This window comes from Streptomyces sp. NPDC001728, assembly GCF_040297565.1.
GTDB lineage: Bacteria > Actinomycetota > Actinomycetes > Streptomycetales > Streptomycetaceae > Streptomyces.
On sequence record NZ_JBEOZK010000031.1, the window covers coordinates 1 to 56,020 of the forward strand.

At 72.3% G+C, this 56,020-nt stretch carries 54 protein-coding genes and 4 pseudogenes (1 of these 58 cut by a window edge); 16 read left to right on the forward strand and 42 right to left on the reverse strand.

All coding sequences use genetic code 11. The annotated features are described in order from the left end of the window. The 3 genes from ABT154_RS31720 to ABT154_RS31730 all read right to left on the reverse strand — a co-directional run. Positions 1–342 (reverse strand): potassium-transporting ATPase subunit KdpA (locus ABT154_RS31720; RefSeq protein ID WP_351861515.1); only part of this gene is annotated, 342 nt, incomplete at its 3' end. Positions 343–350: 8 nt separating this feature from the next. After that, positions 351–440, reverse strand: a complete 90-nt coding sequence (gene kdpF, locus ABT154_RS31725) for a K(+)-transporting ATPase subunit F (RefSeq protein ID WP_267260032.1) — start codon at positions 438–440, stop codon at positions 351–353. 200 nt (positions 441–640) lie between these two features. Continuing rightward, a complete protein-coding gene (locus ABT154_RS31730; protein ID WP_351861517.1) occupies positions 641–958 on the reverse strand; it encodes a hypothetical protein in 318 nt (105 codons plus the stop codon). 54 nt (positions 959–1,012) lie between these two features. Between ABT154_RS31730 and ABT154_RS31735 the strand changes: the two genes are divergently transcribed. After that, positions 1,013–1,744 (forward strand): MerR family transcriptional regulator, encoded by a 732-nt coding sequence (locus tag ABT154_RS31735; RefSeq protein ID WP_351861519.1) that lies wholly within the window; start codon positions 1,013–1,015, stop codon positions 1,742–1,744. Here ABT154_RS31735 and ABT154_RS31740 read toward each other — a convergent pair. Next, complete coding sequence (locus ABT154_RS31740) at positions 1,719–4,304, reverse strand: DUF4118 domain-containing protein (protein WP_351861521.1); 2,586 nt, start codon at positions 4,302–4,304, stop codon at positions 1,719–1,721. The genes ABT154_RS31735 and ABT154_RS31740 overlap by 26 nt on opposite strands. Beyond that, the gene (gene kdpF / locus ABT154_RS31745) at positions 4,301–4,390 is read right to left on the reverse strand and encodes a K(+)-transporting ATPase subunit F (protein ID WP_351861523.1); all 90 of its coding nucleotides are present in this window, start codon (positions 4,388–4,390) and stop codon (positions 4,301–4,303) included. The genes ABT154_RS31740 and kdpF (ABT154_RS31745) overlap by 4 nt, the downstream gene beginning before the upstream one ends. 877 nt (positions 4,391–5,267) lie before the next feature. Here kdpF (ABT154_RS31745) and kdpB point away from each other — a divergent pair. The 5 genes from kdpB to ABT154_RS31765 all read left to right on the forward strand — a co-directional run bounded on the left by kdpB (position 5,268) and on the right by ABT154_RS31765 (position 10,028). Continuing rightward, positions 5,268–7,409, forward strand: a complete 2,142-nt coding sequence (gene kdpB / locus ABT154_RS31750) for a potassium-transporting ATPase subunit KdpB (protein ID WP_502969632.1) — start codon at positions 5,268–5,270, stop codon at positions 7,407–7,409. A 267-nt stretch (positions 7,410–7,676) separates the two neighbouring features. Then, entirely contained in the window at positions 7,677–8,486 is an 810-nt protein-coding gene (locus tag ABT154_RS31755; RefSeq protein WP_351861525.1) for an SDR family NAD(P)-dependent oxidoreductase, read from the forward strand. 14 nt (positions 8,487–8,500) lie between these two features. Further along, a complete protein-coding gene (locus tag ABT154_RS34030; protein ID WP_502969638.1) occupies positions 8,501–8,578 on the forward strand; it encodes a 50S ribosomal protein bL37 in 78 nt (25 codons plus the stop codon). Between the two features lie 61 nt (positions 8,579–8,639). Next, positions 8,640–9,425 carry a GNAT family N-acetyltransferase gene (locus ABT154_RS31760; RefSeq protein WP_351861526.1) on the forward strand — a complete coding sequence of 262 codons (786 nt, stop codon included), beginning with the start codon at positions 8,640–8,642 and terminating at the stop codon, positions 9,423–9,425. A 54-nt stretch (positions 9,426–9,479) separates the two neighbouring features. Then, on the forward strand, positions 9,480–10,028 hold the full coding sequence (locus ABT154_RS31765; protein ID WP_351861528.1) for a hypothetical protein: 549 nt from the start codon (positions 9,480–9,482) through the stop codon (positions 10,026–10,028). Here ABT154_RS31765 and ABT154_RS31770 read toward each other — a convergent pair. Then, positions 10,014–10,772 carry a DUF4118 domain-containing protein gene (locus ABT154_RS31770; protein WP_351861530.1) on the reverse strand — a complete coding sequence of 253 codons (759 nt, stop codon included), beginning with the start codon at positions 10,770–10,772 and terminating at the stop codon, positions 10,014–10,016. The two genes, ABT154_RS31765 and ABT154_RS31770, sit on opposite strands and share 15 nt — an antisense overlap. Positions 10,773–10,955: 183 nt before the next feature. Here ABT154_RS31770 and ABT154_RS31775 point away from each other — a divergent pair. Further along, positions 10,956–12,274, forward strand: a pseudogene (locus ABT154_RS31775) (hypothetical protein); the annotation flags it as partial. A gap of 102 nt (positions 12,275–12,376) precedes the next feature. Here the strand turns inward: ABT154_RS31775 and ABT154_RS31780 are convergent. The 4 genes from ABT154_RS31780 to ABT154_RS31795 form a co-directional block, all read right to left on the reverse strand. Further along, the gene (locus tag ABT154_RS31780) at positions 12,377–14,221 is read right to left on the reverse strand and encodes an APC family permease (protein WP_351861532.1); all 1,845 of its coding nucleotides are present in this window, start codon (positions 14,219–14,221) and stop codon (positions 12,377–12,379) included. 1,354 nt (positions 14,222–15,575) lie between these two features. Continuing rightward, on the reverse strand, positions 15,576–16,607 hold the full coding sequence (locus ABT154_RS31785; protein ID WP_351861534.1) for an NAD(P)/FAD-dependent oxidoreductase: 1,032 nt from the start codon (positions 16,605–16,607) through the stop codon (positions 15,576–15,578). Continuing rightward, positions 16,604–17,140 carry an isoprenylcysteine carboxyl methyltransferase family protein gene (locus ABT154_RS31790; protein WP_351861618.1) on the reverse strand — a complete coding sequence of 179 codons (537 nt, stop codon included), beginning with the start codon at positions 17,138–17,140 and terminating at the stop codon, positions 16,604–16,606. Before ABT154_RS31790 ends, ABT154_RS31785 begins: the two co-directional genes overlap by 4 nt. Positions 17,141–17,153: 13 nt before the next feature. Further along, positions 17,154–18,272, reverse strand: a complete 1,119-nt coding sequence (locus tag ABT154_RS31795) for a type III polyketide synthase (protein ID WP_351861536.1) — start codon at positions 18,270–18,272, stop codon at positions 17,154–17,156. Positions 18,273–18,350: 78 nt separating this feature from the next. Here ABT154_RS31795 and ABT154_RS31800 point away from each other — a divergent pair, with 78 nt between their 5' ends. After that, positions 18,351–19,262 carry a UbiA family prenyltransferase gene (locus ABT154_RS31800; RefSeq protein ID WP_351861537.1) on the forward strand — a complete coding sequence of 304 codons (912 nt, stop codon included), beginning with the start codon at positions 18,351–18,353 and terminating at the stop codon, positions 19,260–19,262. A gap of 196 nt (positions 19,263–19,458) precedes the next feature. Here ABT154_RS31800 and ABT154_RS31805 read toward each other — a convergent pair. Beyond that, a pseudogene (locus ABT154_RS31805) lies at positions 19,459–19,871 on the reverse strand (CBS domain-containing protein). Positions 19,872–19,972: 101 nt separating this feature from the next. Continuing rightward, positions 19,973–20,122 carry a DUF5709 domain-containing protein gene (locus tag ABT154_RS31810; RefSeq protein ID WP_502969633.1) on the reverse strand — a complete coding sequence of 50 codons (150 nt, stop codon included), beginning with the start codon at positions 20,120–20,122 and terminating at the stop codon, positions 19,973–19,975. Here ABT154_RS31810 and ABT154_RS31815 point away from each other — a divergent pair. Together ABT154_RS31815 and ABT154_RS31820 are read left to right on the forward strand one after the other, a co-directional pair. Continuing rightward, on the forward strand, positions 20,079–20,615 hold the full coding sequence (locus tag ABT154_RS31815; RefSeq protein ID WP_351861539.1) for a GAF domain-containing protein: 537 nt from the start codon (positions 20,079–20,081) through the stop codon (positions 20,613–20,615). The genes ABT154_RS31810 and ABT154_RS31815 overlap by 44 nt on opposite strands. A 379-nt stretch (positions 20,616–20,994) precedes the next feature. Beyond that, a complete protein-coding gene (locus tag ABT154_RS31820; RefSeq protein WP_351861541.1) occupies positions 20,995–21,753 on the forward strand; it encodes an SDR family NAD(P)-dependent oxidoreductase in 759 nt (252 codons plus the stop codon). A gap of 79 nt (positions 21,754–21,832) precedes the next feature. Here ABT154_RS31820 and ABT154_RS31825 read toward each other — a convergent pair whose 3' ends face one another. Then, positions 21,833–22,081 (reverse strand): cold shock domain-containing protein, encoded by a 249-nt coding sequence (locus tag ABT154_RS31825; protein WP_351861543.1) that lies wholly within the window; start codon positions 22,079–22,081, stop codon positions 21,833–21,835. Between ABT154_RS31825 and ABT154_RS31830 the strand changes: the two genes are divergently transcribed. After that, positions 22,029–22,673, forward strand: a complete 645-nt coding sequence (locus tag ABT154_RS31830) for a carbonic anhydrase (protein ID WP_351861545.1) — start codon at positions 22,029–22,031, stop codon at positions 22,671–22,673. The two genes, ABT154_RS31825 and ABT154_RS31830, sit on opposite strands and share 53 nt — an antisense overlap. Positions 22,674–23,326: 653 nt before the next feature. Here ABT154_RS31830 and ABT154_RS31835 read toward each other — a convergent pair. Next, positions 23,327–24,298 (reverse strand): ferritin family protein, encoded by a 972-nt coding sequence (locus tag ABT154_RS31835; RefSeq protein ID WP_351861547.1) that lies wholly within the window; start codon positions 24,296–24,298, stop codon positions 23,327–23,329. A gap of 143 nt (positions 24,299–24,441) precedes the next feature. On the opposite strand from ABT154_RS31835, the pseudogene ABT154_RS31840 reads away from it, so the two are divergent. Both ABT154_RS31840 and ABT154_RS31845 read left to right on the forward strand, forming a co-directional pair. Further along, a pseudogene (locus ABT154_RS31840) lies at positions 24,442–24,804 on the forward strand (transposase family protein); the annotation flags it as partial. Between the two features lie 395 nt (positions 24,805–25,199). Next, positions 25,200–25,373 (forward strand): annotated as a pseudogene (locus tag ABT154_RS31845) (transposase); the annotation flags it as partial. 34 nt (positions 25,374–25,407) lie between these two features. Here the strand turns inward: ABT154_RS31845 and lepB are convergent. The 3 genes from lepB to ABT154_RS31860 form a co-directional block, all read right to left on the reverse strand. After that, positions 25,408–26,247: a signal peptidase I gene (gene lepB, locus ABT154_RS31850; RefSeq protein WP_351861620.1), complete on the reverse strand. Its 840-nt coding sequence runs from the start codon at positions 26,245–26,247 to the stop codon at positions 25,408–25,410. A 169-nt stretch (positions 26,248–26,416) separates the two neighbouring features. Further along, the gene (locus tag ABT154_RS31855; protein ID WP_351861549.1) at positions 26,417–26,923 is read right to left on the reverse strand and encodes an SMI1/KNR4 family protein; all 507 of its coding nucleotides are present in this window, start codon (positions 26,921–26,923) and stop codon (positions 26,417–26,419) included. Positions 26,924–27,014: 91 nt separating this feature from the next. Continuing rightward, positions 27,015–27,533, reverse strand: a complete 519-nt coding sequence (locus tag ABT154_RS31860; RefSeq protein ID WP_351861551.1) for a DNA/RNA non-specific endonuclease — start codon at positions 27,531–27,533, stop codon at positions 27,015–27,017. Between the two features lie 53 nt (positions 27,534–27,586). On the opposite strand from ABT154_RS31860, the gene ABT154_RS31865 reads away from it, so the two are divergent. Beyond that, complete coding sequence (locus ABT154_RS31865) at positions 27,587–28,054, forward strand: hypothetical protein (RefSeq protein ID WP_351861553.1); 468 nt, start codon at positions 27,587–27,589, stop codon at positions 28,052–28,054. Between the two features lie 104 nt (positions 28,055–28,158). Here the strand turns inward: ABT154_RS31865 and ABT154_RS31870 are convergent, their stop codons facing one another. From ABT154_RS31870 to ABT154_RS31920, 11 genes are all read right to left on the reverse strand, one after another. Next, positions 28,159–28,671 carry a L,D-transpeptidase family protein gene (locus tag ABT154_RS31870; RefSeq protein WP_351861555.1) on the reverse strand — a complete coding sequence of 171 codons (513 nt, stop codon included), beginning with the start codon at positions 28,669–28,671 and terminating at the stop codon, positions 28,159–28,161. 484 nt (positions 28,672–29,155) lie between these two features. Further along, the gene (locus ABT154_RS31875) at positions 29,156–29,350 is read right to left on the reverse strand and encodes a hypothetical protein (RefSeq protein ID WP_351861557.1); all 195 of its coding nucleotides are present in this window, start codon (positions 29,348–29,350) and stop codon (positions 29,156–29,158) included. 113 nt (positions 29,351–29,463) lie between these two features. Next, the gene (locus tag ABT154_RS31880) at positions 29,464–30,129 is read right to left on the reverse strand and encodes an ABC transporter ATP-binding protein (protein WP_351861559.1); all 666 of its coding nucleotides are present in this window, start codon (positions 30,127–30,129) and stop codon (positions 29,464–29,466) included. Then, entirely contained in the window at positions 30,122–31,117 is a 996-nt protein-coding gene (locus tag ABT154_RS31885) for an ABC transporter ATP-binding protein (protein ID WP_351861622.1), read from the reverse strand. The genes ABT154_RS31880 and ABT154_RS31885 overlap by 8 nt, the downstream gene beginning before the upstream one ends. Before the next feature lie 29 nt (positions 31,118–31,146). Beyond that, positions 31,147–31,983: an ABC transporter permease gene (locus ABT154_RS31890; protein WP_351861561.1), complete on the reverse strand. Its 837-nt coding sequence runs from the start codon at positions 31,981–31,983 to the stop codon at positions 31,147–31,149. Continuing rightward, positions 31,976–32,968 (reverse strand): ABC transporter permease, encoded by a 993-nt coding sequence (locus tag ABT154_RS31895; RefSeq protein WP_351861563.1) that lies wholly within the window; start codon positions 32,966–32,968, stop codon positions 31,976–31,978. The genes ABT154_RS31890 and ABT154_RS31895 overlap by 8 nt, the downstream gene beginning before the upstream one ends. Beyond that, positions 32,965–34,581: an ABC transporter substrate-binding protein gene (locus tag ABT154_RS31900; protein ID WP_351861564.1), complete on the reverse strand. Its 1,617-nt coding sequence runs from the start codon at positions 34,579–34,581 to the stop codon at positions 32,965–32,967. Before ABT154_RS31900 ends, ABT154_RS31895 begins: the two co-directional genes overlap by 4 nt. A gap of 134 nt (positions 34,582–34,715) precedes the next feature. Continuing rightward, a complete protein-coding gene (locus ABT154_RS31905) occupies positions 34,716–35,879 on the reverse strand; it encodes an acyl-CoA dehydrogenase family protein (RefSeq protein ID WP_351861566.1) in 1,164 nt (387 codons plus the stop codon). Beyond that, a complete protein-coding gene (locus ABT154_RS31910; RefSeq protein ID WP_351861568.1) occupies positions 35,876–37,060 on the reverse strand; it encodes an acyl-CoA dehydrogenase family protein in 1,185 nt (394 codons plus the stop codon). The genes ABT154_RS31905 and ABT154_RS31910 overlap by 4 nt, the downstream gene beginning before the upstream one ends. Continuing rightward, positions 37,057–38,025, reverse strand: a complete 969-nt coding sequence (locus ABT154_RS31915; protein ID WP_351861570.1) for an NADPH:quinone oxidoreductase family protein — start codon at positions 38,023–38,025, stop codon at positions 37,057–37,059. The genes ABT154_RS31910 and ABT154_RS31915 overlap by 4 nt, the downstream gene beginning before the upstream one ends. Before the next feature lie 68 nt (positions 38,026–38,093). Continuing rightward, positions 38,094–38,681: a helix-turn-helix domain-containing protein gene (locus tag ABT154_RS31920; protein ID WP_351861572.1), complete on the reverse strand. Its 588-nt coding sequence runs from the start codon at positions 38,679–38,681 to the stop codon at positions 38,094–38,096. Positions 38,682–38,747: 66 nt separating this feature from the next. On the opposite strand from ABT154_RS31920, the gene ABT154_RS31925 reads away from it, so the two are divergent. Further along, complete coding sequence (locus tag ABT154_RS31925) at positions 38,748–39,731, forward strand: NAD(P)/FAD-dependent oxidoreductase (RefSeq protein ID WP_351861574.1); 984 nt, start codon at positions 38,748–38,750, stop codon at positions 39,729–39,731. Between the two features lie 126 nt (positions 39,732–39,857). Next, the gene (locus ABT154_RS31930) at positions 39,858–40,631 is read left to right on the forward strand and encodes a VOC family protein (protein WP_351861575.1); all 774 of its coding nucleotides are present in this window, start codon (positions 39,858–39,860) and stop codon (positions 40,629–40,631) included. Positions 40,632–40,688: 57 nt separating this feature from the next. On the opposite strand, the gene ABT154_RS31935 is transcribed toward ABT154_RS31930, so the two are convergent. The 14 genes from ABT154_RS31935 to ABT154_RS32000 all read right to left on the reverse strand — a co-directional run. Beyond that, positions 40,689–41,441: a PIG-L deacetylase family protein gene (locus tag ABT154_RS31935; RefSeq protein ID WP_351861577.1), complete on the reverse strand. Its 753-nt coding sequence runs from the start codon at positions 41,439–41,441 to the stop codon at positions 40,689–40,691. Next, entirely contained in the window at positions 41,438–42,370 is a 933-nt protein-coding gene (locus tag ABT154_RS31940) for an SIS domain-containing protein (RefSeq protein ID WP_351861579.1), read from the reverse strand. The genes ABT154_RS31935 and ABT154_RS31940 overlap by 4 nt, the downstream gene beginning before the upstream one ends. Before the next feature lie 93 nt (positions 42,371–42,463). Then, on the reverse strand, positions 42,464–43,597 hold the full coding sequence (locus tag ABT154_RS31945; protein ID WP_351861581.1) for a GntR family transcriptional regulator: 1,134 nt from the start codon (positions 43,595–43,597) through the stop codon (positions 42,464–42,466). An 80-nt stretch (positions 43,598–43,677) separates the two neighbouring features. Beyond that, complete coding sequence (locus ABT154_RS31950; RefSeq protein ID WP_351861583.1) at positions 43,678–44,985, reverse strand: alpha/beta fold hydrolase; 1,308 nt, start codon at positions 44,983–44,985, stop codon at positions 43,678–43,680. Between the two features lie 127 nt (positions 44,986–45,112). After that, positions 45,113–46,240 carry a glycoside hydrolase family 5 protein gene (locus ABT154_RS31955; protein WP_351861585.1) on the reverse strand — a complete coding sequence of 376 codons (1,128 nt, stop codon included), beginning with the start codon at positions 46,238–46,240 and terminating at the stop codon, positions 45,113–45,115. A gap of 136 nt (positions 46,241–46,376) precedes the next feature. Continuing rightward, a complete protein-coding gene (locus ABT154_RS31960; protein ID WP_502969635.1) occupies positions 46,377–47,411 on the reverse strand; it encodes an ABC transporter substrate-binding protein in 1,035 nt (344 codons plus the stop codon). Then, positions 47,408–48,082, reverse strand: a complete 675-nt coding sequence (locus ABT154_RS31965; protein ID WP_351861587.1) for an ABC transporter permease — start codon at positions 48,080–48,082, stop codon at positions 47,408–47,410. The genes ABT154_RS31960 and ABT154_RS31965 overlap by 4 nt, the downstream gene beginning before the upstream one ends. Beyond that, on the reverse strand, positions 48,079–48,759 hold the full coding sequence (locus tag ABT154_RS31970) for an ABC transporter permease (protein WP_351861589.1): 681 nt from the start codon (positions 48,757–48,759) through the stop codon (positions 48,079–48,081). Before ABT154_RS31970 ends, ABT154_RS31965 begins: the two co-directional genes overlap by 4 nt. A 58-nt stretch (positions 48,760–48,817) precedes the next feature. After that, positions 48,818–49,207: a VOC family protein gene (locus tag ABT154_RS31975; protein WP_351861591.1), complete on the reverse strand. Its 390-nt coding sequence runs from the start codon at positions 49,205–49,207 to the stop codon at positions 48,818–48,820. Positions 49,208–49,289: 82 nt separating this feature from the next. After that, the gene (gene nadE / locus ABT154_RS31980; protein ID WP_351861592.1) at positions 49,290–50,120 is read right to left on the reverse strand and encodes an NAD(+) synthase; all 831 of its coding nucleotides are present in this window, start codon (positions 50,118–50,120) and stop codon (positions 49,290–49,292) included. 199 nt (positions 50,121–50,319) lie between these two features. Continuing rightward, complete coding sequence (locus ABT154_RS31985; protein ID WP_351861594.1) at positions 50,320–51,456, reverse strand: sulfite oxidase; 1,137 nt, start codon at positions 51,454–51,456, stop codon at positions 50,320–50,322. A gap of 42 nt (positions 51,457–51,498) precedes the next feature. Continuing rightward, the gene (locus ABT154_RS31990) at positions 51,499–53,589 is read right to left on the reverse strand and encodes an ATP-binding protein (RefSeq protein ID WP_351861596.1); all 2,091 of its coding nucleotides are present in this window, start codon (positions 53,587–53,589) and stop codon (positions 51,499–51,501) included. A gap of 51 nt (positions 53,590–53,640) precedes the next feature. After that, positions 53,641–55,248, reverse strand: coding sequence for a molybdopterin-dependent oxidoreductase (locus tag ABT154_RS31995; RefSeq protein ID WP_351861598.1), 1,608 nt, complete (start codon positions 55,246–55,248; stop codon positions 53,641–53,643). Positions 55,249–55,348: 100 nt separating this feature from the next. After that, positions 55,349–56,020 carry the 3' portion of an alpha/beta hydrolase gene (locus ABT154_RS32000; protein ID WP_351861600.1) on the reverse strand. 24 nt of this gene lie beyond the right edge of the window, so 672 of the gene's 696 nt are visible here — the last part of the coding sequence; its start codon lies off the right edge, out of view — the gene reads right to left on this strand; the stop codon is at positions 55,349–55,351.

Here is a 56,020-nt window from a genome sequence, read left to right on the forward strand (position 1 = left end):
CCAGTTGGTGTTCGCCACGAACGAGGCGGCCGTGTTGAACGCCTGGTCCGGATCGATCGACACGAAGCCGAGCGAGCCCGGCAGCGCGCCCTGGACGCGCTGGAGCAGGTAGAGGAAGAGCACACTCACCGCGGAGAAGGCGAGGACACCGCGCAGGTAGGCGGGCCAGCGCATCTCCACGTTCGGATTGGCGCCGATGGCCTTGTAGATCCACTTCTCGGGCTTGTAGTGCTTCTCCGAGGAGTACACCTTGGCCATGTAGTCACCGAGCGGCCGGTAGGAGAGACCGAGTGCGACGACCAGGGCGAGGAGCTGGAGGACTCCAGCAAGGACGGGACTCATATCCGTACTCAGAACCTCTCCGGCTTGACGAGGGCGAGGACGAGATAGGCCAGCAGGCCGGCGGCGACAACCAGACCGATGATGTTCTCGACAGTCACAGCTTCGCCACCGCCTTGGCGACGAAAGCCACCAGCGCGAAGATCGCGATCGTGGTGACGACGAAGGCCAGGTCGGCCATCGTGAGCTCCCGGATGTGAGTGGATGAGATGAGCGGTCCGTCGGACCTGTGAGAGGAAATCGCATTTCAGCCACGACACCGTCGCCGTTGACGTCCCCCTAACGTGTACTGCGGCCGTCTTTACACATCCCGTACGCGCCGCCGTCCGTAACAGTCCGTTTCCTCGCCGACCGGGGCCTTCAGCAGTCGGTCCAGCTCGTTGCCGGCGTCGTCGTATCCGGCGTCCGAGATCCGCTGCAACGTGCGCAGGTCGCCGGCCGCGACGGCACGTCGTGTGAGCAGGAGCCCGGCGCGCATGGATCCCTCGTCCAGCAGCTCGCTCAGTTCCTCCAGGTCGCCGACAGCGTCGGCGAGGTCGGCCAGCCGGTCCAGAGCGGTCTCGTTGCCGTCGTCTGCCAGCGCTCGCAGGGTCTCCCGATCGGTGTTCTTGTTCGTCATGACGCCAGGGTGCGACCCTGCCCCTGGGGAAAGGTCAAATGGGACGATGGCCGGGTGATCACCATCGGGCAGCTGGCCAGGTACGTCGGAGTGTCGACGAAGACGATTCGCGTCTACCACGACAAGGGACTGCTCCCCGAGCCCAACCGCGACGCATCTGGTTACCGAAGGTACGGGGCTGCTGACGCCATCGAACTGATCAAGATCCGCGCACTCGCGGAAGCCGGGGTCCCCCTCGCCCGTATCCGGGACCTCAGAGCGGCGGCCCATGAGGACTTCCAGCAGGCGCTGCGCGAGATCGACGACGAGCTCACCGGCCGCATTCGCGACCTGCGGGCGACACAGGGGCGCCTGCGCCGGCTCGCCGCCGGGGAACTGTCACCCCTGCCCACCGAGGTCACCGCCTTTCTGCAGCGGCTGCCCGGCTGGGGATTCACCTCCCGATGGGTGGACCTGCAACGCGACCTGTGGATCCTCGTGTTCGCCACCCACCCGGACGAGGCGATGACACTCTTCGGGGACCAGGACGAGATCCTGGCCGACCCCGCGCGGCGGCAACTCTTCCTCGACTACGACCACGCGCACGGCCTCGATGCCGACGACCCCCGCCTCGACGACCTCGCCCGCCGGATCGTCGAGGCGACCCGAGCACGCTACGGGCCCGACGGACTGCCCGAACTGGACACGGCCTCCGAGATCCCCGCCCTCGTCCAGGGCACGGTCAACGCCGAGTCCCCGGCGTGGCGGCGCCTCGACACTCTCATCCGCACCCGTCTGAAGGTATGACTCGGCCTAAAGGAAACACCGGGTTCGGCTCACTCATCGCCTGCGTGGCTCCGTCGGTGCCGCTCCTCTCCAGCGGTGCGCAGGGCAGGCTGAGGACCATGGTCAGGCCGCCGCCCGGGGTGTCCTCCGGGGTGAGCGTGCCCCCCATGGCCTCGGTGAGCCCCCGGGAGAGTGCGAGACCGAGGCCGATTCCTGTGGCGTTGTCGGTGTCGCCAAGGCGCTGGAGGGGCTGGAAGGCCCTCTCCTGAGCGTGTGCGGGCAGGCCGGGGCCGCGGTCGACGATCCTGAGTTCCACGCGGCCGGCCAGCGTGCTGGAGGTGATCAGGACCGGGTGCTCGGGCGGGGCGAAGCGGGTGGCGTTGGCGACCAGGTTGGCGACCACCCGTTCCAGGAGGGGCGGGTCGGCGAGCACCGCTGGGGTGTCCTCCAGGCTGCCGACTGCGGGCGGCCGGGTGCCGGGCGGCACGGTGTCAAGAGCCGAGGGGACGATCTCCTCCATCGCGGTGGGTCGTAGGGACAGGGAGAGGGCCCCCGCCTGGAGGCGGCTCATGTCGAGGAGGTTGTCGATGAGCCGGCCGAGCCGGGCCATGGAGGTGTCGGCGGTGTCGAGGAGCTCCCGCCGTTCCTCCTCGGTGAAGTCGACGTCGGGGCTGCGCAGCGAGGCGACGGCGGCCCAGCCGCTGGCGAGCGGGGTACGCAGGTCGTGGCTGACGGCGGCGAGGAGCGCGGTGCGCATGCGGTCGGCGGCGCGTACGGGTTCCACCTCGGCGGCGGCCTCGGCGAGCCGGTCGCGCTCGGCGGCGGCGGAGACGTGGGCGGCGAAGGCGGCGAGGACGCGGCGGTCGGAGGAGGACAGAAGCCGGCCGCGCAGGACGAGGTGCAGGTCGTCGTCGACGGCCACCCCGGTGATGTCCTGGGCATCGTGAGGTCCCGCCCGCCGGGCGGCGGCGAGTTCGGCCGAGTCCATGAGCTCGGCCGATGCCATGCCGAAGGCCTCCTTGGCCCGGCTGAGCAGGGCGGAGACGGCCTCCTCGCCACGGACGACGGAGCCCGCGAGCGAGGACAGGGTCTCGGCCTCGGCGGTGGCACGGGCGGCCCTGCGGGAGAGCCGTAGGGACCGGTCGACGGCTGCGGCGACGACACCCGCGACGACAGCGAAGACGAGGAGGGCGAGGACGTTGTCGGGGTCCTGGAAACTGAACTGCCCGACGGGCGGTATGAACCAGTAGTTGAGCAGCAGGGAGGCGGTGAGCGCGGCGACGAGCGCGGAGGCGACACCGCCGATGCACGCGACGCCCACCACGGTGAGGAGGAAGAGCAGTGCCTCGCTGGTGAGGTTGAGCGAGCCGCGCGCTCGGTCGAGCAACGCGGTCAGCAGCACGGGGAGGACCAGTCCGGCGACGGGTCCGGCGACGAGCCGTGAGGTCGGCAGGGTGCGGCGCCGGGAGGGCAGCGGGCGACCCCGTCCCGCGCGCTCGTGGGTGACCATGTGGACGTCGATGTCGCCGGAGAGGGCCACGGTCGTCTCGCCGGTGCCCCGTCCGGTGAGAAAGCGTTCCAGCCGCCCGCGGCGGCTGGTGCCGACGACGAGCTGGGTGGCGTTCTCCGCACGGGCGAAGTCGATCAGGGCCGTGGGCACGTCCTCGCCGACGACCGTGTGGTAGCTGCCCCCCAGGTCCTCGACGAGCCGGCGCTGCCGGCCGAGAGCGGCGGGCGAGGAGCCTGCGGTCAGGACATCGCTGCGCGCCACGTACACGGCGAGGAGTTCGCCGTGAGCGACGCGGGCGGAGATGCGAGCGGCTCTGCGGATCAGGGTCTCCCCTTCGGGCCCGCCGGTGAGCGCCACGACGACCCGCTCGCGGGTCTCCCAGACTCCGCCGATCCGGTGTTCCGACCGGTAGGCGCGCAAGGCGTCGTCCACGCGGTCGGCCAGCCACAGCAGGGCGAGCTCGCGCAGAGCGGTGAGGTTGCCGATGCGGTAGTAGCGGGCGAGGGCGGCGTCGACCTCACCGGGCGGGAGTATGTCGCCGTGGGCCATCCGGCGGCGCAGCGCCTCGGGCGCCAGGTCGACGAGCTCGATCTGGTCGGCGCCTCGTACGACCGTGTCGGGGACGGTCTCCCCGCCGGGCAGTTCCGTGATCCGCTCGACGACGTCGCTGAGCGATTCCAGGTGTTGGACGTTCAGTGTGGTGACGACGTCGATTCCGGCGGCGAGGAGTTCGGCCACGTCCTGCCAGCGCCGCTCGTTGCGGCAGCCAGGGGCGTTGGCGTGGGCGAGGTCGTCGACGAGGACGACCTCCGGACGGCGGCGCAGCACCGCGTCCAGGTCGAGCTCCCGGCCTCGTGGCGCGATGCGTTCGAGCCCTTCGAGCAGGGTCTCGGTGTACGGCCGTCCGTGGCACTCCACGAGCCCGGCGACCACGTCGGTACCCCTGGCCACCCTGCGGCGGCCCTCGTCGAGCATTCGGCAGGTCTTCCCGGCGCCTCGGGCGGCGCCGAGGTAGACCTTGAGCCGGCCGCGGCGACCACGGGCCGCGTCGGCGGGGTTCCGGGCGTTCAAAACTTCTCGGGCTTGATGAAAGCGGCCACCAGGTAACCGACCAGGGCGACCGCGACGATCAGACCGACGATGTTCTCGACACTCATGTTCCAGACTGCCCCTTCGACTGCGCGGCATTTCCTCGGAATTAGGCGCGTGTCGCACGCACTCCCGAAGAAGACGCCCCTCGTCATGTCCTGCGCAGCCACCTTGACGGCTCTCTGGCGCCCAGGGCCGTGATGCTGACAGGCTCTTGACACGATCCGTACGGCCGTCATCCGCGATTCCCACGGCGAGGCACAGAAACCGAGAACGGGCCGGGGTGCCGTTCCAGGAGTGCGTGTCAGAACTCCTGGGACACCCCGGCCCGCGGCCGGCCCGACTCGCGACCCCCCTCAGGGTCACGAGACGGGCGGGGCCCCTGGCCGGACGGCCGTCGCACGGCGTTGGGCTTCTGTCGGGGCCCCCGCCCCCTGACAGTGCCGTGTACCGGCGCCGATGGTCACGCGCCCGCCGAGCCGACGGTCGTCCGTCCCCCCGTGCCGATCAGTCTTGACCGGGCGAGAACTGAAAACGATCGCGGTTGACGCGACCCTGACGCCCCGCACGCGAGTCCTGACACCGTCCTGACAGACGGCGCGGCGGGGTGCAAGGAAACCGTCAGAGCCACGCCCCAGACCGTCAGAAGGACGTCAACGTCCGGCCGCACGACCGAAGTCGGCGACTACATTCAGCAACCGCCGCTCACCGCCGAGGACGTCAGTGGCTCGACCCTCCTCGGTGAAGGCCGCTCGGTGCCATGCCTCCCATCGCCATGCGCCGAGCCGGGACGGCGCCCTGCCGATCACCGTCCATCCTCGGGATCGGCAGGGCGCCTCGCTCCCGTTCCTCTGTCCGGCGCACCCGGGACTCCCGGTGCGTCCTGCCGGTCCAGCCGTCGCCCGCCGTCCCGGGCGGCGGCTCCTTCATGAAGGTCCTGACCCCATGAATCCCGCCGCTCCAGTCCAGCAGGCGCCTTCCCTCCCGCCCACCACGCATCCACCACGAGGCAGACGCAGCGTGGAGGGCGGGCTGCTCGACCCCGCCCAGATGCTCCGCTCGTTCCCCGACGCCCTCCGGAAGCTTCACCCCCGGCACCTGGTCCGTAACCCGGTGCTGTTCGTCGTCGGGGTCGGATCGGTCCTCACCACTCTGTCCGCGGTCGTCAACCCGTCCGTGTTCACCTGGGTGATCAGCATCTGGCTGTGGCTGACGGTCGTCTTCGCCAACCTGGCCGAGGCGGTCGCCGAAGGACGAGGCCGGGCGCAGGCCGAGTCACTGCGGAAGGCCCGTACGGACACGGTGGCCCTGCGGCTCCGACACTGGCGGTACGGGACGGATCTCGACCGGGCGGAGACGGAGGCCGTGGCCGCCACGGACCTGAAGATGTTCGACTTCGTGCTCGTCGAGGCGGGCGAGCTGATCCCGGCCGACGGCGACGTGGTCGACGGGGTCGCGGCGGTCGACGAGTCCGCCGTCACCGGTGAATCGGCCCCGGTCATCCGCGAGTCCGGCGGCGACCGGACGGGAGTGACGGGCGGTACGACGGTGCTGTCGGACCGGATCGTCGTACGGGTGACCTCGCGTCCCGGCCACTCCTTCATGGACCGGATGATCGCCCTGGTCGAGGGTGCCTCGCGGCAGAAGACGCCGAACGAGATCGCACTGAACATCCTGCTCGCCGCGCTCACCGTCGTCTTCGTCCTGGTCGTCGTCGCGATCCAGCCCATGGCCACGTACGCGGGCGCCGCCCCCTCCACCACCGTCCTCGTCGCCCTGCTCGTGACGCTCATCCCGACGACGATCGGCGCGCTGCTCTCGGCGATCGGCATCGCCGGCATGGACCGGCTCGTCCAACGCAACGTCCTCGCCATGTCGGGACGGGCGGTCGAGGCCGCCGGCGACATCAACACGCTCCTCCTCGACAAGACGGGGACGATCACCCTGGGCAACCGGGAGGCCGCGGACTTCGTCCCGCTGCCGGGCGTCGAGGAGGCCATGCTCGCGAACGCCGCGCAACTGTCCTCGCTCGCCGACGAGACACCCGAAGGCCGCACCGTGGTGGTCCTGGCCAAGGAGAGGTACGGGCTGCGGGCCCCGGCCGACGGCGAGCTCGCGAACGCCCGGTTCGTGGAGTTCAGCGCGCAGACCCGGATGAGCGGCATCGACCTGCGCTGGGACAACGGCGCCGTCTGCCACATCCGCAAGGGGGCGACGGCGCAGGTCATCGCCTGGGTCGAGATGTACGGCGGGACGGTGCCCGGCGAGGCGGGCGCGTGGAGCGACCAGATCTCGGCAGCCGGCGGCACTCCGCTCCTGGTCGCCGTCAACGACTGGGACGGCCCCCGCGTCCTCGGCATCGTCCACCTCAAGGACGTCGTCAAGGACGGCATCAAGGAACGGTTCGCCGAGCTGCGCCGCATGGGCATCCGTACCGTCATGATCACCGGCGACAACCCGCTCACCGCGCGCGCCATCGCCCACGAGGCCGGCGTCGACGACTACCTCGCCGAAGCCACCCCGGAGGACAAGCTCGCACTCATCAAGAAGGAGCAGGAGGGCGGCAAGCTGGTCGCGATGACGGGAGACGGTACGAACGACGCTCCGGCGCTCGCCCAGGCGGACGTCGGCGTGGCCATGAACACCGGCACGTCGGCCGCGAAGGAGGCCGGCAACATGGTCGACCTCGACTCCAACCCGACCAAACTCATCGAGATCGTCCGGATCGGCAAACAACTCCTCATCACCCGGGGCGCATTGACGACCTTCTCGATCACGAACGACGTGGCGAAGTACTTCGCGATCATCCCGGCCATGTTCGCCGGCGCCTATCCGGGCCTCGGAGCACTGAACGTCATGGGCCTGCACAGCCCCACCTCGGCGATCACCTCCGCCATCATCTTCAACGCCCTGATCATCGTGGCGCTCATCCCGCTCGCGCTGCGCGGCGTCCGCTACACACCGGCGTCCGCGCACGACCTGCTGCGCCGCAATCTGCTGCTGTACGGGCTCGGCGGCCTGGTCCTGCCGTTCCTCGGCATCAAGGCGATCGACCTGCTCGTGTCGATGGTTCCGGGACTCGGGTGAATCCCCGTCAGGGCGGCGTCAGAGAAAGGCCTTTGTCCTTGCCCGGGGATGCGGCCCGGGATTGGATGAGAAGCGTGAACAGCGCGTGGCTCCTGCTCGACCGGCCGCCTCATCAGGCGTCGCCGAGTCGCGCGCCCCGCTGCCGGCCGGGCACGTCCGCCCTGCGCTGACGCCCGCCCACGGCACGTCATACAGGGCGCCGTGACCGTCGTAACCGCCCACGGCGCCCCCTCTTCTCGTACCTCATCGACTATCCCTGGACGAACCATGTCTTCTTCCTCCCTGTCCGGACGCACCGTGCTCGTCACCGGAGCCACCTCCGGCATCGGCCACCAGACCGCGCGGCAGCTGGCCGAGCGCGGCGCCACCGTGCTCCTCCACGGCCGGACCACCGAGGAGGCTCATGCCGCGGTCGACCGGCTCGTCACGCTCTCCGACGTCTCCGCCGGGCAGCTGTGCGCCTTCGGCGCCGACTTCTCCCGTCTGGAGGAGGTCGAGCAGCTTGCCGCCCGGGTCCTCGCCGAGCACCCGCACCTGGACGTCCTGGTCAACAACGCGGGCATGGCGGCGCCCGAGCGGCACACCGTCACCGTCGACGGCAACGAGATCGCCTTCCAGGTCAACTTCCTCGCCCACTACCTCCTCACCCACCTCCTGGAGCCGGCCCTCACCTCCGCGCCGGGCGGCCGCGTCGTCAACGTCTCCTCCTCCCTGCACCGCACCGGCTCCATCCAGTGGGCCGACCCCAACCGCGCCCGCCGCTACTCCCGGCTGGCCGCCTACGCCCAGTCGCAGTTGGCCCTGACGGTCTTCGCCGCCGACCCGCGCGTCACCGCCGTCTCCGTCCACCCCGGCATCTGCACCACCAGCCTCCTCCCCCTCTACGCCCACGAGGGCGTGTCGCCGGCGGAGGGCGCCGCCCATGTCGTACGGCTCTGCGACCCGGCCGTCGAGATCGTCAACGGCGCCTACTACGACCGCGAACACCGCGTCGCCCCGGCGCCCGCCGCCACTGAGGAGCGCACGGTCAAGCGCCTCACCAAGCTCGCCGACGTCCTCATCGGCCACACGGCCTGAAGGAGCGCCCCGCCCTGTCTCAGCGCGCCCGCAAGAAGAAGGCCCGCCGCAAGAAGAACGCGAACCACGGCCGCAAGGCCGCCGCCCGCTGAACCCGACCGGGGCGGCCCGTCCCCTGGCGGGCCGCCCCGTGTCCGTACCGGAGGTTCTCCCGTGATCCCTCACCCCGCCCAGCAGCCACCGGCCTGCGCCCGCGTGTTCCCCGTCGGCGGACCGGGCACCGCCGCCCTCGCCGAGCACGTCCTCACGACCGGCCACGGCACCTGGTGGACCGACCGCGCGGCACACCCCCGCGTCATAGCCGTCACCTGCGGCGACCACGCCCTCCTGGCCGGCGACCCCACGGCCCTCGTCCCGGCCGACCTCGCCCCGCTGACCGGTCGCCGTGTCGAGGCTTCCGAGCGCTTCCTGCCGGTCCTCGGCGCCGCGTTCGACCGCCTGCACCCCTGGGACCGCATGCTCTACCTGCACCAGGCGGCCGGGACTCCGCCGCGCGTTCCGCGCGCGGTGACGGTACGGCGACTCGTCTCCGAGGACGGCCCGACGCTCGCCGCGATGGACCCCGCAATGAACTGGATCCACGCCACCTGGGGCGGGCCCTCGGGCCTCGCCGCCTCCGGGCACGGCTGGGCCGCCTTCCGCAAGGGCCGTGTCCTTGCGCTGGCCTGCACGCGCTTCACCGGCAGCCGGTACGAGGACGTCGCCTGCGCCACCGACCCCTCCGAGCGACGACAGCACCTCGCCCTCGCCTGCGTCCAGGGACTGACCGACGACATCACCGCCCGGGGCAGAACCGCCACCTGGAGCTGCTCCCACGACAACCGCGCCAGCCGCCTTCTGGCCTGGACGGCCGGCTTCCGTCTCGTCCGCGAGTACGTCCATCACACGACCGGGCCCGTGGCCGTCAGCAACCCGTCAATTCTGCGGGCAGCGGCGTAAACACGGCGTACGAGCCCGGTGGTAGGGCCGGGCCACGGCCCTAGCGTGAGCGCCATGAAGCCGCTCCGTCGCATCGCCAGTCGTGTAACCGACGTCCCCGGCGACGCCCTGTCCGACGCGAGATGGCCGGGAGAGGCTCGCGCCGCCGTCGGATGCGCGGTGCTCCTGCTGGCGGCGTTGCTGACCGTCGATGCCGGCACCCACGGCCTGACGCTGCTCCGCGCGGCGGGATTCACCGCTCTCGCGTCGCTCTTGCTGGTGGTCCTGCTGCCCTCGCGGGTCAGCGCCGCACCGGACGTGCTGATCGTCCAGGGCCCGTGGGTGACGCGGACGGTCCGCATCGACCGGCTCACGGCGATCGCCTGGCCGGCCACAGGGACCTCGCGTCGTGTGATCCTCAGGGATACGGAAGGCGGTCGAGCCGAAGTCGACCTGCGCGTTCTCACTGCCAATCCGGCGCTCTGGCTCCGGCTGGAGGCCGGCGCCCGCGCCTCCTTGCAGCGCGGCACGCTGAGCCCCGCCACCAGCGACCTGGCCCGGCTCTCCCTCTGCCTCGACCACGAGACGGCACGGTCGGTTCTCAAGGTCTCAGAGCTGGGCTAGATCCTTCTGGCCGCTGAGCGCGAGCGCGGCCAGCCCCGCCAGGTCGACGGCGACCAGCCGGGCCTCCGGCGACGCCGGTGCGACGCCTGGCCAAGGGGTCATCACGAAGACCCCTTGGCCGCTCCCGTGGGCGACAGCCAGCAACCCGGTCTCCCCGTCCGGCCAGCCCTGTCGGTCCAGGTCCCAGATCCAGCCTTCGACACGCAACGAGCCGTCGGGTTCCAGCCTGGGCAACGGACCGTCGACGGGCGCCGAACCACGCACGAAGCGGCAGCTGCGCAGGTCGAGGACCTCGATGAGGTCCTCCCGGATCCGCTCGACGAGCTCGTCGGCCGAGCAGTCGCCCGACCGGACCAGTCTCGACACGGCATGCAGCCGCTCCAGATGCTGGGCATCCGAGACCGCGGCCCTCCGCAGCACGCGGGCGCGGGCAGAGAGCTGGGACACGGCCAGGCCGACGAGCAGCAGCAGAACCGCCGTCTCGACATCAGCGCGGTCCTGGATGTGGAAGCTCTGGTACGGCTCGGTATGGAAGAAGTCGAACCAGGCGACCGCGGTCAAAGCTGCCAGCGCCCCGGCGAACCGATTGCCGAGGGCCGACACGGCCACGACCACGACGACGAGGAGCAACGCCAGATTCGTGTGCGAGAGGCTCGTCCGCAGCGGCAACAGCGCCAGCCCCGTCAGGAACGGTGCGAGGACCGCGGCCGTCATCGCGGCCGCGTCCCGGAGTGACGTCCGCATTCACGGCCTCCTCCGTATACGGCTCAAGGTTGCCCCTGCTGTGAGGGATGTGACGCCCGACCGGGCCATCTTGACGCTTTCCTGACGCGCGACCCGGGGTCTGTGACAGGTGCCCTGCTCAGGCTGGCCCGGCCGCCAGCGTGATGACAAGAAACGATCGCCCTTGAACACCCGGGACAACCGATGGCCACCACGAACGACGCTCGTACCGCCCGATTGCGAGCGTGGATGCGGGAGGGGCTGTCCGACATGGGCAAGGGCAACCTCCCGCCCCAAGGAGCCCGCCGCGGACGCCGGGCACCAGGGGCAGCCCGGGTGGCGCGTGATGTGCCTGACCCGTGTCGACTACTTCTCGACCCTCGGCTCCAGCCGGGCATCGCGGCCCTGGCGGCCGGTCTGCTGTCCCCCGTCGCCACGATTGTCCTCGTCGTCGTGACGCTGGCCGGCGCCCTGCCTGTGTACCGGCGGGTGGCGGAGGAGAGCCCGCACGGCGAGGGCTCGATCGCGATGCTGGCGCGGCTGCTGTCGTTCTGGAAGGGCAAGCTCTTCGTCCTGACCCTGCCGGGTTTCGCGGCGACCGACTTCCTGATCACGATCACCCTGTCGGCCGCGGACGCCTCCACCCACCTGGTGAAGAAACCACACCTGGAATCGGCACTGCACGACAAGCAGGTGCTGATCACCATGATCCTCGTCGCGCTGTTCGGCGCGGTGTTCCTCAAGGGCTTCCTGGAGGCCATCGGCGTCGCCGTCGCCCTCGTCGGCGTCTACCTCGCCCTCAACGTCGTCGTCGTGGTCAACGGCCTGTGGCACGTCCTCACCGAGGGCCACGTCGTCACCGACTGGACGACCGCACTGACCACCGAACACGGCAACGTCTTCGCCATGATCGGCGTCGCCCTGCTCGTCTTCCCCATGATCGGCGTCGCCCTGCTCGTCTTCCCCAAGCTCGTCCTCGGCCTGTCCGGCTTCGAGACCGGCGTCGCCGTCATGCCGCACGTAAAGGGTGCCCTGGACGCCACCGTCGTCAACATCGTCGAACGTCCCGACGGCGTGAAGATCGGTGCCTGCTTCATCGCCGGCATCATCCTCATCTCGCTCCTCTCCCGCCTCGGCCGCGCCTTCGAACCGCGCGTCACCCACATCGAGCTCGACGACATGGCCAAGCGGTGCATCCAGGACGTCTCCCGCCGCACCCCCCGCTTCATCGCCAACGAACCCGGCAACCGCGACGCCGACGAGTACCGCGCGAAGAAGGACCAGATCCGTGCCGACAACGACATCCCCGGCACCGACGACTTCGTCTTCGTCGAGGTCACGATCACCGAACCCTCCGAGTTCGAGTCCGGACTCACCGTCCGCGGCGATGTCCTCCACGACCGCTTCCGCGTCCTGACGGTGGAGAACTCCTCGGTCCCCAACGCCCTCGCGGCGCTCCTCCTCCAGCCCGCGACCTCACCGGAACCCGCCCGCATATCTCCGCCGACTTCCTCCGCTTCTTCCCCTTCGGCCAGGGCGAGATCGCCCCCGTAACCCGCGAGATCCTGCGCGAGGCCGAGTCCGACCGGGAGCTCCGCCCCCGCGTCCACGTCGGCTGACGTCGGTCACTTCGCGAGACGGAACCGGAGCCGGCAGATCGCCGCGTCGGTGTCCCTGCGGACCACGTGGGCGACGACCGCGCCCCGCTGGTTCTGCAGGAGCCGCTGCCACAGCCGCTCCGGTTCCGCCTCCGGGATGAGCACGGTGACCCGGGTGTCGGGGCGGGCGGCGGCGAGCTCCCGTATGTACGCCGTGATCGGGCGTCCAAGGGAACGGCGCTCGGAGGGCAGCCGTACGAGATCGACTCCGGGGTTCCACAGCGCCCAGTCCCGCTCCAGGGCCTCGGTCGCCGCGCGGTCCTCCGGATCGGGGTGGCAGACGGTGACCGCGCGGACCTCGGCACCGAGCGAGACGGCTGCGGTGAGGGCCTCGCTGGTGAGCCGGGTCAGCGATGAGACCGGCACCAGCACCAACGACTGCTCACGGTGCGGAGGCTCGGGAACACGGCCGACGCCCAGGCGCTCGCCGATCCTGCCGTAGGCGCGGTGGACGGCCTCGAAGAGGACGACGAGCAGCGGCAGGACGATCACGATCAGCCAGGCGCCGTCGTGGAACTTCGCGGCGGTGACGACGACCGCGGACACACCGGTCAAGACGGCGCCGAGGCCGTTGAGCGCGGCTTTCCCGGCCCATCGGGCGCCGTGCTCCCGGCGCCAGTGCAGCACCATGCCGGTCTGGGCGATCGTGAAGCCGACGAAGACGCCGATCGCGAAGAGTGGCACGAGGGTGTTGGTGTCACCGCCGGAGAAGACAAGGAGCGCGGCCGACACGACCGCCAGCCAGACCACACCGTGCCGGTGCACCTGGCGGTCGGCCTTGAGACCGAAGACATGCGGTACGTAGTTGTCGCGGGCCAGCAGCTTCAGCAGGACAGGCAGACCGCCGAACGAGGTGTTCGCGGACAGCGCGAGCAGCACCATGGTGGCGAACTGGACCACGTAGAAAGCCCAGTTGTGGCCGAGGGAGGCGTCGGCGAGCTGAGCGAGCACGGTGACGCCTTCCACCGGCTGAAGCCCGAAACGGGAGATCAGAACCGAGAGACCGATCAGCATCACACCGAGCAGGGCGCCGAGGGCTACCTCCGCACGCATGGCTCGGCGAACGGCCGGGGCACGGAAGGACGGCACGGCGTTGGCTATGGCCTCCACCCCGGTCAGCGCCGAGCAGCCGGAGGCGAACGCCTTCAGGAGCAGGAGTGCGCCGACGGTGGTGACGTTGTCCGCCAGGACGGACGCGTGCCCTGCGGATGCCTCGGTGGAGACCGGCGCGTCGCGGAAGAGACCGATGGCGATCACGACGAGGATCGCGCCGACGAAGACGGTGGTCGGCACGATGAAGGCCCGGGCCGAGTCGACGATCCCCCGCAGGTTCACGACCGTGATCAGCACGAGCACGCCCAGGCAGATGACCAGCCGGTCGCCGTAGAGGCCTGGGAAGGCGGACGTCAGCGCGGCCACACCGGCGGTGACAGCCACGGCCACGTTCAGTACGTAGTCCAGGACGAGCGAGCCCGCCGCGACCAGGCTGGTCCGCCGGCCCAGATGCGCCTTGGCCACCGCGTACGAACCGCCGCCGTCCGGGAATGCGGCGATCACCTGTCGGTACGAGGCGACCAGCACGGCCAGCAGGCCCGCGATCGCCAGCGTCACCGGCAGCGTGAACCCGAGCCCGTACCCGCCGGCGGCGGCCAGCACCAGCACGACGGCCTCGGGCCCGTACGCCACCGACGCCATCGCGTCCAGCGACAGCGCCGCCAGCCCGGTGACGGCGGTCAGCTTGTGCCGCGCCCCGGTATCAGGCGGTTCCTCGGCACCGGGTACGGCGTCCTTCTCGGCGGTCAAGGTGGTCATGCGGACGGGCTCCTTCGGATCGGGCTCCGCTCAGCGTCCGCCCCCGCCCTGGCCATGTCTGCCCTTCCTGGTGCGTTCTTGGCGCCACCCGCCCCTCCCCTGACAGCTCCTTGACGCCGCCCCCGACGGCGCAGGGCATCAGGATCGCGTGAAGACTTCACGGGCAGCGGCTGATCCGCCGGACCGCGCCCCACAGTCCGCCCCATGAGCCGACCCAGCGGACGCCTGCCCTCCGACCACGGCAGCCGTGCGTCTCGACCAGGAGCAAGCCCTCATCACCGCCGCGTACAGAGCCCACGCCGCTGACGAGGTCGGATGGCTGGAACGGATGTCGCACCTCGATCTGACCGACCGCCGGTCCTTCTCCAAGCTCGAAGTTGACGTCGCGCGGCGAGAGGCCGAAGACCTCACCTTGGAGGAGCCCACACCGGAGCCCACACCCCCTTCGAGTGTCGCGAGGGCTGCGGACGTCTGCAGGAGGCCACTCCCCGGATCCGCCCGCGATCCACGCGAAGGTGCTGCGGGACGAACTCGTATCGGCGGCCGAGTGGGTCGCCCAGTACCTGAGCGATCTGCCGCAGGGCCCGGTGGGCCGTCCGCCGCCTGCGCAGGTGCGGTCCCTGCTGAGTGAGGGGAGGCTCCGGCGACAGGGCGGAGAACTCGGCGAGGTGCTGGACTTCGTGCGCAACGAGATCGCGCCGTACCCGACCGGGACGGGCACCGCGCGTTCTTCCCCTGGATCAACTCGCCGCCCGCACCGACCGGGATCGTCGCGCGGGCGACATCCCGTTCCGGTGCAACGCCGTAAGGGCTCGCAGGAGAACAACATGTGCACGAGTAACGGGCTGACCTGATGAAATCGGCAGGGACGCAGTCCGGGTTTGCTGAGATCGGTGCCCTGATGAGGCTGGCAGCATGGCTGAGTGTCGTCTGGTCGCTGCCCGCTTCCTCGAACAGCACGTCCCGAACGGATGGGGAGTCGGCAACGGCGGTGACAATCTCGGCCATACGTGCCGAGTCCCGATCCCGGTCTGCTAGGTGCTGCTGCATGTGAGCGCACAGACCGCTTCGGTGAACTGACCGCTGCCTGCGATGTGTTCAAGGAGCGCTGGCGGCTGTTCGGTGTCGGCGAGGTCGAGGGCTTCGTTGAGGATCGTGTGTGTGGCCTCATCGGCTCGCTCGGCGAGTTCGGGGCACCGGCCGTTTGCTGCGGCAAGAAGGGACACCCGATCGTTGGGGGCGACCTTGTCCCACACGGAGGCGGCGGGTGCCCAGGCCTTGGTGTCGTTGCCGCCCAGGAATCCCTTCGGCGGCGACTGTCCGAGCCCGAAGGCCCGCTTTCGGACGCGGGCGTTCAGGCCAGCAGGTTCACGGTGCTCTGGAACAGGCCGGGAAACCGGGCGGCGGCCGGCGTGATCAAGGGAGCCATGGCCGGCTGGTTGCGGATCCAGAGCAGGGACCTCGTCAGGAGGCGGTAGCTGCGGGACAAGCGGCACCAGGCCCCTTCGTAGGCTTGCGGGCGGCCCTCACGGAGGCATCGCACGAGGGCGTCCGCCGCCGTCAGGGCGAGGGTCAGGCCCTCGCCGGTCAGCGCGTCGACGTAGCCGGCGGCGTCGCCGACGAACAGTACCCGGCCGGCCGTACGGGCGCGGGCCTGCTGACGCAGCGGCCCGGCGCCCCTGACCGGTGACCCGTCGGCCGTGCGCAGACGGGCGGCCAGCGCGGGGAAGCGGGTCAGCTGCTCGTCGAAGGGCAGTCGGCTCGAGGTGAGGATGGCGACGCCGACCTGCCGTGGTCCGAGCGGAGTGACGTACGCCTCGCAGTCGGCGGACCAGTGCACCTCCACCAGGTCGGTCCACGGCTCGACGGCGTAGTGGCGCCGCAGCCCGTACCGGGGCGGGCGTCGCCGGGCGGCGGCCGGCCGTACGGTCAGGCCGAGCGCGCGCCGGGTGGGCGAGTGCAGTCCGTCGGCCGCCACGAGATAGCGGGCGGCGATCCCGTCCGCGGTCACGTACGCATCGGACTGGGACACGCGACGGATGCGGTGCGGCACGACGCGGACGCCGAGTCCGAGGGCCCGGGCGGCGAGCGCCTCGTGCAGCACGGTCCGGCGTACTCCGAGACCGGGCCCCGCGCGGAACAGGGCTTCGGCACGCCGGCCGCCTTCGGCGTCCGCGTAGCGGATGCCCCGGAGGCGCCCGCCGGGCACCCGCACGCCGAGGGCGTCCAGGGCGCGCACCGCCGAGGGCATCAGACCCTCTCCGCAGGCTTTGTCGATGGGCGCGGGCCGAGGCTCGGCGACCACGACCTCGAAGCCTCGTCGCGCTCCGTGGATCGCGGTGGCCAGACCCGCCGGTCCGCCCCCGACGACGAGGAGGTCGATCACGACGCGGCTCCGGCGGGGGCGAGGGCACGTGAAGACGCCAGCGCGTCGTTCTCGCAGCGGATGCGGACGGTCAGCAGAGCCGCGTTCAGCAGTGAGAAGCCCAGGGCCGTCAGCCAGGCGGTGTGCACCAGCGGCAGGGCCACGCCCTCGACGACGACCGCGACGTAGTTGGGGTGCCGAAGGAAGCGGTACGGGCCGGAGGCGACGAGCGGCAGGCCGGGCACGATCAGCACCCGGGTGTGCCAGCGGGGCCCCAGCGTCCCGATGCACCACCACCGCAGGGCCTGGGCGGTCAGGGTGAGGCCGAGGGCGCCCCAGCCGAGCACCGGCAGGAAGGGCCGGTCGGCCGCCCGGGTTTCGACGAGGCAGCCGAGGAGGAGCGCGGCGTGCAGGACGACCATGACCGGGTAGTGTCCGCCGCCGTGCTCGCGGGAGCCCCGGGCCCGGCTCCAGTTCCCGTTGCGTCGCGCCACGGCGAGTTCCGCGAAGCGTTCGGCGACGACCAGCAGGACCAACGCGGTGTACAGCGTCACTGTCACGAGAGCCTCACCAGACCAGGAGGACGAGTTCGGAGGAGAAGCCGGGCCCCAGGCCGATCACCAGACCGGTCGTTCCGGACGGCGGCCGGGCGGCCTGGACGTCCTTCAGGATCTGCAGCACCGAGGCCGAGGACAGATTGCCGTGGGCGGCCAGGGCGCGGCGGCTCGCCGCGAGGGCCGAGTCCGGCAGGCCGAGCCCGCCGGCGAGCGCGTCCATGATCTTCGGGCCGCCGGGATGGCAGATCCACGCCCCCACGTCCCCGGGTTTGAGGTCGTGCGCGGCGAGGAAGGACTCGACTTCCTCGGTCACCTGCAACCTGACGAGTTCCGGGAGTTCCGGACCGAGCACCATGCGGAAGCCCCAGTCGCCGACGTCCCACCCCAACAGGTGCGCGGTCCCCGGGTACAGGCGGCTGCGTGCCGCCACGACGCTCGGCCCGGAGGAACCGGCCGGGCCTGATGCCGTACGTGCGGAGGCCGGGGAGAGGTCACTGCCGACGGGATGGCCGGCGTCGGCCGGATGCTCAGCGCCGACGGCCACGAGGGCGGCGGCTCCGTCCCCGAACAGGCCGCCCGCCACCAGGTTCGCCGTCGACGTGTCGGCGCGCTGCAAGGTGAGTGAGCACAGTTCGGTGGAGAGGAGGAGAGCGGTGCCGTCCGGCCGTCCTTCGAGGAAGTCGTGGACGCGGGCCAGGCCGACGGCGCCCGCGCCGCAACCGAGCCCGAACAGCGGCGTGCGCCGGACGTCGGGCCGCAGACCGACCTTGGCGGCGAGGCGCGCCTCCAGAGAGGGGGTCGCGATGCCGGTCACGGTGGTCGAGACGACCAGGTCGACGTCCTCCGCGTGGACGCCGGCGTCGTGGAGCGCCCGCTCGACGGCCTCGGCGCCCAGCACGACCGCCAGTTCGACGAAGAGGCGGTTGGTCTCGCCGAACGAACCGAGATCGCGGTAACGGTCGAGGGGCAGAGCGAGGTGCCGGCTCTCCACACCGGCCGCGGCGTGCAGCCGGCGTACGAGAGCCCGGTCGGATCCGGGCGGCAGGCCGGAGACGAGTTCTTCGGTGATCTCGTGCTGCGGGTAGCGGTGCGGCGGGAAGGCCGTGCTCACCGCGAGGACGCGGGTCATTGCTCCAACATAGGGACAAGGAGGCATCGACACCCTCAACCGGGAGAACACGGGCGCGCCGTCGCCTAGCGTGGGGCGATGCGCCCCACCACGGACGAAGGACCCCACCGCCTCGCCGCTCCGGGGGTGCCCGGCCCGACGGAACGCTCCCTCGTCCTCGGTCTGCTGAAGGCGAGTCACCCGGTGCCGGCGGCGGCGGTGACGGTTCTCACGGCCCTGCTGGCCACCGCCTTCGGGCTGGATCTCGCCTCCGGGGCCCTGGCGGTGGCCGCCGTCGCCGCGGGGCAGCTGTCCATCGGCTGGTCCAACGACCGACGGGACCTCGTGCGCGACCGAGCGGCGGGACGCCGCGACAAGCCGCTGGCCACGGGGGCCGCCCGGCCGGGCACGGTGGGCGCGGCGGCGTGCACGGCCCTGCTGGTCTGCGTCCCGCTGTCGCTCGGCTGCGGGCTCCTGGTCGGCACCGTGCACCTCGGCGGCGTCGCGGGGGGATGGACGTACAACCTGTGGCTCAAACGGACGGCTCTCTCCTGGCTTCCCTACACCGTCGCCTTCGGGCTGCTGCCCGCGTTCCTGACGCTGGCCCTTCCCGGCGGCCCCTGGCCGCCCCCGTGGTTGACCGCCGCGGCGGCCCTCCTGGGGACCGGCGCCCACTTCGCGAACGTCCTGCCCGACCTCGACGACGACCTCGCGAGCGGGGTGCGCGGGCTCCCGCAGCGACTGGGCCGGCGGGGATGCTCGGCATCGGCCGCCGCCCTGACCCTGGCCTCCTGTGTGACGCTGACGGCCGGCGCCGGGGGCCGGGTGTCCCTCGCCGGAGCGGCACCGGTCGGCGTGGCCGTCGCTCTCTGCGCCGTGGCGGTGGCCGGACCGCCCGCGCTGCTGCGCGGGCGGGGGCCTTTCGTCGCCATCCTGGCCCTGGCCGGACTCGACGTCGTACTGCTGGTGCTGGCCGGAACCGCGCCTGCCGGGGCCCGGATCGCGCCGTGACCGGCTCGCCCGGGCTCGCGGCGGCAACCGCCGTCGCGGAGCGGGGCGGCGCACGCGCCGGCCGGTTCCGGCGCCTCGGCGACGAGCGGGACCGCGACCCGCGTGCGCGGGGCACCCGGGTCGCGGCGTCGGCGCCGCCGGACCTTCCCGCGGCGATGCGTCGCTCCCTGCCCCGCGCGCGTAGGCCCTCGGCGCGTCAGGCGGCTGAGAGGGCCTGCAGGAGGTCGCCGACCTGGGGGTCGGGCAGGGCCCGGGCGACATCGGCCTGGGCGACGACGCCCACGAGGCGGTGGCCGTCGATGACGGGCAGGCGCCGCACCCGATGGTCGGCCATCGCGCGCATGATCTCGGCGTCGTCGTCGGCACCGATGGTGACCGCTTCGCCCTGGGCGAGCTCTCCGGCCTTGCACTGGGCGGGATCCTTGCCGACTCCGAGGACCTTCAGACGATGTCGCGGTCGGTGAGCATCCCCTTGAGCTTGTCGTCGGTGCCGCAGATCGGCAGCGCTCCGACGCCCGTCTGCGTCATCTTCTTCGCGGCCTCGAGGACCGCCTCCTCGGCGCCGATGCACTCGGCGCCCTCCGTCATGATCTCGCGAGCCGTGGTCATCCGACTGCTCCCTTCGCCAGGTGTGGGTGGGTGGGGTCGTTCGAGCGGTCGGCGGAAGTGTGCGCGGGGGCCGTACGGGGCGGCGGTGAGCCGGCCGGCCGTCACGTCGCGTCCGGGTATTCGTCCTTGACGACGTGCACGGCCGCTTTCTCGGCGCTCGCCGCACCTCCGTCGATGCCCTCGTCCCGGGCGAGCAGCTCCCGGGTGGTGTCGGTACGGGCGCCGAGCACCCCGTCCAGGTCCACGATCACTCGCACACCTCAATCGCCGCAGCCATCCTCACCGTGGAGCGTCAGCGCTGAAAACGCTCACAAACCGAGCACGCCCGGACGACCGCCGACGCCGGCCTCACCGCCACCGCCCTGCGGACAAGCCCTCACGCTCCACGCCGCCACCGGCCACGACTCCCAAGCGCTCAACGGCAAACACCTGCCGACCGACACCTCCCTGTGCGGAGCGGTCCTCGCCAACGGCACCCCGCTCATCAGCGACGACACGGCCACCGATGAACGGGCCCACTCCCCCGCAGCCGCCTGGTCGCCCACGCTGGGGCCCGCCATGTTCGCGCCCCTCACCCACCAGGGCCAGAACGCCGGCGTCCTGTTCGTCACCCGCCGTCCCGGCCGCCCCGCCTTCGACACACGCCAGCTCGACCTGCTGGGCGCCTTCGTCACCCAAGCCGCCCTCACCCGGCAACTGGCACAGCAGCGCGCCGACGCCGAAGAAACTCACTCGCCTGCATGACCACGACCGCATCGCGCAAGAGCTGCGCGACCGCGTCATCGCGGACATCTTCGCCGTCAGCCTCACCCTTCACCGCCTGGCCACCACTCTCGACCCCGGCCGTCAGCAGCAGCTCATGCGCACCGTCGGCCGCCTCGATCCCGTCATCCGCGACACCGTCTACGACCTGGACCACGCCCACCGCACCGATCCCCCTACCAGCCCGTCCGCCAACTGACCGAACGCCGCCCGCACCCACCACAGGCCACCCCATCGCCGACCTGGCAGTGCACGACCGGAGAAGACGGACACGCCGCCTCCCCTCCGGGCCGGACAGCCCGCCACAGGGCAAGCTGAACGCACAAACCGGTCAGCCAATCTGAGAAACCAGGAGATCGCCATGGGACGGCTCGACGGGCGGACGGCCCTCGTCACCGGAGGGGCCCGAGGCATCGGTGCGGCCATCGCCCGGACCTTCGCCGGCGAAGGAGCCTCGGTCACCATCGCCGACGTCCTCCAGGAGGAAGGCCAGGCCCTGGCGGCAGACCTCGGCACCCGCGTGCGCTACCAGCACCTGGACGTCACCAGTCCCGATGACTGGACCGCCGCACTCGCCGACACCGAAGGTTCCTACGGCCCGGTGTCCCTGCTGGTCAACAACGCAGGCATCGTCGACTTCGGAACCATCGAGGAACAGAGCCCGCAGTCGTTCCGCCGGGTCATCGACGTCAACCTGTACGGAGCATGGCTCGGCATCCACACCCTGGCCCCGGCCCTGCGCCGCGCACACGGAGGAGCAGTGATCAACATCTCCTCCACGGCCGGCCTGATGGGATATGCCAACCTCGGCGCCTACGTCGCCAGCAAATGGGGGCTCCGCGGCCTGACGAAGACCGCCGCTCTCGAACTGGCCGCCGACGGTGTCCGGGTCTGCTCCATCCACCCCGGCCCCATCAGCACACCCATGACCGCCGACATGGACGACTCCATGACCGCAGCCCAGCCCATCCCCCGCTGGGGAACACCCGACGAGGTAGCCGCAATGGCACTCTTCCTCGCCACCGGAGCCACCTACTCCACCGGCTCGGAGTTCGTCATCGACGGCGGCGCGACCACCGGAAGCATGATCCTCACCGAAACGGACACAGAGCACGGGTAGCGCCAGCACCCGCGGCCCCCGGCGGCTTGACCCGCCACCCCGCTCCGCGGGCGCCGACCAGGACCACGCGGCCCCTCCCTCAGACGACGTTCACCTGGGCGGCCTGCGGGCCCTTCGCGCCCGGCGTGACCTCATGCTCCACCCGATGCCCCTCCTCCAGGCTGCGGTAGCCGGTGGCCTGGATCTCGGAGTAGTGGACGAAGAGGTCCGGGCCGAAGAGAGCCGGCGCGAGGCCAGGCGGTGCGAGTGCTGGTGCCGCCTCGTAGCCTGCCGGTATGACTGAGAAGATCCAGACGCCGACGCCCCGCGACGCCTTCGAGCTGCTCATGGCTGGCAACCAGCGCTTCGTCGCCGGAACTCCCGAGCATCCGAACCAGGATGCCGTCCGCCGCACCGAGACCGCGCCGTCGCAGAAGCCGTTCGCCGTGCTCTTCGGGTGCTCCGACTCCCGGCTGGCCGCCGAGATCATCTTCGACCGCGGCCTGGGTGACCTGTTCGTGGTCCGCACCGCCGGCCACGTCGCCGGCACCGAGGTACTCGGCTCGATCGAGTTCGGAGCAGCCGTCCTGAACGCGCCGCTGGTCGTCGTCCTCGGCCACGACTCGTGCGGCGCCGTCGCCGCGGCCTGCTCCGCCCTCAAGGACGGGCAGACACCGGGCGGCTTCGTCCGGGACGTCGTCGAACGGGTGACCCCCAGCGTGCTGGCCGCCCGCGCCGCCGGACGCGAAAGCGCCGACGAGATCCTGGCCAAACACATCGAGCGCACCGTCGACCTGCTGCTGGAACGCTCCCACGTCCTGGCCGAGCGGGTGGCCGACGGCCGCCTTGGTGTGGTCGGCCTGTCCTACCGCCTGGCGGACGGCAGCGCCCAGCTCGTCGCCGCCCGCAGCCTCGACGTTCCGGTTCCCGCCGCATCCTGACCGCCGCTGTTCACGGAACACAGTCGGCCGGCCGCGTAGCTGCAGACTCGCCCAGTGGGCGGCACGCCCTGCCCGCGTCCGGCGTCGGCGCGTGGCCCGCAGCGTGTCTGACCGCTGCGGACCACGCCCGAGGCGAAGGCAGTCTTTGTGCTGACCGAGCCCACGGCACGCAGGGAATTGAAGGGGCCGCCGTCTGCTCGCAGAACCCCGGTGGCACCGGCGAACCGTTCCCAGGTCGGGGCGACCGGTCACATGCTGCCGTCTTCTCGTCTTCTGCCGGGTGCAGCGCGCCGGTGCTGTTCCAGGCCCCGGTGGACTCGCATCCAGCCCGGTCGTTGAGGTTCAGCGTCTGGGCGGTCATGTCACGGGGGCGCCTCACGACGTCGTCGTACAGGCGAGCTTTCAGACCGTGCAGAACAGCCTCGGTGAACAGCCGTGCCGGGGTCGTGGCTGGGTCTGGTACTCACCGACCGCGCCGGGCACCTGCTGCTGCTCGACCAGCTGGCACTCGACCCACAGACCCGATCCGGCAACCGGGAACGCCGGGTGGGGCTGTCCGGACGGCTGATCCTCGAGAGCGAGGCCCCGGCCGAAGCCGCCGAGCGGGTCGAACAAGGACCGCGCTCGCGCCACCGCCCCGCATCCGGATGGCCTCAGCGCAGACGGTCGAGGGCTTGCTGGAAGGCGGCAGCGTGCCTGGCTTCGTCGGCTGCCGTGTCGCGGAAGTAGCGGGCCGCAGAGATGTCGCCTACGGCCATGGCCTGTGCGGCGAAGCCTGGATACAGGGTTGTTGCCTCGTAGCGTTCTCCGGCGATGGCCTTTCGCAGGTTTTCCTTCGTGATGCCAACCAGGCCGGCCAGGACCGCCTCGCCGGCGAAGTGCTCGTGCAGTTCAACGTCGGCGGTGCCCGCGAACAGCTGGGCCAGCGCGGGCTGGCCAGTCTGTCGCGCATGGGCGGCGAAGAGCATGTACTTGGCGTAGGCCAGTGCCTCACCGTGCATGGCCGTGTCCAGGTTGGCTTTCGTGCGGGCCGACTTCACCTGGATCGGCCCGGCGGGCACCTGCACTGTGTCGGCTCGTGGCGGTGCGGGAATCGCGCCGTGCCCGCTGGTCAGGACGCTCAGCGCGGTGCGGTACGCGTCGCGGTGGTGCCCCTCGTCCGCAGCGAGTTCGGCGAAGAGTTCGGCAGCCTGAGCGTCTCCGTCCGTCCCGGCCTGTTCGGCGAACTGGCGGTACATCGTCTCGTGCTCGTAGCTTTCGCCGTTGATGGCCTCGCGCAGGTTGTCCTCGTTGCTGCCGACCACGCCGGCCAGGGCCGCTGCCTCACGGAAATGCTCGTTCAGCTCCGTACGGGCCGTGGAGCGGAAGAGCACGGCGACGCGGGAGAGACCCTCGCGGCCAGCCTGGGCTGCGAACAGGTTGTAGGAAGCGTAGGCGAAAGCTTCGCCCTTCATGGCGGTGGCCAGGTCGGCCAGTGTCTGCGGGTTCAGGGGCCGGACAGCGACGGACGCCGTCTGATCAGAGGCGGTGGGCGTGTCCGCTGCGACAGCGGCCGTGACCGCCTGCGACGCTGCGGCCAGCGTGCACAGTCCCACCAGCACGGTGCGGATCGAATGACGGAACATGGTGTCCTCTCCTTTCGGCACTCACGGAATGTGAGCGCCTGCTCTCTCATTGCGACCCGCCTCCCGTCGCCGCGCCTGTTTACCTGGACCGCCTGAGTGACTGGTAACGTCGTACGGTTCTCGCGCATCGGCTTTTCACGGGTATCTCCCGTGAATCTCGCTCGTCTGGTCACGGAGTGGGCCGGCCCATGGGAGACGGTGTCGAAGGCCGCCGTCATGAGGTGCGTGGTGGGGGCAGGAGGCGGGCCGCGGGTGCCGGCGCCAGGCATCGGCTGGTGTTCGTCGACCGGCTGGTCGCCACACTGATTCAGCTGCGGCACGATCTGCCGCACTCGGTCCTCGATCCGCTCCTCGGTGTAGACCGTTCCACCGTCACCCGGGGCATCGGGGAGATACGAGCGCTTCTGGCCGAGCGGGGATGCGCGGTTCCCGACCGTCCTGGCCTGCGGCTTCGGACCCTGGCGGATGTGTTCGCGTATGCCCAGGCTGAAGGCGTCGAGCTGCGGCATCTCCCCGGCCTCCGCGTCTGAGCACGCCTCTGCGCTGCGGGCCGTCGGCTTGGTCACCAGCCTTCGCTACGCCAACACCGTGCGGCACACCGTTACCCGTTTGGGAACCAGCCTCCTCGTGACCGGGAACGCCAAGACGGCCGCCGCTGCCCCGACCAACGAGCCACCAGCCCCGCCAGGCACGGAATAAGCCAGCAGGATCGTCCACGCACGCAAACGGCCGGGCGGCGCCCGGGGCCGCGTGCGCCGGGGCCCGAACGGCCAGCAGCGCGGCGGCTGCCGAAGCAGCCGCGAAACCTGTGGTGTTCGCCCTCATGTCACCGGACGATAGCGTTCCGTGACCACCCGGGAGAGCGGCAACCACCCCGCCAGGTGCTCCAGTCGACCACGAGCTGCGGGCGGTGATCGAGCGGCTGCTACCGAAGGTGGAGCGTCGGCCCCAACACCCCGGGTGAAGGCGGCATCCAGACCGACTGGTGTTCCAGGGCGTCCTGTTCGTCCTGCTCACGGGGATCGCCTGGGAGTACCTGCCGCAGGAACTCGGCTTCGGCTCGGGCATGAGCTGCTGCGCCACCTTGACCGGCGGGAACCGCAACGACGTCACCCAGCTGAATCCGCTGCTTCAGACGGTACCGCCGCCTCGTCCGGGCACGTCCTCGGAACGTGAGGGTCTCCACGAGCGATCGCCCCAGACCGACACCGGGGGCCGGCTCCCCCGCCGCACGACCCGTTCGGCGATCTCCATGGCGAGACCGCCGAGGCTGCCGAGGCTGCCGAGGCTGCCGAGGCTGCCGAGGCTGCCGAGAAGACCGAACAACGCTGTCGCAGGATCCTCGGCCCGGCCCAGCGCCTGCCCCGAAAGCCGAAAAGGTCCGCCGACTCCGTCGGCGGACCCTCCCGCAAGATCCAGGCCAAGCCACGGACCATGTCGTTACCACCGCGCCAGGGAACGCTACCTGGTCGCGTACCCCCCCAGATTCCCGATCCGATCCCGACCAGTGCGAGCAGGGCTCCGAAGGCCACCAGTGCCCACAACACCAACAGCACGGACCATTCGGCTCGGACACGGCCGCGCACGTCGGAGGCCGCGACGCTGCCCGACTGCTCGTCGAGGAAATGGCGCGAGTCGTTCGCGTTGGGCCGGTTGTCGCCCAGCAGGAACAAGCGCCCCTCCGGCACGGTCACGTCGTACGGTGAGCCTGCCGAACCGAGCGGGTCACGCATCACGTACGGCTCGTCGATCCGCTTGCCGTTCACCGCGACCCGCACACCCTCACGGGACTCCACGTGGTCCCCGCCCAGGCCGATCACCCGCTGCAGGACCGGCGCGTTCCCGTACCGACCGGGCACACTGACGAGGACGACGTCGCCCCGGCGTATCTCCCCTTCACCGACCTGCATGACGGTCAGCCGCTCGCCAGGACCATAAGTGGGTCGCATCGCTTCGCCCCTGACAGTGAACCGCTTGCCGTCCAGGCCACCGCCGAGCACGATCCCTCCCCCGGCGCCCAGCACCAGGAACAGCCCCCCCTGGAACCAGTACCCATGCGGCGATTCTCAGTCCGCGGCCCGTGCTTCGCCGCTGCGCCAACACCATCCTTGCCCCCCGTCAGCTGCCGTGAGCCTCGGGACCCGGCTGGAACGTCGGATCAAGGCCGTACCGAGCGATGCCGAACGGCTGGAAATCCTTGTCCGCCAGGACCCTGTAGAGAAATTCCGACGTCGACATGTCGTACTCGCACCACTCGCCGGCGTCGCCCCGCGCGAGGACAGGATATGCACCGGGCTGCTGTGCGCCGACGAGCCAGCAGTATTCAGCACCCCATTCCGTCGAGGCCCATGTGATGTACCCCTTCCCGCCCGGCGTGCACTCCTGGTACTGACCGCTTTCCACAGGAATGGGAAGGGGCGCTCGCCACGGCAGGAGAAAATTGAAATGAGACCCTTCCATACTGCCAAGAAAGGCGACGGAGTCACAGAAGGTTCCTCCGCCGAAACCTTCACACAGTTGCTTGAAATCCGTCGGCAGAGGAATGCGAAGCTCCTCCTCGACCGCTGCCCAGTCGACGGAGTGCGCCGACGGCTCCCAGCCGGTGAATTCGAGTATACGTTGCACCCACATGTAAAGACCTTTCACGGAATGGCGGGGTGCGGGCGGACATCAGGATCGATGTCCGCCCGCACCTCCGGTGATCCAGCCTACCGACCTACGGCTTGAGCCCCGTCGGTGTGTTCCAGATCGTGATGGGGTCGCGTGGCATTTCTCCCGTGTCCAGGTTCAACCACTTGATGGTCAGGCTTTCGGGAACGGCTTTCTTCCCCGTGTAGTTGGCGGTCACCTCGTAGTAGACCGTCTGCCCCTTGGCCACCATGCCGGCAACCTGGTTCTCGTACGCCGCCATCAACTTCCGATTGGGCCTGGCGTACAAGCTGACGAGGTTCCGCATCTCGGTACCGCTACCACCCAGCTGATTCCCCAGCAGGTGGCCGCGGTTCATTTTCTGACCGAACTGAAAACCAGGGGGCACGGTCTCGGGGTAGTTCCGCATGGGCCGCGGGACCTGAGTTCCCTTGATCATGGAGCCGGGATTTCCCTTGACGACCTTGCCCTCTCCACTCTCCCAGCTGAAGTCGCCGGAGTTGAGGCAGGCCCGCGCTCCCTGCGCCCGGTCGTACTTGTCGAGAGCCTGATAGAAGACCACGCTTTTCGGCGGCGTGGTGTACAACCACTCGGTTCATCTGCCGACCAAGCGAAAGCCGGGCTCTCTCATGTCGTCCAATGAAATTACAGAAATCGTGGTACTGGAGGAGAAAGAACACGAGAGCACGGGGCGGCTCGCCGGACTGGCTGGGCTTCCTGATCGGCGGCATTGCCCTACTCGCCTGCTTCGGACTCGTCGGTTACGGCATCCTCGACACCGACGAGCAGCCGATGCCGCGCGCCACGCCGACGGCCGAGGTGACGTACGAGGTCACGGGAACGGGGACCGTCGAGGTCTCGTATCTCGCCCGCAGCGAGGCCGGTACGGCCACGGTGGAGAAGGCCGTCACCCTTCCGTGGACGAAGTCGGTTCAGGTGCCCCTCGGCAAGGCTCCGACGATCGCCGTCGTTCTCGACGGGAAGGGCGGACAGGCGTCCTGCGCACTGGCGGTCGGCGGCAAGCACGTCCAGCGCGCCACGGCCATGGGCAAGTTCGGGCGTGCCACGTGCACCGGCGAGCCGCCGTCCGGCGACGGCAGGGCGTGACGCAGCGCCCCCTGCTACGCAGCCTCTCCCCGGCAACTCCCGCGAACACCGGCGGCCGGACCCCTTGCGCGAGGTCCGGCCGTCTGGCGTCACGCGGCGCAGTGTCAGCCGATCGCTATCCGCGGGTTCGCCGACGGCTTGACCCAGCCCATGAACCGGTCCGTCGTCGCCCGCGGCACGGACACACAGCCGGCCGTCGCACCAATGCCGTTGACGTGCAGGAAGATCCCGGCGCCGCGGCCGGGCACGGCGGGCCATCGGTTGAAGTCGATGACGAGCGCCTTGGCGTACTGCGTCGGGTGGTCTATCAGGCGCTCACTGCCGCGCTCACCGGACTCGGTGAGCGGGAAATCCGCTCCCGCCGCCGTGTGCATCTGGTTGTAGAACTTCGACTCCGGGTCCTCCACCCACCAGTGACGGTCGTCAACCTTGGTGCACGGCATGGCGGTCCCACCCGACTCGACACCGAAGCCCTCGGTGATCGTGTACGTACCCGAAGGCGTGGTGTACGTGCTCTGCCTGCGAGTCGCGCCGTCCACGACACCGTTGGAGCCCACGCGTCCGGCACTCGTGGAGAACTGCGCCTTCCAGCCGGAGGAGCCCTTCTGCCACGCCATCGAAAGGCGTCGAGTCGGGCCTGGCGCTCGTTGGGCGAGCTCCTTCGGCCCCGGAGCTTCTCGCAAGGCGGCAGAGGCGGAGCAGGCGACCAAGGACCGCGAGGCCGAGCGTGACCGCCTCCTGGCGAAGATCGCCGAACCGGAAGCTGACCTGACGGCCGTCGCCGCCGATGGCCGCAAGCCGGCCGTACAGGTGATGCAGGCCGGAACGGCCTGGGGACGCGCCCAGGGCTTCGGCGTAGTCGCGTGACGTCCGGTTTGTGATCACGTGAGGCCGAGGAGTGCGAGGGGGCGGCGGGGGTCGCTCGCGGGCGTTGTGGCGGAGGCCGGCCACGATGTTCTTCGATCCGGCTGCCCGGAGGACTCCGATGGCGAGGTTGCGCCAGGTGGCCATCGTGCGGGTGCGTTGCCGGTCCGCAATCGGAACCACCCCTCGTTTATGGGCGGTTCACGGCGGTTCACCTCCGTTCACGCCCCGCGACGATCACGGCCTGAGGCTGGAGACCACGTCGGCGGTGGCGGCGACGCCGTCGTGGATGGTGGGCGCCATGCTGGTCCCGGCGAGGAAGAAGCCGAGCAGGGCGCAGACGAGCGCGTGGCTGAACTTGAGCCCGCCGCTGCGCAGAAAAATCGAGGCGAGCACCAGCAGCAGCACCACGACAGAAATGGAAACGGCCATCGCGTTCACGTCCCTCCGTCGCCGCACCGGAATTGCGGCGTTCGGCGGACAGTGTGGCGGAATGTGCGTTCCGTCCGGGCGTATGGCGGGGCGGCCATACGGGTGAGATCCGGTCAGGAGGCGGTGGGCAGGCAGTCCTTCCACTCCACCGTGCGGTCGCACCAGCGGTTCAGCAGGACCCTGTCGTGACCCACGGCGAGGAGGCCCGCGCCGGTTTCGGTGCGGTAGGTCTCGACGGCGGCGACCAGGGCCGCCGTGGTGGAGGCGTCGAGCATGGCGGTCATCTCGTCGCAGATCAGCCAGCGGGGGCGGAGGGCCAGGGCGCGGCCCAGGCAGGCGCGTTGCAGCTGGCCGTCGCTGACCTCGTGGGGGCGGCGGACGAGTAGGTCGGGGGTGAGTCCGACGGCGGGGGCGAGTTCGGCGAGGCGGGCGGCGGCCTCGGTGCGGCGGCCGGTGGCGCGGAGGGGTTCGACGACGAGGTCGGCGAGGGTGAGCCGGGGGTCGGCGGCGGTGCGGGGCTGCTGGAAGACGACGCCGACGGCGGTGCGCAGTTCACGCGGGGCGCGGTGGCGCCAGGCCGTGACCTCGGTGCCGTCGAGAACGAGGCGGCCGGCGTCGGGGCGGTGGAGGAGGGCGGCGACGCGGGCGAGGGTGGATTTGCCGCAGCCGCTGGGGCCGAGGAGTCCGACGGATTCGCCGGGGGCGACGGTGAGGGTGGCGCCCCGGAAGACGGGGGTGCGGCGGTCGTATCCGGCGGTGACGGTGTCGAGTTCAAGCACGGGGGTGCTCCGGGTGATGGCAGGCGACGCCCGTGGTGAACGCGGGGCGGTCGGCGCAGAGTTCGGTGGCGAGCGGGCAGCGCGGGGCGAAGGCGCAGCCCTCGGGCAGCGCGGAGAGTTCCGGGGGCATGCCGGGGATCGGGGTGAACGCCCGGTCGGGGAGGGCGTCGAGGAGGCCGCGGGCGTAGGGGTGGCGGGGCCCGGTGGGGCCGAAGAACCGCCGGGCGGGGGCGATTTCGACGATGCGGCCCGCGTACATGACGGCGACGCGGTCGGCGATCCGCGCGGCGGCGGCGAGGTCGTGGGTGATGAGGAGCAGGGCGCGGCCGTCGTCGGCGTGGCGGCGGAGTTCGTCGACGGTGCGGTCGACGAGGTCGCGGTCGAGACCGGTGGTGGGTTCGTCGGCGAGCAGCAGGGGGGCGCCGCAGATGAGGGCGAGGGCGGTGGCGGCGCGCTGGGCGAGGCCGCCGGAGAGTTCGTGCGGGTAGCGGTCGAGGTGCCCGGCGGGGAAGGCGGCCCGCTCGGCGGCCTCTTCGGCGGCCTTGCGGCGCGCCCGGCGGGCGGTGCCGGTGAGGGCGCGGACGGTCTCGTCGAGCTGGGACCGTACGGTGCGGACGGGGGTGAGGTGGGCGGCGGGGCTCTGCGGTACGAGGCCGACGCGGCGCCCCCGTACCGTGCGGGCGAGGGTCTTCTCGTCGGCGGCGAGCAGGTCGACGCCGTCCTCGCCCGCCGGGCCCGCGAGCAGGGCCGTACCGGAGGCCTCGGCGTTCCCTGGCAGCAGCCCGAGGAGGGCGGAGGCGAGGACGGACTTGCCGCAGCCGCTCTCGCCGACGAGGGCGAGGCACTCCCCCGCCCCGAGGTCGAAACCGGCACCGCTGACGGCGGCGACGGTCCGCCCGCCCCGCAGCCGGAACCGGACGCTCAGATCACGCACGCTGAGCACGGCCCCCTCGGCCCGCTCGGCCGTGACGGCGTCGAGCGCGCGCAGGACCCGGTCCTCGGGGGCGTACGGGGCGTTCACAGCATCAGCTCCGATCGGCGGCGCGGGTTGAGGCGGTCGCGCCAGGTGCCGGCGAGGCCGGCGATGGCGAGAGTGGGAACGATGAGGAGGAGGCCGGGGAAGAGGGTGGGCCAGCCCTGGCCGGCGAGGAGTGAGGAGCGGGCGTTCTGGACGAGGTTGCCGAGGCTGGCCTGGTGGCTGGGGAGTCCGAGGCCGAGGAAGGACAGCGCGGATTCGTGCCACATGGCGTGCGGGATCATCAGGACGGCGGCGAGTCCGGCCTGGGGCAGGACGGCGGGGAGCAGGTGCCGGACGGTGACGCGCCAGCGGGTGGCGCCGCCGGAGACGGCCGCGTCGACGAAGGGCCGGGTGCGCAGGGAGAGGACCTCGGCGCGCACGATCCGGGCGGTGGAGAGCCAGTGGGTGACGGCGACGGACGCGATGACGGGCCAGACGCCGGGCCGGAAGAGGGCGACCACGAAGATGCCGAGCAGCAGGTGCGGTACGGACGAGAACGTGTCGACGAGCCGCATCAGGGTGCGGTCGGTCCAGCCGCCGAGCGCCCCGGCCGCCGCGCCCACGGCGGTGCCGACGACGGTGGCGACGAGGGCGGCGACGAGGCCGACGAGGAGAGAGATCCGCAGGCCGTAGACGCAGCGCAGCAGGAGGTCGCGGCCGAGGTCGTCGGTGCCGAAGGGGTGTTCCCAGGAGGGCGGGAGGAGCTTGCGGGAGAGGTCGACGGCCTGTTCGTCGAGCTGGACGAGCGGGGGCACGAGGAGGACGGCGAGGAGGATCACGCCGACGACGAGGGCGGAGCTCCAGAGTCGTAGGCGGTGGGTGCGCGGGTCAGCCATCGAAGCCCACCCTCGGGTCGGCGAGTCCGTAGAGGAGGTCGGAGAGGAGGTTGCCGAGGAGGACGGCTGCGGTAGCGAGCACGGTGAGGGCCGCGAGCAGCGGGAAGTCCACGGAGGTGGCGGCCTGGACGGTGGCGGCGGCGATGCCGGGCCAGCTGAAGACGGTCTCCACGAGCAGCGCGCCGGTGATGAGTTCGGGGACGCGGGAGCCGACGAGTGTGAGCATGGGCAGCATTCCGGAGCGGAGGGCGTGGCCGGTGAGGACGGTGCGTTCGCGCAGGCCGCGGGCGCGGGCGCCGCGCACGGGGTCCTCGTCGAGGGCGTCGCCGACGCCCTGGCGGACGTACAGGAAGAACCAGGGCAGCTGGGAGACGCCGAGGACGAGCGCGGGCAGCACGAGGTGGCGGGCGACCTGGTCGGCGGTGACGGTGTCGCTGCCGGTGTCGGTGAGTCCTCCGGCGGGCAGGGCGCCGAGCTTCAGGGCGAAGAACCAGATGGCGAGGAGGCCGAGCCAGAACGCGGGGGCGGCTTCCAGGGTGTACGCGACGGAGCTGACGGCCCGGTCGACGAGGCCGCCGCGGCGGCGCCCGGCGAGGACACCGAGGAGGGTGCCGAGCGCGATGGCGACGAGGAAGGCGGTGACGGCGAGGAGGACGGACCAGCCGAGGCGTTCGCCGATGACCTCGGCTACGGGGCGGCGCATGACGGCGGAGTCGCCGAGGTCGCCGGTGAGGGCCGAGGCGAGCCACTCCCACCAGCGGGTGAGGAGGGGCCGGTCGACGCCGAGGTTGGCGCGGAGCTGGTCGAGGTTCTCCCGCGAGGCGGTGAGTCCGGCGGTACCGGCGTAGGCCTTGACGGGGTCGAAGGGGGAGGCTTCGGCGACGGCGAACACCGCGAGGGTGACGGCGAGGAGGACGGGGACGGCGGCGAGGGCGCGCCGTCCCGTCATCCGTGCCATGGCCCCCCAGGGGAGGCGGCGCTTCACTTCTGCGTCGCTCCGGCCTGCTTCGGCTTCCAGCTCTCGACGTTCCACCAGGGGCCGGAGGCGAGTCCGTGGTCGTGGGGCTCGGTCTGGGTGCTGGGGCCGTCCCAGGCGTCGTTCATGACGTAGAGGTGGTCGATGTGGGTGAGGAAGGTGTAGCCGGGGTTCTTCACCAGTTCGCGCTGGACGGTGTCGTAGGCGGCGCGGCGCTCGGTGAGGTCGTCGGTGCGGCGGCCCTCGTCGAGGGCGCGGTCGACGGTCTTGTTGTCGTACCAGGCCATGTTGTTGAAGCCGTCTCCGGCGAGGGTGGACCTGAGCAGCAGGTACTGGTCGAAGTCGGGGTCGCCGGGCGAGCCGCCGCCCGCGAGGACGGCGTCGGTCTTCATCCGGGGTTCGATGACCTCCCAGGTGCCGGCCTGGGCGGTGATGTCGATGCCCGCCTTCTTGGCGTCGGAGACGTAGGCGAGGGCGTGGTCCTGGCGGAGCTTGTCGCCGGAGAGGTACCAGAGCGGGAAGGCGGCGCGGACGCCGTTCCTGACGCGGACGCCGTCGGGGCCGGGCTTCCAGCCGGCCTCGTCGAGGATCTTCTGCGCGCCGGCGAGGTCGTGGCGGCGCTCGGTGCCCTTCGCGAACCAGGGGCTGTCGGTGGGGACGGGTCCGTACGCGGGCTTCCCGGTGCCTTCGAGGATCTTGTCGACCATGGTCTGCCGGTCGACGGCGAGGTCGAGGGCGCGGCGGACGGCGGTGTCGCCGGTGACCTGGTGGTGGGTGGGGAGGGTGACCGTGCGGTAGTCGTAGGTCTTGGCCGTCCAGGTCTTCTTCGCCTTGTCGTCCTTGAACCCGGCGGCGAGGTTGGGCGGCAGGACGGCGCCGTCGAGGTCCCCGGCGCGCAGCCGGGTGGCGCGGACGTCGTCGTCCTTGATGATCGCCATGGTGAACTTCTTCACCGCGGGCGCGCCGTTCCAGTAGGACGGGTTGACCTTGAAGCTGAGCTTCTCGCCCTTGGACCAGCCGGTGAGGACGTACGGTCCTGTGCCTATCGGCTTCGTGGTGAAGGCGCCGGTGTTGACGTCCTGCTGGGCGGCGACGTGCTCGGGGGCGATGGCGTGGACGGTGCGCTGGGCGAAGGGCGCGTAGGGGTACTTGAGGTGGAAGACGACGGTGTCCTCGCCGGTCGCCTCGACGCTCTTGAGGGCGTCGAGTTCGGTGCGGGAGGGGTTGTTCGTCCTCGGGTCGAGGATCGTCCGGTACGTGAAGACGACGTCCTCGGCCGTGAAGGGGGCACCGTCGCTGAAGGTGACGCCCTTGCGGAGGGTGTACGTGTAGGTGAGCCCGTCGGCGGTGATCCGGGGCAGCTTCGTGGCGAGCGCCGGCTTCAGCTTCATGTCGGCGTCGAAGGCGAGCAGCCCGTCGAAGATCTTGGAATTGCCGTCCTTGCCGTAGCCGAGGAGGGGGCTGAGGGTCTCGGGCTCGTAGGCGATGCCGACGACCGCGGAATCCTTGGGTCCGCCGGAGCCTCCGGCGGTGCTGCCGGGGTTCGTGCAGGCCGCCGCGGTGAGCGCGAAGGTCCCCGCGAGTGTCGCGGCGGCCGCGCCGCGGACGGATCGGGCGGTCATCGTGTCCACACCCCTCTTGGAGATCAACTGTTGTTGCGAACAGCTCGCAATTAAACAGTATGTAAAGGGGTGTGAACATAGGGGCCCCTTACCCAGGGCTCACCCGGGGGCCTGCGCGGGGCTCCTCGCGGGGCCTACCGAGGGGGCTCCAGGCCGACCAGGGCCGCGATCGCGTCCTGGTGGCGGCCCGCCGACCCCAGGGCGATCTGGTCGGACTTGGCCCGCTTCAGCGCCAGGTGCGCCGGGTGCTCCCATGTCATCCCGATCCCGCCGTGCAGCTGTACGCACTCCTCGGCGGCCCGGACGGCCGTCTTGGAGCAGTACGCCTGGGCGACGGCCACCAGCAGCGGGGCGTCACCGCGCCCGGTGGCGAGGGCATCGGCGGCGGCGCGGGCCGCCGCCCTGGCCCCGACGAGATCCAGCCAGAGCTGCGCCATGCGGTGCTTGAGGGCCTGGAAGGAGCCGACCGGACGGTTGAACTGGTGGCGCTCGCGGGTGTACCGGACGGTCTCCTCAAGGCACCACTCGGCGAGGCCGAGCTGCTCGGAGGCGAGCAGACCGGCCCCGGCGAGCAGTCCGCGCCGGACCGCCGCCCGGGAGGCATCGGGGCCCGCGAGGCGGGTGCCGCTCCCGGCTCGGGTGGTGACGGTGGCGAGCGGGCGGGTGAGGTCGAGCGGGCTCTGCGGCACGACGGTCGCCGCCGCGGCCGGCACGGCGTACAGACCGTCGGGGCGCGGGACGAGGAACAGGTCGGCGGCGACAGCGTCGGCGACACCGGAGACGGAGTCGGTGGCGGGGACGGTGGGCGGGAGTTCCGCCCCGGGCGCCGTCGACAGCGGTACGGCGAGCACCGCGACCGTGCGCCCGCTCGCGAGGTCCGCGAGCAGTCCGGCCACCTCCTGGCTCACCGCCTCCCGGTCCTCGCCCTTCCGGCTCCCCGTCTCCCGGCTCCGCTCCGCCAGGGCGAGCAGCGTCTCGGTGGCCACCACCGCGCTCGTCAGATACGGCAGCGGGGTCACCGTACGGCCCAGCTCCTCCAGGACGACGGCGGCCTCCCGGTGGCTCGCGCCCTGGCCGCCGAGCTTCTCGGGGACGAGGAGGCCGGCGGCGCCCATGTCGGCGGCGAGGGACTTCCACAGACCGGGGAGGTACGGGTCGCCCGTCTCGATCCGGCCGAGGACCGCCTGGTGCCCGGCCCGGTCCGCGAGCAGCGCGCGGACGGCCGCCCGCAGATCCTCCTCGGTCTCGGAGTGAAGGAGGTCCAGCGGCTGTTCCGTCGGCTCCGTCGGTTGTTTCATCGGGCCAGGTCCTTCCAGGCGACGTCCTTGTCGTTGCGGGGCTCCGGCGGCAGTCCGAGGACCCGCTCGGCGACGATGTTGAGCAGCACCTCGCTCGTACCGCCCTCGATCGAGTTGCCCTTGGACCGCAGATAGCGGTAGCCCGCGTCGCGGCCGGTGAAGTCGACGAGTTCGGGGCGGCGCATCTCCCATTGCCCGTACAACAGGCCTTCTTCGCCGAGGAGTTCGACCTCCAGACCGCTGATGGCCTGGTTGAGCCGGGCGAAGGCCAGTTTCATCGCGCTGCCCTCGGGGCCGGGGCGGCCCGCGACGAGCTGCTGCCGCAGCCGCTCCCCGGACAGCCTGGCCACCTCGGCGTCGACCCACAGGTCGAGGAGGCGCCGGTGCAGGTCGTGGGTGCGCAGCTCGGGGCGTTCGCGCCAGGTCGTGGCGGCCTTCCCGATCATGCCGCCCTCGCGCGGGATGCGGGCGCCGCCGATGGAGACCCGCTCGTTCATGAGGGTGGTCTGCGCGACCCGCCAGCCGTCGCCGACCCCGCCGAGGCGGTGGGAGTCGGGGATGCGGACGCCGGTGAGGAAGACCTCGTTGAACTCGGCCTCGCCGGTGATCTGGCGCAGCGGCCGGACCTCCACGCCGGGGTCGGTCATGTCGCAGACGAAGTAGGTGATGCCCCGGTGCTTGGGGGCGTCCGGGTCGGTGCGGGCGATGAGGATGGCCCAGCGGGCGACGTGGGCGCTGGAGGTCCACACCTTCTGTCCGTCGACGATCCAGTCCCCCGCGTCGTCCCGGACGGCCCGGGTGGCGAGCGCGGCGAGGTCGGAGCCGGCTCCGGGCTCGCTGAAGAGCTGGCACCAGACCTCCTCACCGACCCAGAGGGGCCGGAGGAAGCGGCGCTTGACCTCGTCGGAGCCGTGGGCGAGGACGGTGGGGGCGGCCATGCCGAGGCCGATGCCGATCCTGCGTGGGTCGTTGTCGGGGGCGCCGGCGGCGGCGAGTTCGGCGTCGACGACGGACTGGAGCGCGCGGGGCGCGTCGAGTCCGCCGAGGCCGACGGGGTAGTGCACCCAGGCGAGTCCGGCGTCGAAGCGGGCGCGGAGGAAGTCGGTGCGGTCGGTGTCGGCGGGCGGGTGCTCGGCCAGCAGTTTCCTGGCGAGTGCGCGCAGTTCCTCGGCGCCGGTCATGCGTGGACTTCTTCCGGGAGGACGACCAGGCGGCCGGTGGTGGTGCCGTCGGCGACGCGCTGGACGGCGTCGGCCGCGCCCGCGAAGGGGACGCGCTCGCCGATGAGCGGCCTGATGAGGCCCTTGGCCGCGTACTCGGTCAGGGTCTCGTGGCAGCGCGCGATCGAGGCCGGGTCCTTCGCCGCGTAGAGGCCCCAGTGGAGGCCGAGGACCGCGTAGTTCTTCACCAGGGCGTGGTTGAGCGCTGGGGCGGGGACGGTGCCGCCGGCGAAGCCGACGATCACGATCCGGCCCTCGAAGGCGACGCATTTGGCGGACTGCTGGTAGGCCTCGCCGCCGACGGGGTCGTAGATCACGTCGGCGCCGCGTCCGCCGGTCGCGGCCTTGACGGTGGCGACGACGTCCTCGGAGCGTCGGTCGATGACGAGGTCGCAGCCCAGTGCGCGGGCGACGGCCGCCTTCCCGGGCCCGCCGACGACGCCGATCACGGTGGCGCCCGCGGCCTTGCCGAGCTGGACGGCGGCGCTGCCGACGCCGCCGGCCGCCGCGTGGACGAGGAGGGTCTCGCCCGGCTGAAGGGCGGCTCGGCGGTGCAGGCCGAACCAGCCGGTCTGGTAGCCGATGTGGAGGGCGGCGGCCTCCGCGTCGTCGAGCGACTCGGGGGCTGGGAGCAGTCCGGCCGCGTCGGCGAGCACGAGTTCGGCGAAGCCGCCGTGCGGGAGGGCGGTGGTGGTGATGACCCTGCGGCCGTCCTCGGTCTCGGCGCAGACCTCGACGCCGGGGGTGAAGGGCAGCGGGGGGCGGACCTGGTAGTGGCCGCGGCAGAGCAGGGCGTCGGGGAAGTTGACGTTCGCGGCGCGGACCCTGAGGAGGACCTGACGGTCGCCCGGCGTGGGCGCGTCCACCTCCTCGCGGCGCATCACCGCGGCCGGTTCCCCGTTCTCGTACACACGCCATGCCTGCATCCGGAAGCCTCCTCCGTACCGAGCGGTCGGTTGCATACTAAGCGGTCGCTTGCCTTGGGGGGAACGCCTCAGCCGGACTTCTTCGGGCGGGCCCTGACGTGCATCCGCTCCCCCTGCGGCCCGTACAGGCTCAGGAACTCCACCGGCCCGTCGGGCGTCGGGCCGAACCAGTGCGGGACGCGCGTGTCGAACTCGGCCGCCTCCCCCGCGGCGAGGACGACGTCGTGCTCGCCGAGGACCAGCCGGAGCCTCCCGGAGAGTACGTAGAGCCATTCGTATCCCTCGTGGACGCGCGGGTCCGGCTCCCCCTGGGTCTCCTCCTGGATCACCTTGTACGCCTGGAGGCCACCGGGCTGCCGGGTCAGCGGGAACATCGTGCGGCCGTTGCGGACGATCGGCTTGGCCTTGACCCTCGGGTCGCCGGCGGCGGGGGCGCCGACGAGTTCGTCGAGCGGGACCTGATGGGCACGGGCGAGCGGCAGCAGGAGTTCCAGGCTGGGTCTGCGCTGTCCGGACTCCAGGCGGGACAGGGTGCTGACGGAGATGCCGGTGGCGGCGGAGAGTTCGGCGAGGGTGACGCCCCGGTCGCGGCGGACGCGGCGGAGGCGGGGCCCGACCTCGTTCAGGACGGCGTCTATGCGGTCGTCTTCGGTCATGTCTCCAGTGTTGCAGAAACAGCAACACAGCTTGCTGTACCTCCGGGTCCGGGCGACTCTCGCCGTATGAACGCGCATCTGGACGACACGTACGACTACGAGGCCCTGGTGATCGGCGGGGGCGCGGCCGGGCTCAGCGCCGCCCTGATCCTGGGCCGGTCACGGCGCAGGACCCTGGTGGTCGACGCCGGGGAGCCGCGCAACGCTCCCGCCGCGCACATGCAGGGCGTCCTGTCCCAGGACGGCATGAGCCCGGCGGACTTCCTCGCGGCCGGGCGGGCCGAGATCGCGGAGTACGGGGTCGGCTTCCGGACCGGTGAGGTGACGGACGCGGCACCCGACGGGCACGGCGGCTTCACCCTCACCCTGGCGGACGGCGGCACGGTGAGCGCGCGCGGGCTCGTCGTCACCACCGGGCTCCTCGACGAGCTGCCCGCGATCGACGGGCTCGCCGGACGATGGGGCCGTGACGTGCTGCACTGCCCCTACTGCCACGGCTGGGAGGTCCGCGACGGGGCCTTCGGCGTCATCGCCCATCCGACGATGACCGCCCACCAGGCGCTCATGGTCGCGCACTGGTCGAAGGACGTGACCCTGTTCCTGCACACCGCCGCCGAGCCCTCCGAGCACGAGGCGGCCCTCCTCGACGCGGCGGGCGTCCGGATCGAGCGGGGCGAGGTGACGGGGCTCGCGGTGGAGGACGACCGGCTGACCGGGGTGCGGCTCGCCGACGGCCGGACCGTGGCCCGCTCGACGGTGTTCGCCGCCGCCTCGCGCCTCGCGCCCAGGGACGGGATGCTGCGGCGGCTCGGCGCCGAGCTGCGCACCACCCCCTTCGGCGAGTTCGTGGCGGTGGACGAGACGGGCCGGACGAGCGTGCCCGGTGTGTGGGCGGCCGGGAACGTGACCGGCCCGCAGGAGCAGGTGGTCAACGCGGTCAGCCGGGGGTACCGGGCCGGCGCCGCGCTCAACGGCGAGCTGGTCTTCGCCGATCTGGAGGCCGCGGTGGCACTCCGGCGGGAGGACGGGACCGGTCGGCCGACCGGATGAACCCGTGGGGCTGCGGCTGCGCGGTCAGGGGCGAGCGACGAGGATCGGTCATGGTGGCCGAAATGCCGGAGAAGCCGGCGGCGCGGTCCCGGCAGTGACGGACGACGGAAGGACGGGACACCTCCCATGCTCGGTACGCAGTTCACCAAGGGTTCGCCCTGCTGGCTCGACCTCGGCAGCCCCGACACCGACGCGGCGGCGGCCTTCTACGGCGCCGTCCTCGGCTGGGAGTTCCGCTCGGCGGGCCCCGAGGCCGGGGGCTACGGCTTCTTCCAGCAGGACGGGCGTACGGTCGCCGCGCTCGGCCCGCTCACCGAGGAGGGCGCGCACAGCGCCTGGACGGTCTACTTCCGGACCCCGGACGCGGACGCCACCCAGAAGGCCGCCGAGTCGGCGGGCGGCACCGTGCGGGCGCCGGCCATCGACGTCATGGCGGCGGGGCGGATGGCCGCCCTCACCGACCCGGGCGGCGCGGAGTTCGCCGTCTGGCAGCCGGGCACCACCCAGGGCCTCGAACGGACCTCGTCGCCGAACACCCTGCTCTGGGTGGAGCTGCACGTCCACGACCCGGAGGCCGTCCTCGGCTTCTACAGGGGCCTGTTCGGCTGGCGCTGGGCGGAGATGGAGACACCGGGCATGACGTACCGGGTCGTCTCCACGGCCGAGGGCGACCAGCAGGACGCCTCCTTCGGCGGCGCCGCCGAGCTCCAGAGCGACACACCGCGCTGGATCCCGTACTTCGCGGTGAAGGACGCCGACGCGATGGCGGCAGCCGCGCAGGGCAACGGCGGTTCGGTCCTGATGCCGGCGGCCGACATCCCGGACGTGGGCCGCATCGCCTGGCTCGCCGACCCCTTCGGGGCGCCCTTCGCGGTCCTCAAGCCCGCGCCGACGGGCTGACCCGGCCGCCGCCGAGTTCAGCCCCCCTCCGCCCCGGGGCGGCCGGGCCGTGCTCCGTCAGCGGGCGAAGAGTTCGAAGGCCACCGCGGGCCGGCCGCCGAAGCGGTCGGCGGCGCGGCCCGTCGCGCCGGTGAGGAAGGAGCGGACGTACTCCTCCGGGTCCTCGTCCGTCAGGGCCTCGATGTAGGCGCGGTGGCAGAGGAGCGAGCGGATCGCCCGGTCCAGGCCCCCGCTCGCGTCGACGGCGTGCGTCGGGGTGCTGGAGGCCGCGACCGCCACCCAGCGCACACCGTTCCAGGGGTCGAGCCCCCGCTCGGTGAGTTCGGGGAAGATCCAGCGGTTTCCGGCGTCGGCCGCCGCGTCGAGCGTGGCACGGCCGACGGCCAGGTGGTCCGGGGTGTTCCAGGGGGCGCCGGGGCCGCCGCCCCAGGTGTCCCGGTGGTTGAGGGTGAGGACGAGTTCCGGGCGGTGGCGGCGGATCGCTGCCGCGATGTCACGGCGCAGCCCCAGCCCGTACTCGATGGTCCCGTCGCGGTGGTCGAGGAACTCGACGGTGTCCACGCCGACGACGGCGGCGCTGTCCCGCTGCTCGCGCTCACGCAGCGGGCCGCAGACGTCGGGGGCGAGGGTGTCGATGCCGGCCTCGCCACGGGTGGCGAGGACGTACACGACCTCCTTGCCGGCGTCGGTCCACTCGGCGACGGCCGCCGCGCAGCCGTACTCCAGGTCGTCGGGGTGGGCGACGACGGCGAGGGCGCGCTGCCAGTCGCCGGGCATCTCCGCGAGGTCCGTGACATCGGTTCCGGTCATGCCCGCAGGATACGGGCCGCCTCCGCGGCGGTCGGTCGGAACGCTCCGGAAAGGATCACCGAACGCGAGACGTTCCGGGGCCGGTCGGGGTTGAGCCCGCGCCGGTCCGCGAGGGCGACCGCGAGCCGCTGGGCGCGGACGAGCGCGGCGACCGGGTCGATCGCGTCGGCGGCGAACAGGGCGCCGGTGGACTCCACTTCGTCCCGCAGCCCGGAGGGGGCGGGGCCGAGGCACCAGACGAGGCTGGACCGGTCGCTGATGCTGATCGGGCCGTGGCGGTACTCCATCGCCGCGTACGACTCCGTCCAGGCACGGGCCACCTCGCGGAGTTTGAGCGCCGCCTCGTCGGCGAGGCCCACGGTCCAGCCGGTGCCGAGGAAGGTGAACTGGCCGCGCCGCTCCCAGGCGGCGGGCAGCCGCTCGTACAGCACGAGTTCGGCGTCGGCGATCGAGGACGTCAGGTCCACCCCGAGGCCCGCGCGCAGGAGTTGGAGGGCCGTGGTCGCGAACCGGGTCTGGACGACGGAGCGTTCGTCTGCGAAGCCGAGGTCGATCACCCGGTCGGCAAGCCGGCCGGCCGGGCTGTCGGGCACGCCGGTGAGCACGAGCGTGGGGATGCTCCCCGCCGCGCGGGCGAGCAGGTCCCCGACCTCCGTCGTGGTGCCGGAGCGGGTGAGGGCCACGATCCGGTCGTAGCCGCGGCCGAGCGGTGTGGAGTCGGAGGCCGGGAAGGCGTCGGTCTCGCCCGCGCCGAGGGACTCGCGCAGGGCGGCGTAGGCGCGGGCGATGAAGTACGAGGTGCCGCAGCCGACCACCGCGACGCGCTCGCCGCGGGTGGGGAGCGGTTCGGCGTGCCGGTCCGCGATCTCGGCGGCACGGCGCCAGCAGTCGGGCTGGCCGGCGATCTCCGCGCTGACGTGGGTGCTCATGTCGGGTCCTCTCCTCGCAGGGCTCCCCCGCGGGGCCCCGGACCGAGTTCTACCGGCAGTCGTCGGGAGCACTCCATGAGCAATGCCGGACCATCACTTGGACTTTCGCGCGCCGCCGGTTCCCGGCCGTCCCCCGCAGGAGGCCCGGACGACCAGCCGGGGGCGCAGCTGCACCTGGTGGAGCGGGGCGGCCTCGCCCTCGGCGAGCCGGCGGAGCAGGATCTGCGCGGCGAGCCGGCCGAGCTGGTACTTGGGCGGGGACACGGCCGTCAGCGGGGTCTCGGCGATGTCGGCGAACTCGTTGTCGTAGCTGATCAGGGCGAGGTCCTCCGGGACGCGGACCCCGGCGCGGCGGGCCGCGGCCAGCAGCAGCGCGGCCTCCCGGTCGCCGAAGCAGAGAGCGGCGGTGACCCCGGCGGCGCGCAGTGCGGCGAGAGCCCGGTTGGCGCGGTCGGGGTCCCAGTGGGCCATCACGTCCCGCTCGGGGGGCGGCGCCTCGGGCAGTCCGAGGTCGTGGAGGGCGCGGGCGAAGCCGGAGTCGATGGGGGCGGTGGTGGGCGCGTCGGTACGGGCGACCAGGCCGAGCCGCCGGTGGCCGAGGGCGTGGAGGTGGCGGACCGCGTCGTAGGCGCCGCCCTCGTGGTCGGTGCAGACGTGCTCGGTGGGGTCGCCGGGGCCGTGGGCGGCCAGGCGGCGTTCGACGAGGACGGCGGGGACGGGCAGGGCGAGGAGTTCCTCGACGCGTCGTCCGGGGTCGGTGGCGGTGTGCAGGCCGGGGACGAGGAGGAGGCCGTGGACGCCGGCGGAGAGGAGGCGTTCGACGGCGGCGTCCTCCTCGTCGGGGTCGTAGTGGGAGCAGGCGAGGACCAGCCGGGCGCCGGCCGCCGCGAGTTCCCTCTCGATGCCCTGGAGCACCCGGGGGTAGTAGAAGGTGGTGTCGGGGACGAGGACGCCGACGATCCGCCGGCCCGTGCCGTCCCGTTCGGGGCGGTGGGCGGAGAAGGTGCCGGCGCCCTGGCGTCGTTCGACGAGGCCGAGGGCGACGAGGTCCTCGTAGGCGCGGCGGACGGTCGTGACCGACAGTCCGGTCTCGGTGGCGAGGGCGCGTTCGGTGGGGAGCTTGCTGCCGGGCGGCCAGGTGCCGTCGAGGATGCCGCGCCGCAGTTCGGCCATGAGGGCCCGGAACTTCAGCTCCCGGCCCGATGCCGGTGTCTCGCGTCCCGCCATCCGGACCCCCTCGTGCTCCCGGCGTCCGTGCTCGTTCGCCCGGACGCCCGCCGCATCCTATGCGGGGGTGGCCGGAGCGATCAGAGCTCGCCCCGGGAGACGGCCAGCAGCCGGTCGAGTACGCGGGGGCCGCCGGCCCGCAGCCCGTCGTGCTCGAACTCGTCCGTCACCCAGGTCCGCAGGCCGCGGATCGCGCGCGCGGTGTCCAGGGAGTGGTCGGTGTCCACGTACATGTCGTCGTGGTAGACGGCGGCGGCGACGGGGACCCGGTTGGCCGCGAGGCGCTCGGGGTCGTAGAGCGGCGCCCAGTCGGTGCGCGCGGCGAGGAGTTCGGCGGTGTCGCGCAGGGGGCGCAGGGCGGGGTCGGTGGTGAAGTGCCAGGGGTGGACGGACTCGCCGGTGAAGAGGAACGGCCGACCGTCGGCCAGCGCGGCGCGGGCGTCGAACTCGGGGTGCTCGGCGCGGACCCGCTCGGCGGCCCAGTCGGTGGGGCCCTGGCCCTGGGCGTAGATGGCCTCGTGGAGCACGGCGTAAAGCGGATGACCGGCGAACGACAGATGGGCCTGGACCTGCTCCAGGAAGGCGTCGGAGAGGTCGGGGCCGCCGGTGGTGGGGATGAACGCGCCTTCGAGGAGCAGATGGAGCTGGTGGGTGCCGTCGCCCGAGCCGAGGAGGATGCCGAGGGACTGGAAGGCCTCGGCGGTGAGCCGACCGCCGCCGGGCAGGGTCACCTCGCGGTCGAGGAGGTGGGCGGCGATGGCGCGGGCCCGTTCGGCGTCCTGCGGGTAGCGGACGAAGTGGGCTTCGTTCTTGCGCCGGATACGGGGGTAGGCGGCGCGGTAGACCTCGTCGGCGGTGGCGTCGAGGGAGGGCAGGCCGCCGGTGACGAGGACCCTTTCCAGGCCCTCGGGGGCGGTGGAGAGGTAGTGGGTGGCGCAGAAGCCGCCGAAGCTCTGGCCGAGGACGGTCCAGGGGGCGCCGCCGGTGAGGCGTCGGCGGATGAGTTCGCAGTCCTTGACGATCGAGTCGGCGCGGAAGTGGGCGAGGTGGTCGGCCTGCTCGGCCGGGGTGCCGCGCAGGGGCAGGGTCTGGCGGTTGGCGGGGGTGGAGCGGCCGGTCCCGCGCTGGTCGAGGAGGAGGACGCGGAACTCCTCGACGGCGCGGCCGAGCCAGGCCTGCGGGCCGATGAAGCGGCGGGCGCCGAAGCCGGGGCCGCCCTCCAGGTAGAGCAGCCACGGGAGCCGGTCCCGGTCCGCTCCGTCGCGACCGGCCGCGACGACCTCACGGCCGAAGACCTCGATGCGCTCGCCGTCGGGGCGGGAGTGGTCGAGGGGGACGGGGAAGCGGTGGTCGGTGAGGACGAGTCCCGGCTGCCGGAAGGTGGTCACGGTGTTCCTGCTCCTGTTCGGTACGCCCCCGCGAGGACAGTGGATCACACGGCGGGGGCGTACCGGAGGCGGGGCGCCTCAGGAGGCGGCCGGGTGTGTCAGCCGGCCGGGTCGCGCGGTGGGGGCGTCAGGAGGTGGGGAAGTCGTCCGGGGTCCTGACGCGGTCCCGGATCCAGACACCGGCGGGCTTCAGCGAGCCGGTGCCGGTCCAGGGGCCGCCGTCGTCACAGGTGCCGGTCTTGAAGACCGCACCGGTGCGCTCGTCGTCGGAGAAGTTCCAGTTGACCCAGCTGATCTTCTTGGCGGCCATCAGGTCGAGGTACTTCTGCGACATCGCGAAGTCGTTGCTGCCCTCGCCGGCGTAGTTCTGGGTGCCGAACTCGGTGACGAAGACGGGCAGCTTGGCGGCGGCGCGGGAGAGGGTGTCGAGGTACTCCTGCCGGTGCGAGTACGCGTAGAAGTGGTAGGTGTACATGATGTTGGTGGCGTTCACGGGGTTGGACACGACCTCGGACTCGTTCGCGCCGTCGGAGACGCCGAACGAGGACCACGCGCGCGTGCCGACGAGGATCGGGGTGTCGGCGTCCTTGGCGCGGATGACCGGGATGAGCTTCTCGGCGTAGCTCTTGATCCGGGACCAGGAGACGCCGTTGGGCTCGTTGGCGATCTCGTAGAGCAGGTTGGTCTTGGCTCCGTGGCGCTGGGCGATCTCGGTGAAGAAGGTCTTGGCGCGGGCGAGGTTGTAGTGCGGGTCGCCCGGGTCGAGCATGTGCCAGTCGACGATCACGTACATGCCGCGCGCGGTGGCCTGCTCGATGAGGGAGTGCACGAGGTCGGTGTACTTGCGGGGGTCGGTCTCGTAGCCCTCCTCCTGGACGTATGTGGAGACGCGCAGGACGTCGGCGTTCCAGTCCTTGGCGAGGGCGTCGAGGGAGCCGCCGGTCAGGCACTGGCTGTACCACTGGGTGCCGTGGCTGGACATGCCGCGGAGCTGGATCGGCTTGCCGTACTGGTTGCAGAGCTTGGTGCCGCAGACCTTGAGCTGTCCGTTGATCGAGGCGGGGGTGGCCGCGGCGGGGGCCTTGGCGACGGCGGACCTCGCCGGCTGCGGGGTGACGGGGGCGGCGCCGGCGGTGGTCGGGGCGGTGGCGAGGCCGAGGAGCAGGGCTCCGAGGGCGGTTCCGGCGACGCCGAGGCGGCGGGTGCCGGGCCGGATCCGGGAACGGAGGGGTCGTGCGGATCGTGCCGAAGTCATGGGGGTCTCCCGGTACGACGAACGAGGGTGGGGATGGAGGATCGGGTTCAGGAACCTTCGACTGGAAGGAAACTTTCCTAACGGATGAATAGCAGGGTCGTGGGCGCCCCGCAAGAGTCAGGGCAGGAGACGCTGTTCAGCGGGCTGACCTTGCAGGTCGGTCGGGACGGTCCCTCAGGAGGCCTTTGCCCACGAGGTAGTCGCGCGCCACGTCCTGCGGCAGACGTCGCCAGCTGTCCACCTGTTCGTTGAGGTGCGCGAGATCCTCCGTGGTCAGGACCGGGTTGAGACGGCCGAGCGCCCCGGTGACGCCCCCGCCTCCGGCGCGGGCCCGGTTGACCACGGGGACGATGTGGTCGGCGTTCTGCAGGTTCCTGTCGTCCGCGAGCAGGACGAGCCCGAACTCGTCGAGCGTCGCGTCGGTGGTCGTGGTCAGCACCAACTGGTCCTGGCCGTTCTGGACGGCCTGCTTGGCCGGGGTGGTGCCGACACCCTTCGGGTCCACCGCGGTCACGTCGATCCCGTAGACCTCCTTCAGACCGGGGGCGCAGTACGGCCGCCGGACGCACTCGTCGCCCGCCGCGAGCCGTACGGGGAGACCGGTGGCGCCGAGGTCGCTCAGGGTCTTCAGCCCGTGCTCGGCGGCGAAGACGGCGGTCACCGCGAAGGCGTTCTGGTCGACGGCCTCGCCCGGGTCGAGGACGGTCAGCCCGCGCGGGGCGGCGAGCGCCCGGAGCGCCGTCATGGTGGCGGCCCGGTCGGGTGAGCCGACGGTCGGCGCGTCCGGCCCGTGGGCCTTGGCGTTCAGCCAGTCGGCGAAGGTCGCCGCGTACTCCGGCACGACGTCGATCTGGCCCCGTTCGAGGGCCGGTTCGTACAACTCGCGGTTGGTGACCGAGAGGATCTTCGTCCCGTAACCGGCGTCCTGGAGCAGCAGGACGTACATCTGCGCCAGCAGGTCGCTCTCGGTGAACCCGGCCGAGCCCACGGTCAGCCGGCGGCTGTCGCCGGGCGGGGCGGTGACCTCGCCCTGGTCCTCCAGGGCCGGGCCGGCGCCGCAGCCTGCGCAGACCGCCAGGAGGAGAACGAGGGCGGCCGGGGCCGCGGGGAGGCGGGTCCCGGCGGTGGCGGGGGGTCGGGAGGGGGCCGAGGCACGGGCCGGGGTGCTCACGCGCCGCTCCCCCGTACCCCCGCGGGGGTCAGGCGCCGGACGCCCTCGAAGACGCCCTCCACGAGCAGGGCGAGGGCCGCGACGAGACACGCGCCCGCGACGACCTGCGGGGTCGAGGCGAGGTTGAACCCGGCGGTGATGATCCGGCCGAGCCCGCCACCGCCCGCCAGGGCCGCGACGGTCGCGGTGGCGACCAGCTGGACGGCGGCGATCCGTACGCCGGTGAGGACCAGCGGCAGCGCGAGCGGGAGTTCGACCCGGGCGAGGGTCTGGCCGCCCGTCATGCCCATGCCCCGGGCGGCCCGTACGACATCGGCGTCGACGCCCCGCATCCCCACGTAGGCGTTGGTGAGCAGCGGGGGCACGGCGAACAGGACGAGGGCGATGACCGTCGGCCAGGAGCCGTACGAGCCGATCGGGCTGAGCAGCAGCAGGACGAGGACGGCGAAGGTGGGCACGGCCCGGCCCATGTTGGAGAGGTTCACGGCGAGCGCGCCGCCCTTGCCGAGGTGGCCGAGGACGAGCGCCGCGGGCAGGGCGATCGCGCAGCTGAGGGCGAGGCAGACGACGGTGAGGAACAGGTGCTCGCCGAGCCGGTGCCAGACGCCGTTCTCGCCGGACCAGTTGGCGGAGGTGGTGAGCCAGGACCAGGTGTCGGCGAGGGTGGTCACGCGCCCCGCCCACGGGTCCAGGGGGTCAGCAGCCGCTGCGCGCCGAGGAGGAGCAGGTCGGCGGCGACGGCGATGAGGACGCAGAGGGCCGAGGCGGTGAGGACCTGGGCCTTGAAGTAGGTGTTCATCCCGGAGTAGATCAGGTTGCCGAGGCCGCCGTGGCCGACGATCGCGCCGATGGTGACGAGCGAGACGGCGGAGACGGTGGCGATCCGGAGCCCGGCCATGGCGGCGGGCAGGGCGAGCGGCAGTTCGACGGTGAGCAGCAGGCGCACGGGCCCGTACCCGAGGCCGCGCGCGGCCTGCCGGGTCTCCTCGGGGACGGCGCGGAGCCCGGCGAGGATGTTCCGCACGAGCAGCGTGAGCGAGTACAGGACGAGTCCGGCCACGACGAGCGCGGCCGAGAGGCCGTACACGGGCAGGAGCAGCGAGAACATCGCGAGCGCCGGGATCGTGTACAGCAGGGTGGTGATCCCGAGGACGGGGCCGGCCGCCCAGCGCCAGCGGCGGGCCGCGACCGCGAGGGGCAGGGCGAGCAGCAGGCCCAGGGCGACGGACACGACGGTCAGCTGGAGGTGCTGGACGACGGCGTCCGCGAGGATCTCGCGGCGGGTGGAGAGGTAGTCGCCGCAGATCCACTCGTTGCGGGCGAGGCAGTCGTCGGGCGGCGCGGTCACCCTCCCATTCGAGGCGGTACGGGGCGTCCGCGCACCCGGGCCGGGCCGTTCGGGTCCGTCAGCCGCGGTCCTGGAGGACCGACAGCACGTTGCCCGCCGGGTCCTTGAACCAGGCGATGGCCGGTCCGCCCCCGGCCCGCACGACGCCCTTGCCGTCGGCCTCGAAGCCGGGGTAGCGCTCCAGGGTCACTCCGCGCCCGGTCAGCTCGTCCACGGCCCGGTCGATGTCGTCGACCACGAAGTTGAGGACGGTGAAGCTCGCGGGGGCGTGGTCGGCCTTGGGGTAGAGGAGGACCCGGGCGCCGCCGGCCAGGGTCAGGAAGAGCATCCGCGTCTCCCCGTCGCCCTGCTCCTCCACCTTCAGACCGAGGGTCTCCCCGTAGAAGCGCCGGGCGGCGTCGAGGTCGTCGACCGAGAAGCCGCTGAACGCAGAGGTCTCGCCGAACATGGCTCACTCCCTTCTGGGGCCCTCCGGCGAGGTCCCCTTCCAGGATCCACCGATGGGCGGCGGCGCGCCGCCCACGGAGCGGTCAGGGGGCGATCGGCAGCTGTCGCTTGTGCTCGGTGAGGCCGTAGCGGCGGACGATCGTGGCGAAGGCGGCCTCCGCGACCGGCTTCCCCTCCAGGAAGTCGTCGATGTCGTCGTAGGTGACACCGAGCGCGTCCTCGTCGGGCTTGCCCGGATCCAGGGTCTCCAGGTCGGCCGTGGGCGTCTTCCACACCAGCCCGGCCGGGGCGCCCAGCTCCGCGGCGACCGCGCGGACCCGCCGCTTGGTGAGGCCGGTGAGCGGGACGACGTCGGCGGCGCCGTCGCCGAACTTGGTGAAGAAGCCGGAGACGGCCTCGGCGGCGTGGTCGGTGCCGACGACGAGCCCGTCCCGGGCTCCGGCGACCGCGTACTGGGCGATCATCCGCTGGCGGGCCTTGATGTTGCCCTGCACGAAGTCCTGGTGGTGGGCGTCCCGGAAGGTCACGCCGCCGGCCACGCAGGCATCCAGGGCCGCGTCGCTCGCCGCCTTCACGTCCACCGTGAGGACGTCGTCCGCGCCTATGAAGTCGAGGGCGCTCCGCGCGTCCTTCTCGTCGGCCTGGACGCCGTACGGCAGGCGCATCGCGTAGAACGTGGCGTCGTGGCCGGCGGCACGGGCCCGCTCGACGGCGAGCTGGCAGAGCCGCCCGGCGGTGGTGGAGTCGACACCGCCGCTGATGCCGAGGACGAGGGAGCGCAGACCGGTGGAGGTCAGCCGCTCGGTGAGGAAGGCCACCCGGCGCTCGATCTCCGCGCCGGGGTCGAAGGACTCGGACACCTGGAGGTCCCGGGCGATCTGCTGCTGGAGGGCGGTGGACGCCGGGTCGGTCACGGGGGTCTCCTCGTCAGGGTCGGTGGGGCCGCCGGGGTGGGTGGGGCTGCCGAAGTCGACTCTACGCAACCGGGGCGACGGGCCGTCGCCCTGGCCCGTGCGGTACGGCTCCGGGCCGCGCGGCCGTCCTCCGGATCTCGTCGGGGGCGCTGCCCCGCTGGTCGGCGCCGCGTCGGAAGGTGGGGCGCGACCGCTTCCCTCAGCCGGCCGTCGGCTCCGGGAGGCAGAGGACCTCGACCCGCTGGACGAGGTTGTTCGCGAAGCCGCCCCGGTTCCACGGGGCCACCAGCGGCTGCGTGCGGCCCGCCACGTCGGTGGCCCGCACCGTCAGGTGCCGCAGCCCCGGTGTCGCCGTCCAGCCGGTGCGCCAGGCCGACCACGCCCAGGGGTGCGCCGGGTCCCGGACGATCTCGGCCTCCGTCCAGGCGGCCCCGCCGTCCTCGCTGACCTCGACGCCGGCCACCGGCCCGTATCCCGACCAGGCCCGCCCGGTGAGGGTGACGGGACCGGGGCGGACGACTCGGGTCCTGGACATGAAGTCCGGGAACCCGGGCGGCACCATCAGGGCCCGGGGCTCGATCAGGGTGACGGGCTCCCCCGGTTCGGCGGTCGCCTGCCGGACCCGGTAGGCCACGCTCTGCTGGAAGCCGGTGAACGGGGTGGCGGTGAGCGTGATGTCACGGAGCCACTTCACATGGGCCATGCCGTACCAGCCGGGGACGACGAGCCGGAGCGGGCTGCCGTGCTGCGGGGGCAGCGGCGTCCCGTTCATCTCGTACGCCACCAGGACGTCCCGGGCCGGGTCGGCCGCCGTCGCCAGCGGGAGGCTCCGCCGGTAGTCCTGCTCGACGCCGCGCTCCACCCCGTGGTCCGCGCCCGTGAAGACCGCCTCGACGGCGTCCTCGGCGGGCCCGGCGTCCGCCAGCAGGGCGGCGAGGGGGACTCCGGTCCAGTCTGCGGTGCCGACGGCCTCCACCAGCCAGGGCTGGCTGACCGGACGCGGCGCGAGGCGCGCCCGGCCGTTCCCGGCGCACTCCAGGGTCACCCGGCGGGTGACGGCGGGCCGGGCGCGCAGGGCGTCCATGTCCAGGGTGAGCGGGCGCAGCACCAGGCCGCCGACGGTGAGCCGCCAGTCTTCCGGGTCCGTGGCGGGGATGTCGTAGTGGACGAGGACGTAGTGGAGTCCCGGCGGGGTGACGTCGTACCGCATGGCCTCCAGCGGGAGCCCGTGGTTGCGGGCCGCGAGGCCCAGCTCCTGGGCGCCGAAACCCTCCTCGGGCCCCGCCAGGCGCGCCGGTGCGCTGATGTCGCCCAGACCACGCGGTGATCCGTCCATGCCCTCATGGTGCGCCGTGCCCCCGGCCGCGGCACCTCGGGTTCAGGTCCGGCGTACGTCGCGCAGGGCCCGGTCGAGGCCGTCCTGCGGGAGGCCGGTGAGAGCCCGGAGGAAGATCTCCTCGTAGGCGGGCTCGCCGATCGTCGCGCGGGCCGTGTCCGTGTACTTCTCGTGCAGGGCCCGCAGCCCGGGCAGACCGCGCCGGGGCTGGCCGGTGGAGCGCCAGTAGGCCTCCCCGGTGCCGGAGACGTCGGCGGCGCGCTCGCCGTCGCCGGCCGCCGCGAGGGCCGTGGCGAGGACGTCGAGCCCGAGGGCCACGCCGAGGCTGGCGCCGAGTCGGCGGGTGCCTTCGAGCATCGCGCGCGCGTGGCCCGCGGCCGATGCCGGGTCGCCCTCCAGGAGGCCGGTGAGGGCGAGGTGGTACTCCAGGGCGGTCCGGGTCCAGTGCTCGTCGAGTTCCACGCACTGGGCGCGCAGGGCGAGCGCCTCCTCGTGGGCCTCGGTGAACCGGCCGAGACCGACGAGCGCGAAGACGTGGACGAGACGGCAGCGGAGCCGGGCGGCGGAGTCGGCGGGGCCGCCCCGGGCGGCGTCGAGGACATGGCCGACGACGACGTACGCGGCCGTCGGGCGGCCGGTGGTCAGCGCGAGGAGCCCGGCGAGGGCGGCGGCGTCGAGCGTCAGCTCACCGGGCCGGTCGTCGGGGCGGTGAGCCCGCTCGGCGTCCTGGGCGCGTTCGGCGCACTCGGCGTACCTGGCCTCGCGGGCGCACCGCTCGCTGACCTCCTGGGCGGGGCCGGACTCGCCCTGGAGTACGAGGGTGACGCCGAGCGCCCACAGGGCGCGGGCCCGGGTGGGGCCGCGCGCGCCGCTGAGGAGGAGGGCCTGTTCGAGGCCGTCGCGGGCCTCGCGGAGGCGGCCCCGGCTGGACCAGGCGAAGGCGACGGAGCCGACGAGGTCGAGGGCCGCGTCGGGGTCGGTGCGCAGCAGCCGGTCGAGGGCGGTGCGCAGGTCGGTGTGGTGGGCGTCGACGGTCCGGTACCAGCGGAGTTGGCGGGCGCCGTGCCACTCGGTGTCGGCCCCGCGGGCCAGGCCCCGGAAGTGGGCGGCGTGCCGGTCGGCGACGGCCGCGGTGCCGCCGGTGCGGTCCAGCCAGGTCGCCCCGTACGCGCGGATCGTGTCGAGCATCCGGTGCCGTCCGGCGGCGTCGGGCGGACGGACCACGGAGGCGCGGACGAGTCCGTCGAGCGCGTCCGGCAGCGTCGCCCGGTCGAGGGGGCCGCCGATGCACACGGCGGTCGCGGTGGCGAGGTCGAAGGGTCCCCGGAAGACGGAGAGCCGGGCCCAGAGGAGGCGTTCGAGGGGGGCGCTGAGCTCGTGGCTCCAGCCGATGGCGGCGCGCAGCGTCTGGTGGCGGCTGGGCCAGACCCGCTCGGTGTGGGCGAGCAGGTCGAAACGGGCGGTGGGCGGGGCGTCGAAGCGGGTGCCGAGCTGGTCGCGGACGGCTTCGACGCCCTGGAGGCGGATCTGAGCGGCGGCCAGTTCCAGGGCGAGCGGAATGCCTTCCAGGCGTACGCAGATCTCGCCCGCGGGCCCGGCGGCGGGGAAGTCCTCGCCCGCGGCCCGGCGGAGCAGTTCCAGGGCGTCGCCTCCGGCGGCGGGGAGCGGGTCGAGGACGACGACCCGCTCGCCCGGCACGCCGAGGGGCCGGCGGCCGGTGGCGAGGACGGTGAGTCCGGGGGCGGCGGCGAGGAGTTCGGAGACGAGCCGGGCGCAGGGTTCGGCGAGGTGCTCGCAGGAGTCGAGGACGAGCAGGAGGCGGTCGTCGGCGAGCCGGCGGCAGAGCCCGGTGGTGGCCATGCCGGGGGTGTGGTCGGAGAGGTCGACGGAGTCGGCGACGAGGGCGACGAGGAGCCGGTCGCCGTCGAGCGGGCCGAGGTCGGTCCACCAGACGCCGTCGGGGTACCCGTCGGCGGCGCGGCGCGCGGCGCGCAGGGCCAGCCGGGTCTTGCCCACTCCCCCGACTCCGGTCACGGTGACGAGCCGGTGCTCCGCCAACGCGGCCGAGACGGCCTCCAGTTCCGTCCGGCGTCCCACGAATCCGGGGTTCTCGTCCGGCAGATGTCCACGCACGGGTGCAGTCTCCCTCATTCGGGCGACGAACGGGCGTACGGGACCGGTTCGTTAACCGGCGTCGACCGTCACCTCCACAGAATGCCATCCCTGGGCGCCGTTCGGCATGGTGTCGGTGCGTTCCTCCGGCTGGGTGGTGCCGGTGCCGTCGGTGGCGCGGACGGTGAGGGTGTGCCGGCCGTGGGTGGCCGCCCACGGGTGCACCCACTGCCGCCAGGTGTCGCTGCTGTCCTCGGCGGCGAGCCGGGCGACCTGCCAGGGGCCGTCGTCGACGCGTACCTCGACCTTGCTGATGCCCCGGTGCTGGGCCCAGGCGACCCCGGCGACCATGACGGTGCCCGCGGCGGCGCGGGCGAAGGCGCGCGGAGTGTCGATGCGGGACTGCGTCTTGACGGGGGCCTGGGCGGACCAGCCGCGCGGGACCCAGTAGGCGTCGTAGGCGTCGAAGGTGGTGAGCTCGATCGACTCGATCCACTTGCAGGCGGAGACGTAGCCGTAGAGGCCGGGGACGACCATGCGGACGGGGAACCCGTGGGTGAAGGGCAGGGGTTCGCCGTTCATGCCGAAGGCGAGCAGGGCGTCCCGGCCGTCCATGACCGCCTCGACGGGGGTGCCGATGGTCATGCCGTCGACGGAGCGGGCGATCAGCTGGTCGGCGGGGCCGCCTTCGGAGGGCGGCCGGACACCGGCCTCGCGGAGCAGGCCGGCGAGGGGGACGCCGAGCCAGCGGGCGTTGCCCACCAGGGGTCCGCCGACCTCGTTGGAGACGCAGGCGAGGGTGATGTCCCGCTCCACGGCCGGCCGGGCCGTCAGTTCCCGCAGGGTGACGGTGAGTTCCCGGCTCACCCCGCTGCCGTGCACGCGCAGGCGCCAGCGGTCGGCGTCGACCCGGGGGACGACGAGGGCGGTGTCGACCCGGTAGAAGTCGTGGTTGGGGGTGAGGAAGGGGCTGATGCCGGGGACGCGGAGCACGGCGCCCGCGGGTACGGGCGGTGCGGGGGACGCGGGCCGGGGCAGGCGCAGGGCATCGCGTGAGGCGGCGGCGTTCTCCTCGACGGGGCTGCCGACCGATCGGGCGACGGCGGCGGCGCCGGTCGCGACGAGTCCGGCGGAGGCTGCGACGACGAGGAACCCCCGGCGGTCGGCGCGGGCGACGGAGTCCTCCGCGCTCCGCGCGCTCCCACGCCCCGGGCGACCGGCGAGCAGGCGGCTGATCAGGATGTACAGGAGGAGTGCGCCGGCGGCGGCTCCGACGAGCGAGGGCACGGCGTCCGTGGCCGATTCCGAGTCGGGGCGGGTGACGGCGGCGAGCGCGCCGAGGACGCCGAAGGCGCCGACCGCCGCCGAGCCGAGGAGCCGGTGCCGGAGCGCGAGGAGTCCGACGGCGGCGGCGAGCACGCCGAGGATGATCAGGATGCCGAGCTGGAGGACGGTCTTGTCGTTCTCGCCGAAGGTGCGGATCGCCCACTCCTTGACGGCCGCCGGGGTCCGGTCGACGACAGCGCCGCCCACGGCGGGGACGGGGCCGGCCTCGGGCCGTACCCAGAAGGAGGCGAGGTCCGCGACGGCGAGGGAGACGTAGGCGGCGACGAGGCCGCCGAGGGCGGCCAGGAGCCGGTCGGTGCGGGTGGGCTCACGCGGGGGCTGCGAGAAGGTCATGCTCCTCAATCGGCAGGGACGGGATCCCGGATGGCCGGTTTCACCGGGAAGAGGGAGAGCGGGCGTCCGGCGCGGGGCGGGGTGCCCCGCTCGTGCGCCCTCAGAGCGCCGTCTCGCGTGCGGCCAGTTCGATCAGGTCGCAGACCTCGAGGGGCCGGGAGGCCAGCGAGGCGTGGCTCGCGTCGAGCTCGACGGTCTTGCGGGGGTTCATGCGCGCGGCCATGCGGCGCTCGTTGTCGGGGTGGATCATGCGGTCCTGGGTGGAGACCTGGTAGTAGCTCGGCTTCGCGCGCCAGGCCGGGGCGGTGACGGTGTCGCCGAAGGTGGAGCCGAGGGGCGCCTTCTGCGTGACGGCCATGACCAGGGCCTCCTCCTGGCTCAGATCCTGGTCGAAGCTGTCGTGGAAGGCGTCCTGCCGGATCCAGAGGTAGCCGTCGGAGTCGGGCACGATGTTGTCGAAGGCCGCCGGCGGCATCTCCTGGCTGAGCTGTCCCGGGCTCTCCCCGGCGTCCGGGGCGAAGGCGGCGATGTAGACGAGGCCGGTCACGTTCGGCAGGTCGCCGGCCTCGGTGATGACGGCGCCTCCGTAGGAGTGGCCGACGAGGAGCACGGGGCCGGCCACCTGGTTGACCATCTTCCGGGTGCGTTCGGCGTCGTCGGCGAGGGAGGTGAGCGGGTTCTCGACGGCGTGGAGCCTGTCGAAGCCGCGCCGGTGGAGCTCGACGATGACCTTGGACCAGTGGGCGGCGCCGCCCCAGAATCCGTGTACGAG

Coding starts and splice junctions, on each gene's coding strand:
- ABT154_RS31975 (WP_351861591.1), bottom strand. CDS start 49,207: ATGTTCGGCGAGACCTCTGCGTTCAGCGGCTTCTCGGTCGACGACCTC.
- ABT154_RS31865 (WP_351861553.1), top strand. CDS start 27,587: ATGAAATTACAGAAATCGTGGTACTGGAGGAGAAAGAACACGAGAGCA.
- ABT154_RS31930 (WP_351861575.1), top strand. CDS start 39,858: ATGCTCGGTACGCAGTTCACCAAGGGTTCGCCCTGCTGGCTCGACCTC.
- kdpB (WP_502969632.1), top strand. CDS start 5,268: ATGAATCCCGCCGCTCCAGTCCAGCAGGCGCCTTCCCTCCCGCCCACC.
- ABT154_RS31910 (WP_351861568.1), bottom strand. CDS start 37,060: ATGACCGGCGCCGAGGAACTGCGCGCACTCGCCAGGAAACTGCTGGCC.
- lepB (WP_351861620.1), bottom strand. CDS start 26,247: ATGCGACCCACTTATGGTCCTGGCGAGCGGCTGACCGTCATGCAGGTC.
- ABT154_RS31870 (WP_351861555.1), bottom strand. CDS start 28,671: ATGGCGTGGCAGAAGGGCTCCTCCGGCTGGAAGGCGCAGTTCTCCACG.
- ABT154_RS31800 (WP_351861537.1), top strand. CDS start 18,351: ATGCGCCCCACCACGGACGAAGGACCCCACCGCCTCGCCGCTCCGGGG.
- ABT154_RS31835 (WP_351861547.1), bottom strand. CDS start 24,298: ATGTTCCGTCATTCGATCCGCACCGTGCTGGTGGGACTGTGCACGCTG.
- ABT154_RS31875 (WP_351861557.1), bottom strand. CDS start 29,350: ATGGCCGTTTCCATTTCTGTCGTGGTGCTGCTGCTGGTGCTCGCCTCG.
- ABT154_RS31915 (WP_351861570.1), bottom strand. CDS start 38,025: ATGCAGGCATGGCGTGTGTACGAGAACGGGGAACCGGCCGCGGTGATG.
- ABT154_RS31780 (WP_351861532.1), bottom strand. CDS start 14,221: ATGACCACCTTGACCGCCGAGAAGGACGCCGTACCCGGTGCCGAGGAA.
- ABT154_RS31900 (WP_351861564.1), bottom strand. CDS start 34,581: ATGACCGCCCGATCCGTCCGCGGCGCGGCCGCCGCGACACTCGCGGGG.
- ABT154_RS31940 (WP_351861579.1), bottom strand. CDS start 42,370: ATGAGCACCCACGTCAGCGCGGAGATCGCCGGCCAGCCCGACTGCTGG.
- ABT154_RS31830 (WP_351861545.1), top strand. CDS start 22,029: ATGACTGAGAAGATCCAGACGCCGACGCCCCGCGACGCCTTCGAGCTG.
- ABT154_RS31955 (WP_351861585.1), bottom strand. CDS start 46,240: ATGACTTCGGCACGATCCGCACGACCCCTCCGTTCCCGGATCCGGCCC.
- ABT154_RS31730 (WP_351861517.1), bottom strand. CDS start 958: ATGACGAACAAGAACACCGATCGGGAGACCCTGCGAGCGCTGGCAGAC.
- ABT154_RS31755 (WP_351861525.1), top strand. CDS start 7,677: ATGTCTTCTTCCTCCCTGTCCGGACGCACCGTGCTCGTCACCGGAGCC.
- ABT154_RS31925 (WP_351861574.1), top strand. CDS start 38,748: ATGAACGCGCATCTGGACGACACGTACGACTACGAGGCCCTGGTGATC.
- kdpF (WP_351861523.1), bottom strand. CDS start 4,390: ATGAGTGTCGAGAACATCGTCGGTCTGATCGTCGCGGTCGCCCTGGTC.
- ABT154_RS31905 (WP_351861566.1), bottom strand. CDS start 35,879: ATGAAACAACCGACGGAGCCGACGGAACAGCCGCTGGACCTCCTTCAC.
- ABT154_RS31795 (WP_351861536.1), bottom strand. CDS start 18,272: ATGACCCGCGTCCTCGCGGTGAGCACGGCCTTCCCGCCGCACCGCTAC.
- ABT154_RS31825 (WP_351861543.1), bottom strand. CDS start 22,081: ATGAGCAGCTCGAAGGCGTCGCGGGGCGTCGGCGTCTGGATCTTCTCA.
- ABT154_RS31820 (WP_351861541.1), top strand. CDS start 20,995: ATGGGACGGCTCGACGGGCGGACGGCCCTCGTCACCGGAGGGGCCCGA.
- ABT154_RS31890 (WP_351861561.1), bottom strand. CDS start 31,983: ATGGCTGACCCGCGCACCCACCGCCTACGACTCTGGAGCTCCGCCCTC.
- ABT154_RS31985 (WP_351861594.1), bottom strand. CDS start 51,456: ATGGACGGATCACCGCGTGGTCTGGGCGACATCAGCGCACCGGCGCGC.
- ABT154_RS31765 (WP_351861528.1), top strand. CDS start 9,480: ATGAAGCCGCTCCGTCGCATCGCCAGTCGTGTAACCGACGTCCCCGGC.
- ABT154_RS31935 (WP_351861577.1), bottom strand. CDS start 41,441: ATGACCGGAACCGATGTCACGGACCTCGCGGAGATGCCCGGCGACTGG.
- ABT154_RS31945 (WP_351861581.1), bottom strand. CDS start 43,597: ATGGCGGGACGCGAGACACCGGCATCGGGCCGGGAGCTGAAGTTCCGG.
- ABT154_RS31770 (WP_351861530.1), bottom strand. CDS start 10,772: ATGCGGACGTCACTCCGGGACGCGGCCGCGATGACGGCCGCGGTCCTC.
- ABT154_RS31995 (WP_351861598.1), bottom strand. CDS start 55,248: ATGACCTTCTCGCAGCCCCCGCGTGAGCCCACCCGCACCGACCGGCTC.
- ABT154_RS31920 (WP_351861572.1), bottom strand. CDS start 38,681: ATGACCGAAGACGACCGCATAGACGCCGTCCTGAACGAGGTCGGGCCC.